Here is a 56,592-nt window from a genome sequence, read left to right on the forward strand (position 1 = left end):
GTCGGGACCGGGCGCAGGACGATGCCGCGCAGCAGGTCCTTCCAGTGCAGCTTCGGGCCGATGGGGCCGGGCGGGGCCTGGCCCGCGCGGTAGGTGTCCGCGTCGTTGTACGGGTCCTCGCCGAGGGAGAAGGCCTGGGTGTTGCCCGGGTTGTTGGCGGCGTACGGGTCGTGCCCGCCGTGGCCGCCTTGTCCGCCTCCCTGGCCTCCCTGGCCACCGTGGCCCCCGTGCCCTCCGTGCCCCGCGGGGTGGCCGCCCTGGCCGCCGAAGTACTCCGGCTCGCCGTGGCCCCCCGGAGGCTGCGGCCACTGCTGCGCGCCCCCGTGGTGCTGGCCGCCGCCCTGGGGGTTTCTCTGCGGGCCGCCGCCGTACTGGCCGGGGCCCGGCCCCCCGTAGGGAGGTTGGCCTCCGTACGGCGGTTGGGCCGGGCGGCCGCCGCCGTGCGCGGGCGGGTACCCGTACGGGGCCTGGCCGCCCTGGGGGGCCTGCTGTCCGTACGGGTCCTGCCGGGGCCCCTGCTGACCGCCGCCCTGGCCCGGGTGCCCCCCTTGGTGCGGTCCCTGTCGGGGTCCTTGCTGTGCGCGGTTGTCCCGGCCGCCGCGTCCGCTCCTGAATCCAGCCACGGAATCGAACGTACCTGGTCTGGCGGGGCGGGGTCGTCCCTCCTGTGGAGGAGAGCGGGTTTGCGGCCGACCTGTGACAACCCCTAGGGGGACCCGGAGGGGACAACCCCAGGTCAGCGCCTCAGCCACCGGGTTGTGCACGGCTCGGCTACTGGAGGATGCCGCCGGTGATCCCGCCGGTGATCCGACCGGGCGGAGACGTCGCTCCGGACGCCTTGGGTCCTGACGCCGAGCCCGGCAGGCGGACCTCGCCCCAGGCGCCGTCCACGTACAGGTCGGCGTAACCGTCGAGGTCGGTGTCGCGCAGCCGCACCGTGGCGCCGAAGCCGTCGCCCTCGCTGACGGGGCCGGGGATGCCGCGGGTGTCGCGGGCGAACCACCGCGAGCCCGTGCCCGTGAGCCCGCCGCCGCTGCGGCTGCCGTTTCCGCTGCCGCGCAGGACGTGGACGCCGCCCGCCCTGTCCTTGCCGTCGATGTCCTCGCCGTCGACGCCGACCGCGAGGTCCGGGTACTCGTCGTCGTTGACGTCGTCCGCGGAGAGGGAGGCGCCGAAGCGGTCCCCCTTCTCCGGTGTGCCGGCGAGGCCGCGCGTGGCCTGGGTGACGCGGGCGGAGGTGCCGGGCCCGCTGCTGCCCCCGCGCCACACCGTGACGGCGCCCCGGTAGCCGGAGTCGGCCTGGTTGCCGATGGCGATGTCCCCGTACCCGTTCCTGTCGAAGTCGGCGATCACCGCGCTCGTGCTGTCGACCGCGTACGCGCCGAGGCGCAGCGTCCTGCCCGGGGCGAGGGTACGGCCGCCCTTCACGAACCAGGCGTCGGCGACCTCCTCGTCGTTCTTGAGCACGCTGCCGACGATCACGAGGTCCGTGGCGGAGTCCTTGGTGACCCGGCCCGCGACCAGGTCGTCGGCGGTCAGGCCGCTCCTGTGCAGGCGGCGCACGGAACCATCCACCCCGCTACGGGAGATGCCGCCCTTGTACACGTAGGCGTCCCCGCCGTTGACGGCCGCGAGGTCCTGTCTGCCGTCGCCGTCGAAGTCGCCGACGGCCAGGTCGCTGCCGAAGGCGTGCTGGGCGCGGGCCGCCTCGTTGGGGACGGAGGTGCCGCCCGTAAGGCCGGTGGACGAGCCCCAGAGGACGGTCACCGTGCCCTGGCCGCGGTTGCGGCCGACCTTCTCGCCGACGGCGGAGACGACGAGGTCCCCGTATCCGTCGCGGTTGAAGTCGGCGGCGACCCGGGTCCGCTCGCCCCACGCGTCGCCGCGCTCGTCGGCGCCGGGGACCCCCGGGCTGCGCTGGTCGACGACCTGGGAACGGGGACCCGGGCCGGTGCCCGTACCGAAGGTGACGCGGACTGCGCCGCCCTTGTTGGAGCCGTTCGACTCCTGGGTGACGTAGTCCCGGAAGCCGTCGCCGTTGAAGTCGTCCGCCCACTTGGCCGGGGCGGCGGCGGCCGGGGCGGCTCCGGCGAGCGGGGCGAGGGTGGCGGCGGCCAGGGCGGTGGTGAGGGTGAGGAGGGCGGGGGTGGGGCGCAGGCGCATGGTCGGTTCCCGGTTCCTGGGGGTGGGCCGGCCCCCGCCCGGGGGTGTGGCGGGGGCCGGCGGTCTTGGTCCGGCGGTGGCCGGTGGTCTCGGTCCGGCGGTGGCCGGTGGTTGTTGCGGGGGAGGGGCGGGTGGTCCGTCGGCGAAGTCGGCGCCGAGGGGCGGGTGGTCCGTCGGCGAAGTTGGCGCCGAGGGGCGGGTGGTCGGTCGGCGAAGTTGGCGCCGAGGGGCGGGTGGTCGGTCGGCGAAGTTGGCGCCGAGGGGCGGGTGGTCCGTCGGCGAAGTTGGCGCCGAGGGGCGGGTGGTCCGTCGGCGAAGTTGGCGCCGCGGGGCGGGTGGTCAGTCGGCGAAGTTGGCGCCGAGGCGCGGGGTGCCGCTCGCGGAGAGGCCCGCCGTGGAGAGGTAGACCCCCGAGGTGCCCCGCAGCGTGCCGTCGGTGCGGGCGAGCAGGGGGTACACCGCGCCGTTGCCGCCGTTCTCCCCGTGCGCGCCCACGATCACATCGCCGCGGCCGTCGCCGTTCAGGTCGTCGATGTGGACGTCCGTGCCGAGGAAGTCGTACTTCTCGTCGGAGTCGGGGACGCCCGGGGTGTTCTGCGTGAACAGCTTCGCGCCGCGCGTGGTGATGCCGGAGCCGTCGGCGGCGCCGTAGAGGACCGTCACCGCGCCGGAGTCCGCCACGCCGTCGATGGTCTCGCCCGGGGCGCCGACCGCGAGGTCGAGGTTGCCGTCGCCGTCGATGTCCCCGAGGTCGAACTCGTGGCCGAAGCTGTCGCCCTTCTCTCCGCTGCCCGGGACGCCGGAGGTGTTCTGCGTGAACTTCTCCCACTCGCCGTACGCCGGGCCGGTCGCCGCGCCGTGCAGGATGTGCACCGCGCCGCCGCGGGCCGAGCCGGGGATGCCGGAGTCCCAGGCGTTGCCGATGACGACGTCCTCGTAGCCGTCCTTGTCGGTGTCACCGAGGTCGGTGATGACACCCGCGGGGAGCTTCTGGGCGCGCGACGCGCGGGGGCCCGAAGCGGACCCGGGAAGCCAGAAGTTGGCGTTGTAGCCCTGCGGTGTGTCCCGCTCGTAGCCGTTGACGATCAGGTCTTCCTTGCCGTCGCCGTCGGCGTCGCCGGAGTGCAGCTGCCGTACGCCGTTCTGGCCCTCGCTGTGTACGGGCGCCTTGACGGTGGAGTGCCCGCCGGTCCGCCCGGAGCGGGTGAAGCCGCCGCGGAAGACGTCGACGACCGCTGTCGTACCGGTGGCGAGGGCCAGGTCGTCCTTGCCGTCGCCGTTGAAGTCACCGGCCTGGAGGATCTCGCTGAACCCGTCGTGCTGCGCCGGGCGCGGGTCCTTCAGGACGGTGCCGCCCTTGAGGCCGCTCGGGGAGCCCCACAGGACGGTGGCCATGCCGCCGTCCTTGTCGCTGCCGACGTCCTCGCCGCCCGCGCTGGCCACGAGGTCGTCGTAGCCGTCGCCGTCGAAGTCCCCGTACGCCGTTTCGTTGCCGAAGATGTCGCCCTTCTCGGCGCTGCCCGGCACGCCGGGGCTGTTCTGCGTGTACGCCACGCTGCGACCGGTACCGCCCGTCTTGCCGTACGTGACGACGACGGCGCCCGCGTGCTTCTTGCCGCCCACGTAGGTGAAGGCGGCGGACGCGGCGATGTCCGCGCGGCCGTCGCCGTTGAAGTCGGCGTCGGAGGCGGGGAGGGCGGGGTTGGGAGCGGGTGCGGTGGACGCGGTGAGCGCGGCGGGCGTGGTCGGTGTGCGGGGGGCCGCGGTCGCCGGGGTCGCGTTGACTGTGAGCAGGCCGCCTGACAGCGCCGCGGCCACCGCGGTCGCCGCGACGAGGCGGAGTCGGCCTGATCTGTGGGGGCGGGATTCGCCGGAGGCGGTGCGCTTGAGCTGAGCCATGCGGTGGTCTTCTCCTGCGGTGCCGGTGGATGTGTTCACGTTCGCCAGGGCTTGGCCTCGGGTTCAGATGCGCGTCGGACTGGACCGTGGCGCAGGGGAGACCGGCGACGGGGTGTGAAGGTTGCGTGGCGGAGGTGGGGAGTTGCCGTGTTGTGACCTTGAGGGTCCGGAGATCTGCAAGGGGGCGTATTCGGCGTAACTTCCGTTGAAATCCGGCCGGATGGGGCGGGGTGGCGAGTGACGGGAGCGGCGCGGCACATGCTCTGGGCATGAACGGAAGACGCGATGGCCGACAAGGGACGTCGTCGGAACCGCCGGGGCCTTGGTCTCGGACGGGCCGTGACAGGGGGAGCGAGCTGCGCTGAGGCCCCGCTCCGGTGGTGCGTTCGCCGGGCGGTCACGGGGGAGCACGGGGGACAACGGGGGCACGGGGGAGCACGGGGGAACGGGGGAAAGGGTGCGGGCCCGCGCCGGGAGGTGCGGGCCCGTGGTCCTTGTGGGCGGGGGCTTGTGCTTGTGCGTGTGGGGGAGTTGAGGGAGTGGGGAGGGGCCCGGGGGGGGCGGACTGTGACGTGGTGGGCGGTGGCCTGGTCCGGCGTGCACCGCTTCTCGGCGAATCCGCGTACGCCTGAGCCCGCGCCTGCGGCAGCGTCTGCTCCCGTACCCGCGCCGGTGTCGGAGCCCGTCCGGCCGAGGACGCGGGTGCCCTGGATCTCGCCGCCGCCGCCGTACGACACGGCGAGGTCGTCGCCGTCGAAGTCGGCGCTCGTCACCGCGCGGGGGCGGCTGAAGTGCCACGTGGCGATCGACCGCACCTCGGAAGGTGCCCCCGCCCTGAATGGCCCGCGCCGCACCGCGGCGCACCACACCGCACCGCACCACACCGCACCGCACCACACCGCACCGCGCCGCACCGCACCGCGCCGCACCGCACCGCGCCGCACCACACCGCACCGCGCCGCCCCCGACCAGACATGACCGGATACCGGTCACCAGTCACCGGTCGGGTGTGGGTACGCCTACCTTCATGGAAGTGACACCGATCACCGTGAAGTCGAGGGTGCCCCGATGACCACGCTCAACGGCAACAAGCAACTGCTCTCCGCCTGGCTCGCGGGAGCCGACCCGGTTCCGGACGCGGTTCATGCCGCGTGGGCGGAGCGGGGGATGGCCCTGCTCCCTCTGGGGCGGCGCTTCGACGCCATCCGCGTATCCGCCGAACGCATACATGCCGCCGTCAACAGCAGTGAACCCGGGACGGTGGCCGACTTTCTGGGGGGCTGGCTCGCGGGGCCGGTCATCCGTGACATCCGCAGCGGGCTCGGGCCGTACTACGTCCTCATTGCCACCGGCGCCCCGTGGAACGGGGCCGAGGAGCGGCTCAGCACCAACACGTTCCTCGGTGTGCCGCGCCTCGGGCGGCCGGTGTCGATGCTGACGCGCTGGGTCGTACCGCCGTCGGCCCCCGGCGCGCTGTGCGACCCGGCCCATCTGCGCGCCCTGCTCCTCACGGCCGAGGCCCTGCGGGTGGTGGAGCCGTGAGCACTGACCGCTTCGGGCTGGGCAGGGTCGCGCCCTGAACCCCGGCGGGGGCCCTTCAGCCGGAGGGGGCCCTTCAGGGCGTTGCCGGGTGTCGCGCCGCGCGCTCGTCGTCGGACGCCGGACGGGCTGAAGCACCCAGCGCGGACAGCGGAGGGCCGGTCCCGCTCTCAGACACTGAGGCGGGACCGGCCCCCACGCTGTGCATGGGCCAACGGCTCCGGCTTCCTACTGCAACGGCTCCGGCTTCCTACTTCACCGGCTCCGGCTCCGGCGCGTCCGCCGACGCCGTCTCGCCCGCCGGGTCCACCGGCGTCTTCACCGAGTCGAGGAGCAGTTGGGCGACGTCCACGACTTGGAGCGACTCCTTCGCCGCACCGTCGTTCTTCTTGCCGTTGACCGAGTCGGTGAGCATGACCAGGCAGAAGGGGCAGGCGGTCGAGACGATGTCCGGGTTGAGGGAGAGGGCCTCGTCGACGCGCTCGTTGTTGACGCGCTTGCCGATGCGCTCCTCCATCCACATCCGCGCGCCGCCGGCGCCGCAGCAGAAGCCGCGCTCCTTGTGGCGGTGCATCTCCTGCTGGCGCAGGCCCGGGACCTTGTCCATGATCTCGCGCGGCGGCGTGTAGATCTTGTTGTGGCGGCCCAGGTAGCACGGGTCGTGGTACGTGATCAGGCCCTCGACGGGGGTCACCGGGATCAGCTTGCCCTCGTCGATGAGGTGCTGGAGCAGCTGGGTGTGGTGGATGACCTCGTAGTCGCCGCCGAGCTGCGGGTACTCGTTGCCGAGGGTGTTGAGGCAGTGCGGGCAGGTCGCGACGATCTTCTTCGCGGACTGCGGCTTCCGCGACTCGTCGGTGACCTTGCCGTCGTCGTCGAGCTCCTCGCCGAAGGCGGCGTTCAGGGACATCACGTTCTCCGCGCCGAGCTGCTGGAACAGCGGCTCGTTGCCGAGGCGGCGGGCGGAGTCGCCGGTGCACTTCTCGTCGCCGCCCATGATCGCGAACTTCACGCCCGCCATGTGCAGGAGTTCGGCGAAGGCCTTCGTGGTCTTCTTCGCGCGGTCCTCCAGGGCGCCCGCGCAGCCGACCCAGTAGAGGTACTCGACCTCGGTGAGGTCCTCGATGTCCTTGCCGACGACCGGGACGTCGAAGTCGACCTCCTTCGTCCACTCCAGGCGCTGCTTCTTCGCCAGGCCCCAGGGGTTGCCCTTCTTCTCCAGGTTCTTGAGCATCGTGCCCGCCTCGGACGGGAACGCGGACTCGATCATCACCTGGTAGCGGCGCATGTCGACGATGTGGTCGATGTGCTCGATGTCGACCGGGCACTGCTCGACGCAGGCGCCGCAGGTGGTGCACGACCACAGGACGTCCGGGTCGATGACGCCGTTCTCCTCCAGGGTGCCGATCAGCGGGCGCTCGGCCTCCGCGAGGGCGGCGGCGGGGACGTCGGCGAGCTGCTCGGCGGTGGCCTTCTCCTCGCCCTCCATCGACTTGCCGCCGCCCGCGAGCAGGTACGGGGCCTTGGCGTGCGCGTGGTCGCGCAGCGACATGATGAGGAGCTTGGGGGAGAGCGGCTTGCCGGTGTTCCAGGCGGGGCACTGCGACTGGCAGCGGCCGCACTCGGTGCAGGTGGAGAAGTCGAGCAGGCCCTTCCAGGAGAACTGCTCGACCTGGGAGACGCCGAAGACGGTGTCCTCGTCCGGGTCCTCCCAGTCGATCTCCTTGCCCTCGGACGTCATCGGCAGCAGCGCGCCGAGCGAGGTGGCGCCGTCGGCGTTGCGCTTGAACCAGATGTTGGGGAAGGCCAGGAAGCGGTGCCAGGCCACCCCCATGTCGGTCTTCAGGGCGACCGTGATCATCCAGATGAAGGACGTGGCGATCTTCAGGCCCGCGAAGAAGTAGGTGAGGTTCTGGAGGGTCGTGACGTCCAGGTTCTGGAACGCCGACACCAAGGGGTACGAGAGGAAGAACGAGGCCTCGTAGCCGTCCACGTGGTGCTGGGCGCCCTCCAGGGCGTGCAGCGTGAAGATACAGACGCCGACGATGAGGATGACCGACTCGACGAAGTACGCCTGGCCGGTGTTGGAGCCCGCGAAGCGGGACTTGCGGCCCGGCCGGTCCGGCCTGTTCAGCTGCCGGATCACGATGAGGGTGAGGATGCCGAGCACGGTCATCGTGCCGAGGAACTCGACGAAGACGTTGTACGGCGCCCAGTCGCCGACGAGCGGCAGCATCCAGTCGGCCTGGAAGAGCTGGCCGATGGCGTTCACGATCGTGAGCAGCAGCGAGAAGAAGCCCACCGCCACGAACCAGTGCGCGACACCGACGACGCCCCAGCGGTTCATCCGGGTGTGGCCGAGGAACTCCCTGGCCACGGTGAGGGTCCGCAGTACGGGATCGTCGCTCCTGGACCCGGCGGGCACCGGCCTGCCGAGCATCATGAAGCGGAAGATCTGCAGGATGGCACGGCCGAACAGGGCGACGCCGACTGCGATGAGGACCAGCGACACGATGATCGCGGCGAGTTGCATTTCGGGGCTCCTCGGGCCTGCGAGGGTGGGCAGTCCCAGCGGTCGGGGGCAGGGCTGGGGGGCGGGCTGTTACTAAGCGGTAACTTATGCAGTCCGTCTGAGACTACCCACTTACCCCGCCGCACTGTAGCCAGCGATGCGGTGATCTGCGTCGCTCAGGGGACCCTTGCCCGCGTCGCGGGCGGGCACGCGCGGTGGTGCGTCCCCGTGGTGCGCCCCCCGGCGCGGACCCCGCGCAACCGTTCCCCGTACCGCTGCGTCTCCCCCGCCGAAGCGCTTGGTTGCGCGTAAGGAGCGGATAAGAGTTGAGTCGAGGCGACTCAGCTCTGTTGACTCGGCGGGACGGGTGAGGCACCCTTGAGTCAGATCCACTCAAGAAGTTATCTGGAGGCATTGAAATGGCACGTGCGGTCGGCATCGACCTGGGCACGACTAACTCCGTCGTCAGCGTTCTGGAGGGCGGCGAGCCCACCGTCATCACCAACGCCGAGGGTGCCAGGACCACGCCGTCCGTCGTCGCCTTCGCGAAGAACGGTGAGGTGCTGGTCGGCGAGGTCGCCAAGCGCCAGGCGGTCACCAACGTCGACAGGACCATCCGCTCGGTCAAGCGCCACATGGGCACTGACTGGAAGGTGGACATCGACGACAAGAACTTCAACCCCCAGCAGATCAGCGCCTTCATCCTGCAGAAGCTGAAGCGCGACGCCGAGTCGTACCTGGGCGAGAAGGTCGCGGACGCCGTCATCACCGTCCCGGCGTACTTCAACGACTCCGAGCGCCAGGCCACCAAGGAGGCCGGCGAGATCGCGGGCCTGAACGTCCTGCGCATCGTCAACGAGCCGACCGCGGCCGCCCTGGCCTACGGCCTCGACAAGGACGACCAGACGATCCTCGTCTTCGACCTCGGTGGCGGCACCTTCGACGTCTCGCTCCTGGAGATCGGCGACGGCGTCGTCGAGGTGAAGGCCACCAACGGCGACAACCACCTCGGTGGTGACGACTGGGACCAGCGCGTCGTCGACTACCTGGTCAAGCAGTTCAACAACGGCCACGGCGTGGACCTCTCCAAGGACAAGATGGCGCTCCAGCGCCTGCGCGAGGCCGCCGAGAAGGCGAAGATCGAGCTCTCGTCCTCGACCGAGACCACGATCAACCTGCCCTACATCACGGCCTCCGCCGAGGGCCCGCTGCACCTGGACGAGAAGCTCACGCGCGCCCAGTTCCAGCAGCTCACGTCCGACCTCCTGGAGCGCTGCAAGACGCCGTTCCACAACGTCATCAAGGACGCGGGCATCGCCCTCTCCGAGATCGACCACGTCGTTCTCGTCGGTGGCTCCACCCGTATGCCGGCCGTCGCCGAGCTCGTCAAGGAGCTGACCGGCGGCAAGGAGGCCAACAAGGGTGTGAACCCGGACGAGGTCGTCGCCATCGGCGCCTCGCTCCAGGCCGGTGTCCTCAAGGGTGAGGTCAAGGACGTCCTGCTCCTCGACGTGACCCCGCTGTCCCTCGGCATCGAGACCAAGGGCGGCATCATGACCAAGCTGATCGAGCGGAACACGACGATCCCGACGAAGCGCTCGGAGATCTTCACCACCGCCGAGGACAACCAGCCCTCCGTGCAGATCCAGGTCTACCAGGGCGAGCGCGAGATCGCGGCGTACAACAAGAAGCTCGGCATGTTCGAGCTGACCGGTCTGCCCCCGGCGCCCCGCGGCGTCCCGCAGATCGAGGTCTCCTTCGACATCGACGCCAACGGCATCATGCACGTGACCGCGAAGGACCTCGGCACGGGCAAGGAGCAGAAGATGACCGTCACCGGTGGCTCCTCGCTGCCGAAGGACGAGGTCAACCGGATGCGCGAAGAGGCCGAGAAGTACGCGGACGAGGACCACGCCCGCCGCGAGGCCGCCGAGTCCCGCAACCAGGGCGAGCAGCTCGTCTACCAGACCGAGAAGTTCCTCAAGGACAACGAGGACAAGGTCCCCGGTGACGTCAGGACCGAGGTCGAGACCGCCGTCGGCGAGCTGAAGGAGAAGCTCAAGGGCGAGGACACCGCGGAGATCCGCACGGCCACGGAGAAGGTCGCGGCCGTCTCCCAGAAGCTGGGCCAGGCCATGTACGCCGACGCCCAGGCCGCGCAGGGCGCCCCCGGTGCCGAAGGTGCCGCTCCCGGCGCCGAGGCCCCGAACATGTCCAAGGACGACGACGTCGTCGACGCCGAGATCGTCGACGACGAGAAGCCCGGTGACGCGAAGGGCGGCGCTGCCTGATGACGGAGGAGACCCCGGGTTTCGGCGAGGGCGCCGAGCAGCCGGACGTCCCCTCCGCCGGCGCCACCCCTGACGAGAAGGCGGCGCAGGCCGACGGGCCCTCCACCGAGGAGGGCCCGGCGGCCCCGGCCGGGGACGCAAGCCAGGCAGCGGGCCTGACCGCCCAGCTGGACCAGGTCCGCACCGCGCTCAACGAGCGCACCGCAGACCTCCAGCGGCTGCAGGCCGAGTACCAGAACTACCGGCGGCGCGTCGAGCGCGACAAGGTGACGGTGAAGGAGATCGCCGCGGCGAACCTCCTGACCGAGCTGCTGCCCACGCTCGACGACGTCGGCCGCGCGCGGGAGCACGGCGAGCTGGTCGGCGGCTTCAAGTCGGTCGCCGAGTCGCTGGAGACCGTCGTCGCCAAGATGGGCCTCCAGCAGTTCGGCAAGGAGGGCGAGCCCTTCGACCCGACGATCCACGAAGCGCTGATGCACAGCTATGCGCCGGACGTCACGGAGACGACGTGCGTCGCGATTCTCCAGCCGGGGTATCGCATCGGCGAGCGGGTCGTGCGTCCCGCGCGGGTCGCGGTCGCCGAGCCGCAGCCCGGCGCGCAGACGGTGAAGTCCGAGGAGTCCGAGGGCGGCGAGAGCAAGCCCGCGGAGGCCGCGGCCAAGGACGAGACCGCGTCGGAGGGCACCGGCGGCAAGGACGTGCAGGACGGCAAGGAGAGCGGTGGCCCGGACGAGGGCTGACGCCGAGACGGACGGCGGCTCCGGCGCCGAGGGCGACCTCGGCGCCGGTGCCCGCCGGATGACAAGGAAGGAGGGGCGTCGGGGATGAGCACCAAGGACTTCATCGAGAAGGACTACTACAAGGTCCTCGGCGTCCCCAAGGACGCCACCGAAGCCGAGATCAAGAAGGCGTACCGGAAGCTCGCCCGCGAGAACCACCCGGACGCCAACAAGGGCAACGTCAAGGCCGAGGAGCGCTTCAAGGAGATCTCCGAGGCGAACGACGTCCTCGGCGACCCGAAGAAGCGCAAGGAGTACGACGAGGCCCGCGCGCTCTTCGGCAACGGCGGTTTCAGGCCGGGCCCGGGAGGCGCCGGCGGCGGATCGTTCAACTTCGACCTGGGCGACCTCTTCGGAGGCGGCGCCCCGGGCGGGGGTTCGGCCGGCGCGGGCGGCTTCGGGGGCGGCCTCGGTGACGTCTTCGGGGGCCTGTTCAACCGCGGCGGCGCGACCGCCGGCGGGCGCACCCAGCCACGGCGCGGCCAGGACGTCGAGTCCGAGGTCACCCTGAGCTTCACGGAGGCGGTGGACGGCGCGACGGTCCCGCTGCGCATGTCCTCCCAGGCCCCGTGCAAGGCGTGCTCGGGCACCGGCGACAAGAACGGCTCCCCGCGCGTCTGCCCGACGTGCGTGGGCACCGGACAGGTCTCGCGCGGCGGTGGCGGCGGCTTCTCGCTGACCGACCCCTGCGTGGACTGCAAGGGCCGCGGCCTCATCGCGCAGGACCCCTGCGAGGTGTGCAAGGGCTCGGGCCGCGCGAAGTCCTCGCGCACGATGCAGGTGCGCATCCCCGCGGGCGTCTCCGACGGCCAGCGGATCCGGCTGCGCGGCAAGGGCGGACCCGGTGAGCGGGGCGGCCCGGCGGGCGACCTGTATGTGGTCGTGCACGTCGACGCCCACCCGGTCTTCGGCCGCAAGGGCGACAACCTGACGGTGACCGTGCCGGTGACGTACGCGGAAGCGGCGCTCGGCGGCGAGGTCAGGGTCCCCACCCTGGGCGGCCCGCCCGTCACCCTGAAGCTGCCCCCGGGCACCCCCAACGGGCGCACGATGCGGGCCCGCGGCAAGGGCGCGGTCCGTAAGGACGGCACCCGCGGCGATCTGCTCGTGACGGTGGAGGTGGCGGTGCCGACCACGCTGTCGTCCGCCGCGCAGGAGGCCCTGGAGGCGTACCGCGACGCGACTGCGGACACCGATCCGCGGGCAGAACTGTTCAAGGCCGCGAAGGGAGCGTGACCTCATGGAGCGGGACGGCCGCCGACGCAACCCGTATCAACTGACGGACGAGACCCCGGTGTACGTCATCTCGGTGGCGGCCCAGCTCTCCGGCCTGCATCCGCAGACCCTGAGGCAGTACGACCGCCTGGGCCTGGTGTCCCCCGACCGCACCGCGGGCCGGGGCCGGCGGTACTCCGCCCGTGACATCGAACTGCTCCGCACGGTGCAGCAGCTCTCCCAGGACGAAGGCATCAACCTCGCGGGCATCAAGCGCATCATCGAGCTGGAGAACCAGGTCGCGGCGCTCAAGGCCCGGGTGGCCGAGCTGACGTCGGCCGTCGAGGGCGCCGCCGCGGCGATGCAGCAGCGCGAGGCCGCGGTGCACGCCTCGTACCGCAGGGACCTGGTGCCCTACCAGGACGTCCAGCAGGCGAGCGCGCTCGTGGTGTGGCGTCCCAAGAGGTCGCCGGAGGCGTGAGCGGCGCTTCGCGCGCTCCTGAGGCAGGTGACGACAGGGCCGGGAACTCCCGCGAGGGAGTTCCCGGCCCTGTGTCGTGCGACTAGTTCACGGTCTCCCACTGCGAGGCCTCGGACACGTTCCCTGCGGCGTCGGTACCGGTCACGTAGTAGATGTACGGCCGGTCCTCCTCCAGCTGCCCGAGGTCGCGGAACGACGTCGCGGTCGTGGTGCCCAGCTTCGTCGACGGCTGGGTGGGCGACGTGGTCCGGTAGATCGTGTACGACACGGCGTCCGAGCCGCCGCTCCGCCAGACCAGGGGTATGCCCGGCCCCTCACCCTTGCGGGCGGTGAGGTCCAGAGGAGGCAGCGGGGCGAGGGTGTCGCGGGTCGCGCGGGCGACGGAGGAGTACGGCGAGACCTCCGAGGACGTGCGCACGGCCCGCACCTTGTAGGCGTACGCCACGTCGGGCACGGCCTTGCTGTCGGTGTACTTGGTCGACGCGACCGTGCTGATACGGGAGTACGAGCCGCCCTCCGCCGCGGCCCGGTACACCTCGTACTTCCGTGCGCCCGTGGACGCCGACCACGACAGGGAGTTGGCGTCCCGGCCGGACTTGGCCGTGAACTTCGCGGGAGCCTTGGGCGCCGCCGCGGCGGCGCCCGTGGAGGAGGCGGTGGCCGGGGAGCCGAGGGTGGTGGTGAGCCCCGCGGCGGCGACGACGGCTGCCGCGGCGGCGGCCGGGACGAGCCAGGCTTTGCGGTTGCGCCGGGGCGCGGATTCGGGGCTGTGCTGCTGGAACACGACTGGATTTCCCTTCCGTTGCACGGGAGAAGCGGGATGCAGACGTGGGGGGAGGGACGTGCCGTGGGGGCAACGGAGCTTAACCGGTGCCCTTCGGGGGAACGGAGGCGGCCTCCCCGGGCTCCTTATAGTTGAGCGGAGCGAGACGCTGCGTGATGAGGGACCGGGGGACATCCATGGCCATGGTGGGACTTTTCTGGATCGCCGAGGGCGATGTGTATGTGGGCTCCAAGCCGTCGGGCCTGGCCCCCGGGGTGCGGCTGACGACGGAGGGCGTCACGGGCCTCGGCCACGGGCAGACCGGCCTGTGGCTCTGGGACGACGTGCGCAGCCTGACCGTCGAGGACGTGCCCGTGAAGTCCCTGAAGCGGCGGGTGGGCGCGGTCGTCGACATGGCGCTGACGGCGGGCCTCGGCGGCGGTGAGGAGGCGCCGACGATGACGGTGTGCGTGGGGACGCCGGAGGAGGAGATCGAGCTGACGGCGTACGTCGCCGCGGCCACCGGCTACAGCCAGACCGAGTACGACCTGTCCCGGGCCCTGCTCTCCCGGCTCACCGAGGGCGCCGCCACGCTCCTGACGACACTGGCCGCGATGGCCGCGTGGGGCCGCGCGCACGAGGGCGGCACGCCCCGCAGGGACGAGCGGGAGCGGCTGCTGCGGGAGTGGGCCGACGAGAACGCGGCGCGCGCCTGAGACGCCCGCGGCGTCCGCCGTGCGGCGCCGGGCGGGCCGCCCGCGGTTCTGCCGGAGCGCTCACGCCCCCCGTGGCCGTGAGCGCCCCGGCCGGCCACGGGACGTAGCCGAACCGGGGCGACCCTTAGGGAAGCGCGGCTCTGCGGGGGGAGACCACAACAGAGCCACTTCGCGGCCGGGACCGGGCCGGTTCCAGTTCCTCGAGGGACTGGCCGTTCCTTGCCGCTGTCACTACGATGCAACGCCCGCGCACGCTCCGCCACCGTCATCTTGTTGCTGTGCAACGGGCGGGGGTGGGCGCAAGTGGTCCCATTTCCGGACGTAGGTGATTCACTGCGTGCAGTGGGGGCCGAGGATGCCGGAGCGGCTGATGAGGTAGCCCAGTTGGGTGCGGCCGGTACTGCCCAGGGTCCGGGCGAGCTTCGCTATGTGGACCCGTACGGTGCGCACGTTCATGCCGAGCCGGTCGGCGATGCCCGCGTCCGTGTGGCCCTCGACGAGGAGTTCCGCGATGGTCCGCTGCCGGGCGGTCACCCCGTCCTTGGCGGGCTGGGGTGCGGCCGGGTGCGGGTACATCGGGGTGGCGAGGCGCCACAGGCGGTCGAAGAGCGCGGTGAGGTGGCCGACGAGGGCCGGGGAGCGGATCTCCAGGGCCGCGGAGAAGTCCGGGGCGGCCGGCACGAAGGCGACCGAGCGGTCGAACACCACCAGGTGCTCCGGCACCTCGCTCAGGGTGCGCACCTCGACGTCGCCCACAAGCCGCTCGACGTGTGCGATCACCGGCAGGGCGTGCCGGGTGGTGTGCTGGTAGAGAGTGCGCATCCGGCAGCCCCGTGACAGCAGGACCTGTTCCCTCGGGGGCGCCGTGCCCAGATCCGAGACGGGCCGGAAGCCGCCCGGCTGGATGGTGAGCACCTCCCACGCACAGCGGGACACGGCGTCGTCGAGGGCGGCGGTTATGCGGTGGTGTCCGGTCAGTCTCGTGATTTTCGCCGGCCCCTGGGCCTTTGGCGGGTACGGGGGTGCCGGTGCCGGTACGGCTGCCGGCACCGGCACCGGCAGGGCCAGGGGGGCCGTGGGGCGCTCCGCGTCTGGGCCGGGGGTGGGGTAGGGCGTGGTGGGGGTGAGCAGGGGGGTGAACGTCGACGTCAGGGTCGATTCGCGGCGGCGTTCGTGGGTGATCTCCTCCTCGATGCCGCGCAGCAGCCGCAGCAGCGCCCCGGTGGGCTCGCTCGGCAGCAGCCACTGGAGGTCGTCGGCGTCCGGGTGCAGAAGCCCGAAGTCCACCAGGCACGGCACCGGTTCGGCCTCCCGGCTGTGCACGCGGCCCCTGCGCAGGGCACGGGCGTACAGGGCCGAGCCGGGCGCGCACAGGGAGGCGGTGCCGTGCGGCCGGTGCCGGGCGCCGCCGGGCCCGCTCGCCTCGTCCCGTGTGTGCTCCGTCGAGTCGTAAGGGTCGTACAAGCTATGCGGTTCGTACGGTCTCCGCTCCACGGGCATAGCCGTGCCACCTCCAGGGGGGATCAAGGCGCGCGCCGTCCGGCTAGGCGTGTCGGTCGAGGAGCCCCGAGCGGCCGATGAGGAAGCCGAGTTGGGTGCGGCTGCTGCTGCCGAGCAGGCTCGCGAGCTTGGCGACGTGCAGCCGGACGGTGCGTACGTTCATGTCCAGGCGGTGCGCGATCTCCGCGTCGGTGTGGCCCTCCGTGAGCATCCGGGCGATGACGCGCTGGACCTGGCTGACCGCGTGGACCGGCGGCCTCGGTGTGTCGTCGCGGAACAGGGGCGTGGCCAGGCGCCACATGATGTCGAAGGCCGTGGCGAGATAGCCGACCAGGGCCGGGGAGCGCAGCTCGAAGACGATGCCGCCGTCGTCGACGGCCGGGATGAAGGCGATGGCGCGGTCGAAGATGAGCAGGCAGGGCGGGAGTTCGTCGAGGGTGCGGACCTCGCAGGAGAGGACGGGCCGCCCGGGGTGGGCGCGCGAGGGCAGCGAGTCGAAGGCGGACTCGGGACGGGACAGCGTGCGCAGCCGGCCGCCGCGTTCGCCGAAGTCGGCCATGCGCCAGGGCTCGTTGTGGGGCAGCATCTGCGGCCGGTCCGGGTCGCCCGGATGGATGCCGAGCACTTCGTGCGAGGCGTCCGCGAGGGCCTGGTGGACGGCGCGTCTGATGCGGGTCGTCCCCTTGAGCACCGTGACGGGGGACGCCGTGGTGTCGGGCACCGCGGCGGGGGCGAGCTGGAGGAAGGGTTCGAAGGCGGAGGCCAGCCGGGAGGCGCGGCCGCGCTGCCGGGCCACGCGTGCCTCGATGCCCGCGAGGAGCCGGGGGAGGGCCACCAGGGGCGGGGTGGGCAGGAGCCAGTCCGGGTCGTCGGCGTCCGGGTGCAGCAGCCCGGAGTCCAGGAGGCAGGGCGCGTCGGCGACGGCGTCGCCGCGCAGCCTGCACTCGCGCAGGGCACGCGCGTACAGCGCACGGCCTGCCTCGCACAACTCCTCGGGCTCGTGCGGCACATGCCGGCGTTCGGAGGGGCCGCCGCCGTGTGCGGGGGCCGCCATCCGGAGCCGGGTGGCGCGCTCGGCCGCGACCGGGGCGGGCACCACCGCCCGCGCCGCTGCGTCCTGCACAGGCTTCCCCCTGCTCGGTCTGGGGTGTGGGCGCGAATGACGGACGTCACACGTGTCGTCATCCTTGTCAACGGGACAACCGTTTTTCAATGGCGGGGTTATCGCTTGCGATGGTCGCCCAATTATTCAAAGTTAAACGGATGTGGGGCCAGGGTGGCCGAGTGCCCACGCTGTGGGCTTCGACACACCTGGACGCGGCCCGTGTGTCGACGAAGATGACGTCCATGGACCTTCCTGTCGACCTCACCGTCCTTGCCGACGACAGCCTGTACTTGTGGGCGCCCCGCGGCGCCGCGGGCTCCTGGGGCCTGGCCAACTGCCTGCTCGTCACCTCCGGAACAGCGGCCGCGCTCATCGACACGCCGTACGACGAGCGCATGACCAGGGCGCTCATCGCGGCGGCTGACCGCGTCCTGCCCGAAGGGGCCGGGGTCCGTACCGTCGTCAACACCCACGCCAACGGGGACCACTGCTTCGGCAACGGCTTCTTCCCGGGCGCGGAGATCATCAGCACCGACGCCAGCCTGGAACGCCACCGCTGCGGTGAGATCTCGCCCCAGGAGATGCAGTACCTGGTGCACGCGAGCGACCCGGACGAGCCGCTCGGCTGGTACGCGCGCGACCGCTTCGGCGCCTACGACTACACCGGCATCACCGTCGTACCCCCCACCCTCACCTTCAGCGGCAGCCACGACTTCCTGGTGGGCGACACCGAGGTGCGCCTGATCGAGGTGGGGCCCGCCCACACCTCCGGCGACCTGATCGCGCACCTGCCGCAGCACGGCGTGGTGGCCGCGGGCGACGTCATCTTCTCCGGCGACCACCCCGCGCACTGGGAGGGCCCGCTCGCCGAGGTGGTGCGGGCCTGCGAGACCGTGCTCGCGCTCGACCCGCAGTGGATCGTCCCCGGACACGGCGAACTGATCGGGCAGGACGGCGTCCGCGCCTACATCGGCTACCTCCGGGACCTGGAGGGCGAGATCGCGGACCGGCACGGCAAGGGACTCGACGCGTACGAGGCGGCCGACGAGATCCTCGCGGCGGGTTTCCACCCGCACCTGGGCGCCCCGGAACGCGTGGTCATGCTGACGTTCATCGAGTACCACCACCTCGGCGGCACCGGAAACGCCCTGGGCATGGCCGAACTCGCCGGGCACGCGGCCCGCTGGGCCCACGCGCGGGCGCAGGTGCCCTCCGGCGCCTGACGCCACGCCTCCTTCCCCGGCCCGCGACCGGCCGCCGACCCCCGTGAGCCGACGGCCGATCACGATCTGTTGGTCGTCGACTCTTTTGGGTTTATGGTGCAGTCACCGTGGGCGCGGCACGCCAGTCATGCGGACGGGGAAGGGGGGAATCGCGGTGGACGAGGACGCGCTGCGGCGCATACTCAAAGAACTACGCTCCAGAATCATGCCCGCGGAAGTGGGACTGACCCCGAAGCCCACCGGACGCCCGGGACCGCGCGTCGCCGGACTCGCCCAGCCCGACATGGACATCCTGATGAACCGCGCGGTGGGGACCTACCACCGCTTCGAGAGCGGCAAGATGTCCCCGCGGGACGACTATCTGCGCCAGGTCGGCCAACTCCTGAGGATGACCGAGGACGAGTTCACGCAGGTGTATCTGCTCTCCCTGGGACAGCGCCCGCCGCACCCGCTGGACCCGAACGGCGGTGTCACGATGCCCGCCGCGGGCGCCTGGCAGCGGGCCGTCGACGGCCAGCGCGAGATCGCGTACGTCAGCAACGTCCAGTGGGACCTCGTCGCGTACAACCAGCCCTTCGCCGACATCTTCGAGGACGGCACACCGCCGGAGAACACGATGCGCTGGATGGCCCTCGCCGACGAGGCGCGGGACCACATCCTCACCGACTGGGAGACCCGCTGGGCCCCCGGAATCCTCAACCAGATCAGGCTCGCGCACATCCAGCACCCGGAGAACGCCTCCCTCGGCCGGCTGCACAGGGACGTGCTCAAGGACAAGTACACGGGCCCGATATACGAGCGGAACACCGAGGTGTACATCCACCCCGACGGCGACGTCAGACCGCTGTTCCACCCCAGGAAGGGCCCGGGGCAGATCACGATGGTCGTCTCGGAACCGGCGAGCGCGCGCGGGGCGCGCCACGTCGTCCTGCTCTTCGACCCCCTGCCCGAGGCCGGGGCGGGCACGGTCGACGAGTCGCGGCAGCACGGCGACTCCGGGAAATCCCCGGGCGCCACGCCCTGAGGGGCGGGAGGGGAACGGGCGTGACGGCATGGAGGAGGAAGCCGAGGTGATGACCGTCGGGGACGCTGCTCAGGCGCTCCCCCCGGACGCCGGCCCGGCCCTCGCGGCCGCGCGGTTCGCCCCCGTCGTGCACGCCATGGCCGACGATCTCAACGGCCGCGGCTACCCGGTGACCTGGGTCGTGGACCGGCAGCTCCTCGCCGGTGACTTCCCCCTCCAGGTCGTCGCCAAGGTCTCGGTGGTCCGGGTCCTGAACATCGCCCTCGACGACCGCCCCTCCCCGCTCGCGCCCTGCTGGCAGGTCAGCATGGGCCGTCCCTCGTCCGTGCGGTGGGAGCAGTCCGCCGTCCTGCACCTGGGCTCCGGCGGCTTCGACGCGGAGTGCGTGGTGCGCGAGGCCCTGCGGGCCGTGGGGCTGCCGCTCCAGCGGGCCGTCTACCACTGAAGGTCCTGCGGGCCGCCGCGGGGGTCCTCAGGCGGGCTGGTCCAGGATTCCGGACCTGCCGATGAGATAGCCGAGTTGGGCCCGGCTGCTGCTGTTCAGGAAAGTGGAGAGTTTCGCGATGTGGACGCGTGCCGTGCGCACGTTCATACCGAGTCGGGCGGCTATTTCCGTGTCGGTCAGGCCGTCCGTGAGGAGGGCCGCAATCGCCCGCTGGCGGGGCGTGATGCCGTTCGACGCGGGCTGCGGAGCGGGCGTCGGCCACATCGGGACGGCGAGGCGCCACAGCAGGTCGAATACCGTCACCAGATAGTCGACGACGGCTTGCTGCCGGATTTCCACGGCCGTGTCCCGCACCTTGTTGACGGGCAGGAAAGCCACTCGCCGGTCGAACACGAGCAGCCGGTCGGGCAGTTCGTTCAGGGTGCGGACCTCCACGTCGCCGTCGAGGTCGCGGTAGTGCGCGAGCGCGGGCGGGGAGTGGCGGGTGGTGTGCTGGTACAGGGTGCGAAGGCGGCCGCCGCGGGACAGGATGCCGTGCGTGCGCGGCAGGGCCCGCATCAGGTCGTCGACGGAGCGGCTGCCGCCCGGCTGGATGGCCAGGGCCTCCACCTGCGCCTTCGACGCCACGTGGTCGATGGCCGCGTTGATGCGCAGGCGGCCGTGGATGACGGTGGCGCCGGCGCTGTCCCCGGAGGAGGACGTCCAGCGCCGGTCCAGGTCCATCAGCGGGGCAAAGACGTCGGCGAGCCGGGCCTCGCGGCGCCGCTGGGCGGTGATGCGGGTGTCGATGGCGCCGAGCAGCCGGGGCAGCGCCACGGCCGGCGGAGTGGGCCGCAGGGAGCGGGCGTCCTGGCTGTCCGGGTGCAGCAGCCCCAGGTCGGAAAGGCAGGGCGCGGCGCGGGCCTCCTCGGCGTGCAGCCGGCCTTCGCGCAGCGCGCGGACGTAAATCCGTCTGCCCGCCTCGCACAATTCCCCCGCGTCGTGCGACCGGTGTTCCATCCTCACGTCGCTGTTCCTCCCCGCACCTTCCTGAAGCCCCCGCCCCAGGTGCCGACAGCTAGTGATTCTGGTCGAGAATCCCCGACTGGCCAATGAGATAACCGAGTTGGGCGCGGCTGTTGCTGCCGAGGATCGCGGCGAGTTTCGCTATGTGCTCGCGTGCCGTGCGCACGTTCATGCCGAGGCGGGTGGCTATCTCGGTGTCGGTGAGGCCTTCGACGAGGAGTTCGGCGATGGCCCGCTGACGAGTGGTGACGCCGTTCTCGGCGGGGAGCTGGGCGGCGTGCGGGAACATCGGCGTCGCCAGGTGCCACAGACGTTCGAAGGTGGTGATGAGGTAGTCGACGATGGCAGGCTGGCGTACTTCGAGGGCCACCGTCCGGTCCTTGCTCGCGGGGATGAAAGCCACCGAGTGGTCCAGGACGACCATGCGTTCGGTTACTTCGTTGAGCGTGCGGACCTCTACGTCGCCGTCCAGTTGCTCGTAATGGGCCTGGGCGGGCAGCGAGTGGCGGGTGGTGTGCTGGTACAGGGTGCGCATGCGACAGCCGCGGGAGAGGAACTCCTGCTCGCGCGGGAGCGCGTCGGCGAGGATCTCGGGGGAGCGGGCGCCGCCCGGCTGGACGGTGAGGAGTTCGTGCCGGGCGTCGGTCATGGCCTGGGTGATCGCGACGTTGATCCGCTCGAAGCCCTCCAGGACCATGATCTCCGGTGGTTCGGGTCCCGAGGTCTGCCGGGCGTCCAGGGCCATCAGCGGCTCGAAGAGCGCCGTGAGCCGCTCCTCGCGTTCGCGGTGGCGCGCGATGTGGTCCTCGATGGAGCGCAGGAGCTGGGGCAGGGCCACGGCCGGCGCGGTCGGGCGCAGCCAGGCCATGTCCTCGATGTCCGGGTGCAGCAGGCCGAAGTCGATGAGGCAGGGCGCGTCGCCCGCCTCCTGGTGCCGTACGCGGCCTTCGCGCAGGGCACGGGCGTAGAGGGCCGAACCCGCCTCACACAACTCGTCGGGTCCGTGAGGGTGAGGGCGGGGTTCGGTGGTCATTTCTGTTTGTCCTGCTCGAGGATGCCGGACTGGGCGATGAGGTAGCCGAGTTGGGCGCGGCTGCCGCTGCCCAGGGCGGCGGCGATTTTGGCGATGTGGGCGCGGCAGGTGCGGACGTTCATGCCGAGGCGCCGGGCGATGGCCTCGTCCACGTGACCTTCGATGAGGAGGCGGGCGATGGAGCGCTGGACCCCGGTGATCCCGTTGGTGGCGGGAGGGTACGGAACCTCCTCCAGGAGCGGGGTCGCACGCTGCCATTGTTCCTCGAAGACCTTCGCAAGGTACTCGACCAGACCGGGATGGCGGATTTCCAGGGCGTCCTTACGGTCCGCGCGGGCCGGAATGAGTGCCACCGTGCGGTCGAAGATCATGATGCGGTCGATGAGCTCCTCCAGCGTGCGTATCTGCACGTTTCCCTGCGACATCCGGGCCGCGTAGGCCAGCGTTCCCTGGCTGTGCCGGACGGTGTGCTGGTAGAGGGTGCGCATCGTGATGCCGCGGTCCAGAACGGTCTGCCCGCGCTTCAGCGCCACGTTGAGCGAGTTCTCGCTGCGACCGCCTCCTGGCTGGGCGGTAAGCACTTCGTGGCGGCACTCGGCGGTGGCCCGTTCGATGGCCGCGTTGATGTGCGCGTCCCCCTCCAGGACGGTGATGGCGTGGGTGGTGGGTTCGGCACGCGCCGTGATGGCCATGAATGGCTCGAAGACGTTGGTCAGTTCCACAGCGAGACGGCGACGATCCTGGATTTCGCGCTCGATGGGGTGAAGACGTTGTGCGAGTGCCGTGGACGGCGGAACGGGACGCAACCAGTCCGCATCATCGGGATCCGGGTGCAGAAGTCCCGACTCCAGCAGACAGGGAGTGTTCTCGGCCTCGGAGCGAGGCAGCCGGCCATTGGTCAGAGCGCTCGCGTACAACCTCGCCCCGACGTCGCAAAGCGGCGTCTCGGGGTGAGGATGTGTCGGTTTGGCGTTGGTTGTAAGCAAATCTCCACCCCCCAGGGTCCTGAACATGCAGGAACATGATGCATCCACCCTGTGGCTTTGACGTGCTCGATTGAGACATCGTCTTGTTGTGCCGGGGGAGAGGAAACTACCAAGTGAGGACGAAGCCGACCATGTTTCAGAGCATGCTTCGCTCGGTGCTTGTCACCGCCCTCTCCGCAGGGCTGGTCGTAGGAGCGGTGAGCGCTCTTGATCTGTCCTGGGACAGCGCGCCAGCGGACGCGACCCGCACCGTGGCAGCGCCCCCCGACCTCGCCTGGAGTGTGGTGCCGGCAGGTGACGAGGCATGAGCACGCCCCCTGACGACCGTACCTTCCGCCGGGAGATGGCCACGGCCTACCGCTCCGGCTGGCACTTCATCGATCTCGCCACCGCCATCCCCCACTCCGGCGACTCGTTGATGGTGACCCTGGTCGGAGAGCCCGTCATCATCGTCCGCGACGACGACGAGGACATCCGCGCCTACCGCTGCCTGCGCCGCCCCCGAGGCGCCCCGCAGCCGGTCCGGTGCGCCGTGCGCTACGGCATGGTCTTCGTCAACCTCGACCAGCGTGACCACCAGGTCATCGACAAGCGCAAGCGGGACGCCGACCAGCAGGCCATCGACCGGCAGACCGCCACAGCAGATCCCCTCGCAGCCACCCCCCGCAGCGCCTGACGCGATTCCCCCGTCGTTGTAAATCGCGCAGGTGCTTCCCCCAGCAGCGGCGCCACCGTGGACCTGAACACGGTGGCGCCGCTGTGGTGTGCGGCCACTTCCTGGTCACGTCCTGTTTCCTGGTCACGTCCTGAACGACCGGCTGCCCAGCGCCCGGTCCACCCGGATCTCGATGACCACCCGGTCCGGGTTCGGTGACGGCACCCGCCCGTAGCGCTCCTCGTACCGCCGCATGCCCTCCGCCACCCGCTCGGGCTCAGCCGCGATCACGGCCGCGCCCTCCAGGGTCGCCCAGTGCCGCCCCTCGAACTGGCAGACCGCGACCCGCGCGGTGCCGCCCTCCCGCTCGGTGGCGGCGCGGACGTGCGCCACCTTCCTGCTGAACCGGTTCGCGAGCACCCGCGCCACCCGGGCCTCCGGGTCGTAGGTCACCCCCACCGGGACCACGTGCGGGGTGCCGTTCGGGCGCGGCGTCGTCAGGGTGCACACATGGCGCTCCCGCCAGAAGCTGAGGTACGGGGCGGGCAGATCGCCGAGGTCGAGGCTCATGGCCAGGAACCTAACCCGCCGCTGATCCGTACGGAGACTGGGACCCCGCGGAAACCGGGGCCCAGGAGCCTTCTGAAGAACACCTTGAGCGGAATAGACTCAACTTTGTGTACGTTGGCTTAGTCAGGATGAGTACGGGTACCCGCCCGACCGACCGAAGCAGGAGGAGAACGCGCACGTGGACGCCGAGCTGACCAACAGGAGCCGGGACGCGCTCAACGCGGCCACCAGCCGGGCCGTGTCCGCAGGCCACCCGGACCTGACCCCCGCGCATCTGCTCCTGGCTCTCCTGGAGGGCCAGGACAACGAGAACATCACCGATCTGCTGGCGTCCGTGGACGCCGACCAGGCGGCCGTGCGGGCCGGGGCCGAGCGGGCCCTCGCCGCCCTGCCCAGCGTCAGCGGGTCCACGGTCTCGCCGCCGCAGCCCAACCGCGAGCTGCTCGCCGTCGTCACCGACGCCGCGGAGCGCGCCAAGCAGCTCGGCGACGAGTACCTCTCCACCGAACACCTGCTCATCGGGCTCGCCGCCAAGGGCGGCGCCGCCGGTGACGTACTGAACGAGAACGGCGCGAGCGCGAAGAAGCTGCTCGACGCCTTCGAGACCAGCCGCGGAGGACGTCGCGTGACCACCCCCGACCCCGAGGGCCAGTACAAGGCCCTGGAGAAGTTCGGCACGGACTTCACCGCCGCCGCCCGCGAGGGCCGCCTGGACCCCGTCATCGGCCGGGACCAGGAGATCCGCCGGGTCGTGCAGGTCCTCTCCCGGCGTACGAAGAACAACCCGGTGCTCATCGGCGAGCCCGGCGTCGGCAAGACCGCCGTCGTCGAGGGCCTCGCGCAGCGGATCGTGAAGGGTGACGTGCCGGAGTCGCTGAAGAACAAGCGGCTCGTCTCCCTGGACCTCGGCGCGATGGTCGCGGGCGCCAAGTACCGCGGCGAGTTCGAGGAGCGCCTGAAGACCGTCCTCTCCGAGATCAAGGAGAGCGACGGGCAGATCATCACGTTCATCGACGAGCTGCACACGGTGGTGGGCGCGGGCGCCAGCGGCGACTCCGCCATGGACGCCGGGAACATGCTCAAGCCCATGCTGGCCCGCGGCGAGCTGCGCATGGTCGGCGCGACGACGCTCGACGAGTACCGCGAGCGGATCGAGAAGGACCCCGCCCTGGAGCGCCGCTTCCAGCAGGTCCTGGTGGCCGAGCCGAGCGTGGAGGACTCCATCGCGATCCTGCGCGGGCTCAAGGGCCGCTACGAGGCCCACCACAAGGTGCAGATCGCCGACTCCGCCCTGGTGGCCGCCGCCTCGCTCTCCGACCGGTACATCACCTCGCGCTTCCTGCCCGACAAGGCCATCGACCTCGTCGACGAGGCCGCGTCCCGGCTGCGCATGGAGATCGACTCGTCGCCCGTCGAGATCGACGAGCTCCAGCGCGCCGTGGACCGGCTGCGGATGGAGGAGCTGGCGCTCAGCAAGGAGACCGACCCGGCGAGCAAGCAGCGCCTGGAGAAGCTGCGCCGCGACCTCGCCGACAAGGAGGAGGAGCTGCGCGGCCTCACCGCACGCTGGGAGAAGGAGAAGACCTCCCTCAACCGCGTCGGTGAGCTGAAGGAGAAGCTGGACGAGCTGCGCGGCCAGGCCGAGCGGGCCCAGCGCGACGGCGACTTCGACACCGCCTCCAAGCTCCTGTACGGGGAGATCCCCGCCCTGGAGCGCGACCTGGAGGAGGCGTCCGAGGCCGAGGAGGAGGCCGCGGAGGCCGACACCATGGTCAAGGAGGAGGTCGGCCCCGACGACATCGCGGACGTCGTCGGCGCGTGGACCGGCATCCCCGCCGGGCGGCTGCTCGAAGGCGAGACGCAGAAGCTGCTGCGGATGGAGGCCGAGCTGGGCAAGCGCCTCATCGGGCAGAGCGAGGCCGTGCAGGCGGTGTCGGACGCGGTCCGGCGCACCCGCGCGGGCATCGCCGACCCCGACCGGCCCACCGGCTCCTTCCTGTTCCTCGGCCCGACCGGCGTCGGCAAGACCGAGCTGGCCAAGGCGCTCGCGGACTTCCTGTTCGACGACGAGCGGGCCATGGTCCGCATCGACATGAGCGAGTACGGCGAGAAGCACAGCGTCGCCCGGCTCGTGGGCGCCCCGCCCGGCTACGTCGGGTACGAGGAGGGCGGCCAGCTCACCGAGGCCGTGCGCAGGCGCCCGTACTCCGTGGTGCTGCTCGACGAGGTCGAGAAGGCCCATCCGGAGGTCTTCGACGTTCTGCTCCAGGTCCTCGACGACGGCCGCCTCACCGACGGCCAGGGCCGCACGGTGGACTTCCGCAACACCATCCTGGTGCTCACCTCCAACCTCGGCAGCCAGTATCTGGTCGAGCCGCTGACCAGCGAGGAGGAGAAGAAGCAGCAGGTCCTGGAAGTGGTGCGGGCGTCCTTCAAGCCCGAGTTCCTGAACCGGCTCGACGACCTGGTCGTGTTCTCGGCGCTCACCAAGGACGAGCTGGCGCACATCGCCGAGCTCCAGATCGGACGCCTCGCCAAGCGGCTCGCGGACCGGCGGCTCACCCTCGACGTGACGCCCGAGGCGCTCGCCTGGCTGGCCGCGGAGGGCAACGATCCCGCGTACGGGGCACGGCCGCTGCGCAGGCTCATCCAGACCACCATCGGCGACCGGCTCGCCAAGGAGATCCTGGCGGGCGAGGTCAAGGACGGCGACACGGTCCGCGTGGACGTCTTCGAGGACGGGCTCATCGTGGGCCCCGCGGCGCCGTAACCGGTCAGTTCCCCGGGCGGGGGTTGCGGGCCCCCGCCCGGCATGGGGGAGGATGGCTCGATCCGTACGAAGCTCGACCGTACGAAGTACGAAGGGAAATAACGGTGACCATCGACCCGTCCTCGATTCCGAATTTCGGGGGCCAGCCCGAACCGCAGCAGGGCGCAGGACCGGCGGGCCCCGTCGTCCCTGACCAGGACCTGGTTAAGCAGCTCCTGGACCAGATGGAGCTCAAGTACGTCGTCGACGACGAGGGTGACCTCGCGGCGCCGTGGGAGGAGTTCCGCACCTACTTCATGTTCCGTGGCGAGGACGACCAGCAGGTCTTCTCGGTACGGACGTTCTACGACCGGCCGCACGGCATCGACGAGAAGCCCCAGCTCCTGGAGTCCATCGACGACTGGAACCGGCGCACGCTGTGGCCCAAGGTCTACAGCCACACCCACGACGACGGCACGGTCCGCCTCATCGGCGAGGCCCAGATGCTGATCGGCACGGGTGTCTCCCTGGAGCACTTCGTCTCGTCGACGGTGAGCTGGGTGCGGGCCGCGATCGAGTTCGACCGCTGGCTCGTCGAGCAGCTCGGCCTGGAGCCCGCCGAGGGCGCCGAGGACGAGAAGCCCGGGGACGACGAGGCCTGAGGGCCCCGCTCACAACGGCATGCGGGCGATCGTCACCAGATACGTCCCGTAGGCCACCGAAAGCCCGGCCAGGGCGCCCACCACCAGGTAGGCGGCCCGCGGCCGGGCTTTCGCCGTGCGCGTCACGGCGAGGGCCACCGGGATCAGGAGCGGGAACGCGGGCAGCAGGAAGCGCGGCTTGGACTCGAAGAAGCCGGAGCCGCCCACGGTGATCAGGAGCAGCACCCCGGTGTACACGAGCAGCGGCAGCGGCGCCCGCTCGGCCACCAGGAGCGCGTACAGGAGCACGGCCACGGCGACGATCACCAGGGTCATGGAGAACACCAGCTTGTCGCCGTCCCTGAGCAGATGCCGGACGAAGGTCAGCGAACCGGCGCCGAAGTCGAAGCGTGAGCCCCAGCCGCGCTGCACCGCGAAGTAGCCGCCGAGCAGGTCGCCCTTCCTCGCGCCGACCCACAGCACGTACCCGGCCCAGCCGAGCGGGGCGAGCAGCGCGCCCGTCCACAGCCTGTGGGGAACGTGGCGGCCGCGGCGGCGCCACACCTCGTACCCGGCGGCGGCGAGCACCGCGGCCGCCACCGCGAAGCCGTTCGGCCGGGCGAGGCCCGCGAGCACCGCGAGGGAGCCCGCCCACAGCCAGCGCCCGGTGTGCACGGCGTACAGGGCCCAGACGGCGAGGGCGGTGAGGACCGGCTCGGTGTAGGCCATGGAAAGGATCACCGAGTGCGGCAGCAGGCCCCACAGGAGCACCAGGACGGTGGCGGTGCGGTGGTCGTACAGGCGGACGGCGAGCGAGTAGATGCCGAGGGCGGCGGCCCCCGCGGCGAGCCAGGACACGACGAGGCCCGCCGCGCCGTAGGTGAGCGGGGTGATGGTGGTGACCGCGCGGATCAGGCCCGGGTACAGCGGGAAGAACGCCAGGTCGCTCTGGACCACGGCGTTCTCGAAGTGGAGGGTGCGGCCGTAGCCGTCGGTGGCGATGGCGGTGTACCAGCGCGAGTCCCAGGAGCGGCCGAGCAGCCGGAAGGTGTTCTGTTCCGTGGCGTGCGCGGCGACCGACACGGCGAGCAGCCCGGCGATCCGGACGGCGGCGAAGACTCCCAGGGCGCGGGCGGCCGTCGGCCCCCTGGGGACGAAGGTGCGGCACTGGGTGCGGGGCGGTTCTGTGAGGGGGGCGGGGACGGTGGGGCTCGGGTGGTTCACACCCGAACCCTCCGGGGTGGCGGCGGCGGACGCGAGCCGGGTGGGTCCGTGTGGGTGGGCGCCGGTTCCCCCGGACGCCCTAGAGCGACTTCAGCCGCTCCACGGCGTCCGTGAGCACCTCGGTGCGCTTGCAGAACGCGAACCGCACGAAGGGGGCGCCCTCCTGACGGTGGTCGTAGAAGACCGCGTTCGGGACGGCGACGACACCGGCACGCTCCGGCAGCGCGCGGCAGAAGGCGAATCCGTCGCCGCCGTGCGAGCGGCTCTCGCCGAGGGAGCGGATGTCGGTGGTGATGAAGTAGGTGCCCGCGGGCCGGTAGACGTCGAAGCCCGCCGCCGTCAGGCCCGCCGCGAGCAGGTCCCGCTTGGCGCGCAGGTCCTCGCGGAGGTCGGTGAAGTAGGCGTCGGGCAGCGCGAGCGCCTCCGCGACCGCGTACTGGAAGGGACCCGACGCCACGAACGTCAGATACTGCTTCGCCGAGCGCACCGCCGTGACCAGGTCGGGCGTGGACGTCACCCAGCCCACCTTCCAGCCGGTGAACGAGAACGTCTTGCCCGCGGAGCCGATGGTGACGGTGCGTTCGCGCATGCCGGGGAAGGACGCGAGCGGGAGGTGCGCGGGCGTCGCGTCGTCGGTGAAGACCAGGTGTTCGTAGACCTCGTCCGTGACCACGAGGAGGTTCCGCTCGACGGCCAGCTCCGCGATCGCGGTCAGCTCCTCGCGGGTGAGGACGGTGCCGGTCGGGTTGTGCGGGGTGTTGAGGAGCAGCAGCCGGGTGCGGGGGGTGACGGCGGCGCGCAGCTCGTCCAGGTCGAGGACGAAGCGGCCCTCGCCGGGCCGCAGGGTCACGGGCACCCGGGTGCCGCCCGCGAGGGCGATCGCGGCGGCGTACGAGTCGTAGTACGGCTCCAGGGCGATCACCTCGTCGCCCGGCTCGACCAGGGCGAGCAGCGCGGCCGCGATGGCCTCGGTGGCGCCCGCGGTGATCAGGACCTCGCGGTCCGGGTCGTAGGACAGGCCGTAGTGGCGCCGCTGGTGCCCGGCGACGGCCGTGCGCAGCTCGGGCACGCCCGGACCCGGCGGGTACTGGTTGCCGCGCCCGTCGCGCAGCGCCCGCACCGCCGCCTCCCGCACCTCCTCGGGGCCGTCCGTGTCGGGGAAGCCCTGGCCCAGGTTGATCGCCCCGGTCCGTACGGCGAGCGCGGACATCTCGGCGAAGATCGTCGTCCCGAACTCGGCGAGACGGCGGTTGAGCAGCGGGCGGCCGTACGCGGTGCCGGGGGTGCCGGAGGCGCTGGGGACACCGGAGGGGCCGGGGGTGCCGGAGGAACCATCGGAGGACGTCATGGGCGTCATCCTGCGCCGAACCTCTGGAGTTCCTCAACTCTGCTTTGGCCGCGCCCGGCCGGGGGCATCTCCTTGGCACGAACCGCGGGGGACCACGGGGGACCACGGGGGATCACGGGGAACAGAGAGGGTGGTGGGGGGCATGGCACTGGCCTTCATCTTCATCGGATTCGTGCTGGCGGTGTGCGTGGCACTCGGCGTCACGGCCACCAGGAACGCGAGGGGTCCGGCCGGACGCGCCCGGCGGCGGGCCGCCGCGGGGTCGGGCGGCAGCAGCTGGTGGGCGTCGGGAAGCAGCAGCGGCAGCAACAGCGCGGGGTACGTGAGCACCGGTGACGGCGGTGGGCACCACGGGTCGTCCTGTGGCGGCTCGTCGTCGTGCGGCGGCGGCTCCTCCTGCGGTGGCGGGGGCGGCGGGGGTGGATGCGGCGGAGGCAGCTGACACGGGGCAGCTGGTCCACTGGGCGAAACGCCCACCGGGAGCAACTACCGGTGGGCGTTTCGTCGTTGACGCGAAGTTGGTGCGCATCGTTGACGTGATGCGGGGAAAGAGAGCTGTACAGCGGGGGTGGCGGGGGCGACAAGTGCGATATGGGTTTATTGGCGACCGTACTGGGGCGCTTATGGATCGTTGGATACGTGAACAGATGAACTGTTCAGCCCTCTAGGGGATGGAAACCCTACGAAGTTGGGTAAAAACGCTGTGGCAGTGTCTTAGTTCATGATTCCCTTTCAACTGTCACCCCCGCCCTCGGACGTTCTGAGCTCAGCAACCGGGACCTCCCCGTGGGCGCGAGCCGGCATTCCGATTTCCCGGGTTCAGGTGTTCGACCATGTGCGCCGGCCCCCACCTCCATTGCGTGCTTAGCGGAGCTGACTCATGCTCACGACCCTGAAGACTGTCTATACCGACACGTGCGCCGGAGACCTGGCCTGGGCCCTCGGTCGCGAGCCGCTGCCCGCCCTCGCCACCCTCGACCTCGAACTCACCGGCGCCATGGTGCAGTTGCGGCTCCTCGGCGCGTCGCACCAGGTGCTCCTGGAGGAGGAGCGGGGCAGCTGTTCCGAGACGGTGGCGTGCATCCCGGGCAGCAGCACCCCGCTGCCGCTCGGCGTCTCCAAGCGGGTGGGCGAGTGGGAGTACGAGTTCGCGGCGTGCGTCGAGACCCTGTCGCAGGGTCAGTTCGCGGGCCGCGCACAGGAGTTGCTGGCCCTGGTGACCGAGCATCCGCACGGTCTCGCCGGTGTCTTCCCCGGCATGCCGCACGCCTTCACCGCCATGCTCGCCCAGCGCCACGAAGGCTCGGTCATGTGGCGCACATGGCACGCGTACCCCCAGGACGGGCAGTTGGTGGCGACGCGCACCCGGGTGGGCGTGCGGATGCCCGCTCCGCTCTGAGCGGTGGGTATGCGCGTTCCCCCTCGCGCGACTTCACACCTGTCGCGGGGCACCACCACCCATGTGGGGGACTTGGCGTAAGCGTTCGGTGACGTAGCGTTCGCAGCGTGATCGAGTCGCCCGCCGAGCGTCTGCCCGTCACGCCCCGGACAGGCCGGTTCCTCGTCCTCGCGGGCGTGTTCATCTGCGCCGCCTGCGGACTCGTGTACGAACTCGAACTCGTCGCCCTCGCCGCGTACTTGATCGGCGACTCCGTCACCCAGGCCTCCGTCGTCCTGTCCGTGATGGTGTTCGCGATGGGCGTCGGCTCCCTGCTCGCCAAGCGCCTGCGGTGCCGGGCCGCCGTCGGGTTCGGCCTCGTCGAGGCGGCGCTCGCCCTGGTCGGCGGGTGCAGCGCCCTCGTCCTGTACGCGGCGTTCGCCTGGGCCGGGGACCGGGGCGAGATGTGGGCGAGCGGATCGCGCTATCTCTTCGTGGCGTTCTCCCTCGCCATCGGCGTGCTCATCGGCGCCGAGGTGCCGCTGCTCATGGTGCTCATCCAGCGCATCAGACGACAGGACGCGGGCGGCGCGGTGGCCGACCTGTTCGCCGCGGACTACGTGGGCGCCCTGGTGGGTGGACTCGCCTTCCCCTTCCTGCTGCTTCCGTGGTTCGGCCAGCTCACCGGGGCGCTGCTCACCGGCGCCGTGAACGTGCTCGTGGGCGGAGCGCTGATCTTCGGCCTGTTCGGCCGTGACCTGAGCGGACGCGGGCGCTGCGCCCTGTTCGGTGCCAACATCGCCGTGCTCGCCGTGCTCGCCTCCGCCGCGCTGCTCGTCGACGACTTCGAGCGCGCCGCGCGCCGCGCCGTGTACGGCTCCGACATCCGCGTCGCCGTGCAGACCGGCGTCCAGGAAGTCGTCCTCACCGGCGCCGACCGCGCGTCCCTGAACCTCTACGTCGACGGCAGGCTGCGCGTCAGCGGCCGCGACGAACACCGCTACCACCGGGCGCTCGTCCAGCCCGCCATGCGCGGCGGGCCGCACGCGCGCGTCCTCGTCCTCGGCGGCGGCGACGGGCTCGCCGCCCGCGAGGTGCTCCGGCACTCCGGCGTCCGCCGCGTCGACATCGTCGAGGTCGACCCCGGCGTGGTGAAACTGGCCCGCAGCGACCCCGCGCTCAGCGAACTCAACGGACACGTGTACCGGGACCGGCGGGTGCGGGCCATCCATGCCGACGCCTTCCGCTGGCTGCGCGGCCCGCACGAGCGCCGCCTCCCCTACGACGTCGTCCTCGCCGACCTGCCCGACCCCGGCATCACCGCGAGCACCAAGCTCTACTCCCAGGAGTTCTTCGGCCTGGTCGCCCGCGTCCTCGCCGACGACGGCCGGTTCGCCGTGCACGCGGGGCCCGTCGTGACCCGGTCCCGGACCTACTGGACGGTGGACGCGACCCTGCGCGCCGCGGGCCTCGCCACCACGCCCTACCGCGTGACCGGCCGGTACTCCGCCAACGCGGCGGGGCCCGACCGTACGGACGACGGCACCGCCCGGCCGCACGACTGGGGCTTCGTCCTCGCCGCGCGCGACGCCCACCGGCTGGCCGTCGCCCGGGACGCGGCCGTCCTGCGGGCCGGGGCGCCCGCCGCCGAACGGGTGCGGCCCCCCTTCTGGCAGGGATTCGAGCCGTCCACGCTGGTGCATCCGCGGTACGCCGACTGACGTGCCGCGAGATCCTCGCGGGCGCAAGTGGAGTACATCCCGGCGTGACCGTCGGTACGCTCGACTGTCATGGAGCATGAGGTGTTCGTACCGGTCACGGAAGAGCCGCTCCGCGAGGCGCTGGCCGACCCCGAGCGGGTCGCCGGCGCGGTGCCGGGGCTGCACCGCGACGCCGACGCGGATTCGCCGCCCGGATCGGGGCGGCTGCGGGTGCGGGTCGCCGGGCACACGATCACCTACCGCGGCGGGCTGCGGGTCGCCGCGCGGGACGACGGCACGTACTCCTTCGAGGGCGAGGGCGAGGAGGTCCGCGGCAGCGGGACGGCGAAGTTCGCCCTGGCGCTGCGGCTCGCCCCCGGTGCGGAGGGGGGTACGTCGATGACGTTCAGCGGTACGGCGTCCGGGGACGGCCGCATCGCCGAGCTGGTGGAGAGTTCTCCACAGGCTGTGGAAGCCGCCGCGCGGCGGTTCCTCGCGAAGTTCGCGGAAGGGGTCTCGGCCTCCGCCCCTGCCTCGGCCTCGGCTGCCGGCGAGGACGGGCCCGGTGACCCCGACGTGCCGGAGCCGCCCGCCGGGCCCACCGGGGTCGGGGAGGGGGTGCACGGGATCTTCGCGGCCGAGGTGCCGCCGCCGTCGCTCGATCCGCTCGGCGAGGAGCCGGTCTCCCGGTTCGGGGGCCCCCTGGACGGGGACGAGGTGCCTGCCGCGGAGGCCGCGCACGCGCGGCGGACGATGATCGGGCGCAGCGCGGAGGAGGTCGACCACGCGCCGCCGCGCGGGCGGTACGCGCCCGTGCCGGTGCCCGAGTCGATGTCCGGCCGGGTCGCCACCCTGCGCTGGGCTGCGCCCGCGGCTGCCGTGGTGTTGGCCTCGGCCATCGTGGCGGGGCGCGTGCTGCGCCGCCGACGCTAGGTCGCTGCCGCTGTGCCTTGCCGCCGTGCCTTGCCGCCGTGCCTTGCCGCTGTGCCGCTGCCGCTGTGCCGCTGGCGCTGAGCTTCAGGCCCATCGCGCTGGCGCGCTCGTCCTCAAACGCCGGACGGGCTGAAATAGCGCTGCGCGCTCGTCCTTAAACGCCGGACGGGCTGGAGTCGCGCTGCGCGCTCGTCCTTAAACGCCGGACGGGCTGGAGTCGCGCTGCGCGCTCGTCCTTAAACGCCGGACGGGCTGGAGTCGCGCTGCGCGCTCGTCCTTAAACGCCGGACGGGCTGGAGTCGCGCTGCGCGCTCGTCCTCAAGCGCCGGACGGGCTGAGAGGTTGCCGCTGCGGCTGGGATGCTGCCGGAAAGGGTGGGTGGGTGGGGAAAAAGCCCGTCCGGCGTTTGAGGACGAGGTGCGGAGCGCCGATGGGCCCCCGGCAGGGCCTGGCCCGAGCCCGTAAGGTCGACCCCGTGAGTAGCGAAGAGATCAGGCTGGCCGCGGGCACCGCGGACGTGACCGTGCAGCCGGGGAACGGCTGCCGCCTGGGGAGCCTGCGGGTCGACGGCGTCGAGCTGCTGCGCCAGGGGGAGCGCTACGGCAGCTTCCCGATGGTGCCGTGGTGCGGCCGCACCCGCGAGGGCCGGTTCAGGAACGGAGGCATCCGCCACCAGCTCCCCGTGAACTCCCCACCGCACGCCATCCACGGCACCGCCCGCGACGCCGCCTGGAAGACGGCCCGCGTCAGCGCCACGGAAGCGGTGTTCACCCACGACCTGACCGACCCCTGGCCCTACCCGGGCCGGGTCACGCAGGTCGTGGAGCTGACCGAGGACGCCCTGACGCTGCGGCTCGCGATCGAGACGTACGGGGACTCCTTCCCGGCGCAGGCGGGCTGGCACCCGTGGTTCAACCGCCACCTCGGCGACGGGAGGAACGGCGACGACGGCGTACGCGTCGCCTTCGACGCCGCCTGGCAGGAGCAGCGCGGCGACGACCACCTGCCCACCGGCACCCGCGTCGATCCCACCCCGAGCCCCTGGGACGACTGCTTCGGCATGCCCGACGGGGTGAACGTGACCCTGACCTGGCCGGGCACCCTGGAGCTGACCGTGGCCAGCCGGGAGCAGTGGGTCGTGGTCTACGACGAGCCCGCCGAAGCGGTGTGCGTGGAGCCGCAGACCGGCCCGCCGGACGGCCTGAACACCCTGCCGCGCCTGGTCACCCCCGTGGACCCCCTGGAGACGGCGACCACCTGGAGCTGGCGGCGCCTTTAAGCTCGTAGCCATGACGAACGACGTACGCGGCGACCTGCTGCAGCAGATCAAGGACAAGGCCGTCGTGCACGGCAAGGTGACGCTCTCCTCCGGCCTGGAGGCCGACTACTACATCGACCTCCGCCGGATCACCCTCGACGGCGCGGCCGCCCCGCTGGTCGGCCAGGTCCTGCTCGACCTCACCGCGGACCTGGACTTCGACGCCGTGGGCGGCCTGACCATGGGCGCCGACCCCGTCGCGGGCGCGATGCTGCACGCGTCCGCCGCCCGCGGCAAGCGCCTGGACGCCTTCGTCGTCCGCAAGGCCGCCAAGGCGCACGGCATGCAGCGCCGCGTCGAGGGCCCCGACATCAAGGGCCGCCGCGTCCTGGTCGTCGAGGACACCTCCACCACCGGCGGCTCACCGCTGACCGCCGTGGAGGCGGTCCGGGAGGCCGGCGCCGAGGTCGTGGCCGTCGCCACGATCGTCGACAGGGCCACCGGCGCCGGTGAGAAGATCACCGAGGGTGCGGGGGTCCCGTACCTCTTCGCGTACTCGAAGGACGACCTCGGTCTCGCCGACTGACGGAGGATTCCGTCGCGTCTGGAAGGATGGGGGCGACGATGACGTCGCCCCCCTAGGTCAGGGCCAAGCACACACCCGCACATCACAAGGAGCGGACACATGCCCATCGCAACCCCCGAGGTCTACAACGAGATGCTCGACCGGGCGAAGGCAGGCAAGTTCGCCTACCCGGCCATCAACGTGACGTCCTCGCAGACCCTGCACGCCGCGCTGCGCGGGTTCGCGGAGGCGGAGAGCGACGGCATCATCCAGATCTCCACGGGTGGCGCGGAGTTCCTGGGCGGCCAGCACAACAAGGACATGGTGACGGGCGCCGTGGCCCTCGCCGAGTTCGCGCACATCGTGGCCGGGAAGTACGGCATCACCGTCGCCCTGCACACCGACCACTGCCCCAAGGACAAGCTCGACGGCTATGTCCGCCCGCTGCTCGACGTCTCCGCCGAGCGCGTCAAGGCCGGCCGCGACCCGCTCTTCCAGTCCCACATGTGGGACGGCTCCGCCGAGACCCTGGCCGACAACCTGGCCATCGGCCAGGAGCTGCTCGCCCAGGCCGCCGCCGCGAAGATCATCCTTGAGGTCGAGATCACCCCGACGGGCGGTGAGGAGGACGGCGTGACGCACGAGATCAACGACGAGCTGTACACGACCGTCGACGACGCGATCCGCACCGCCGAGGCCCTGGGCCTCGGCGAGAAGGGCCGCTACCTGCTCGCCGCGTCCTTCGGCAACGTGCACGGCGTGTACAAGCCGGGCAACGTCGTGCTCCGCCCCGAGCTGCTCAAGGACCTCCAGGAGGGCGTCGGCGCGAAGTACGGCAAGCAGTCGCCGTTCGACTTCGTCTTCCACGGCGGCTCCGGCTCCACCGAGCAGGAGATCGCCACCGCCCTGGAGAACGGCGTCGTGAAGATGAACCTCGACACCGACACCCAGTACGCCTTCACGCGGCCCGTCGCGGACCACATGTTCAAGAACTACGACGGTGTCCTCAAGGTCGACGGCGAGGTCGGCTCGAAGAAGACCTACGACCCGCGTACCTGGGGCAAGTCCGCCGAGGCGGGCATGGCCAAGCGGGTCACCGAGGCGTGCGCGAACCTGCGCTCCACCGGTACGAGGATCAAGTAGCCGTACGTCCGTCCGTCGGGCCCGGTACTCCGCGTGAGTGCCGGGCCCGCGGCATGCTCAGAGAGCTCAGAGGGGACTCATCCATGGCCATGGAGTACAAGCACGAGGACGCGTACGACTTCGACGCCCCCGTCGACCGGCGCGGCACCTGGAGCGTCCAGTGGGACGGCATCGCCGACCGGTTCCCGGTCCCCGACCTGGTCCCCTTCACCATCTCCGACATGGACTTCCCCTGCGCGCCGCCCGTCCTGGACGCGCTGCGGCGCCGCGTCGGGCACGGTGTCTTCGGCTACACGGACTGGCGCAACGACGACTTCCGGGGCGCGATACTGGATTGGTTCGCGCAGCGGTACGAGACGGACGTCGACCCGGCGGCGCTCGTCTACGCCCCCTCCGTCCTCAGCCAGATATCCCAGCTCCTACAGATGTGGACGGAGCCAGGCGACGGCGTCGTCGTGCACACCCCCACCTACGACGGCTTCCGCAAGGCCGTCACCGGGCTCGGCCGCGAGCTGCGCGGCGTGCCCCTGCCCGAGGGCGACCCCGGGCACGCCCTCCTGGAGGCGGCCCTGGCCCGCCCCGACAGCCGTGTGCTCCTGCTGTGCTCGCCCCACAACCCCACCGGCAAGGTGTGGACGCACGCCGAGCTGAGCGCCGTCGCCGAGCTGTGCGAGCGCCACGGGGTCGCCGTCATCAGCGACGAGATCCACGCCGACCTCACCCACGAGGGGCACACGCACCTGCCGTGGACGCGGTACGCGCGCGGCCACCGCCGCTGGGCGCTCGTCACCTCCGCCACCAAATCCTTCAACTTCCCTTCCCTGAGCGGGAGTTACGGTCTTGTGGGGGATGCTTCGGAGCACGCCGCCTTCGTACGCAGGATGGACATGGGGCAAGGCCTCGCCTCGCCCGCCGTGCTCTCGCTCACCGCGCACATCGCCGCGTACCGGGAGGGCGGTCCGTGGCTGGACGCCGTGCGCGCCTACACGCACGGGAATCTGCGGTTCGTCGCGGACCGCCTGAACGGGGCCTTTCCCGAGCTGGGGTGGCGGCCCCCGCAGGCGGGCTATCTCGCGTGGATCGACCTGCGGCCCGTGCTCGGGGACGCCGGGGACGACATCCTTCAGCGGGAGCTGGTGGAGGGGCAGGGGGTCGCCGTCATGCCCGGGGGGACGTACGGGGCGGCGGGGGCCGGGTTCGTGCGGTTGAACGTGGGGTGTGCGCGGGGGAAGGCCAAGGTGGGGGTGGGGGCGTTGGTGGCGGCCGTACGGGCTCTGCGGGGCCCGTCCGGCGGGGCTCCTCAGAGCCCCTCCGGCGATTGAGGAGCGGGGGTCCAGGGGGCGGAGCCCCTTGGTTACGGGAAAGGGGTGCCCGCGCGCGGAGCGCGCCAATAGGCACAGCGGGGCGTCCCACGCGGGCCCATGCCGCAGACTTGACCCATGGCCATTCACCAAGATCTGCTCGGGGGCCCGCCCCCGACCCACCTCCCCGACGACCCCGAGCCCCGCGAGCTCCTCGCGGCGGGCACCCCGGCCGCGGACGTCGCCGCGAAGTACCCGAAGTCGTCCCTCGCCTGGGCCCGCCTCGCCGACGAGGCCTTCGAGGCGGGCCGCGTCGTCGAGTCGTACGCGTACGCACGCACGGGCTACCACCGCGGCCTTGACGCCCTGCGCCGCAGCGGCTGGAAGGGCCACGGCCCGGTGCCGTGGGAGCACGAGCCGAACCGCGGCTTCCTGCGCGCGCTGCACGGTCTCGCCCGTGCCGCGGGCGCCATCGGCGAGCAGGAGGAGTACGAGCGCTGCTCGACGTTCCTGCGCGACTCGTCGGCGACCGCCGCGGACACCCTCGGCTGACGGCCACCCGGCCGCCGCTTCGCGCGGGACCGCGTACGACCTGCCTGGACACCCTGTGTGACCAGGCAGGTCTTGCCGTTTCCGGGGATGTTGCGGAGGATGCCGGTGGGGACCGGGGCCCCCGTGCCGGTACCGGCAGGGGCGGACCGCTACCCGGAGTACGCATCTAGGAGACAGCGATGTCCGACGAGGCGCACGAGGCGCAAGACAGCCCGAACCTCGACTTCGCAGGCACCACCCCGTACGAGGACTACGTACAGGCGGATGTGCTCACCCACCTCCAGCATCTGCGCTCGAACGACCCGGGCGAGATGGTCTTCCTGGTCACCACCCAGGTCATGGAGCTGTGGTTCACGGTCATCGTGCACGAGTGGGAGACCGCGGCGCGCGCGCTGCGCGAGGACGACGTGCCGGTCGCCGTCGCCGCCCTGAAGCGTTCGGTGCGCGAGCTGGAGGCGCTGAACCACTCGTGGAGGCCGCTCGGGCAGCTCACCCCGGCACAGTTCAACTCCTACCGCGGCGCCCTCGGTGAGGGCTCCGGCTTCCAGTCGGCGATGTACCGCCGCATGGAGTTCCTGCTCGGCGACAAGTCGGCGTCCATGCTGGTGCCGCACCGCGGCGCCCCGCGCGTCCACGCCGAACTGGAGAAGGCGCTCCAGGAGCCCTGCCTGTACGACGAGGTGCTCCGGCTCCTCGCGCGCCGCGGCCACGCCGTGCCCGCCGCCGTCCTGGAGCGCGACGTCTCCCTCAGGTATGAGCCGTCGCCCGAGGTCGAGGCGGTCTGGACGGCCCTGTACAGCGGGGACCAGGACGACGAACTCGCCCGTCTCGGCGAGGCGTTGACCGACGTCGGCGAGCTGGTGTGGCGCTGGCGCAACGACCATCTCGTCGCCACCCGCCGCGCCATGGGCTCCAAGACCGGCACCGGCGGCTCCGCCGGTGTCGCGTGGCTGGAGAAACGGGCCGCGAAGAACGTGTTCCCCGAGCTGTGGACGGCGCGCAGCCATGTCTGAGACGAGGGCGAACATGCGGAACGACATGCAGGCCAGGGCCAAGGAACTGGACGCCGCGGACGAACTCGCCGCCAAGCGGGCCGAGTTCGTCCTCGACGACACCGTCTATCTGGACGGCAACTCGCTGGGCGCGCTGCCCGTGCACGTCCAGGATCGCGTCGCCGACGTCATCGGCCGGCAGTGGGGTTCGCTGCGCATCCGGTCCTGGGACGAGAGCGGCTGGTGGACCGCGCCCGAGCGGATCGGTGACCGTATCGCCCCGCTGATCGGTGCCGCCCCGGGGCAGGTCGTCGTCGCGGACTCCACCAGCGTCAACATCTTCAAGGCGCTGGTGGCGGCGGTACGCATGATCCAGGACGGGCCCGGGGACGGGGCGGGGGCGGCCGTGCGCGACGAGATCGTCGTCGACGCCACGACCTTCCCCACCGACGGCTACATCGCCGGGTCCGCGGCCCGCCTCACCGGCTGCCGGATCGTCCCCGCCGACCCCGCGGACGTACCTGGCCTCCTCGGCCCGCGCACCGCCGCCGTCCTGCTCAACCACGCCGACTACCGGGCGGGCAGGCTGCACGACCTGCCGGGCCTGACCGCGGCCGTCCACGCGGCGGGCGCGCTCGTCGTGTGGGACCTGTGCCACACCGCCGGTGCGCTGCCCGTCGGCCTCGACGAGCACGGCGTGGACCTGGCGGTCGGCTGCACCTACAAGTTCCTGAACGGCGGGCCCGGTTCGCCCGCCTTCCTGTACGTGCGCCGGGAGCTCCAGGAACGCTTCGACTCGCCGCTGCCCGGGTGGAACTCGCACGCCGAGCCGTTCGGGATGCGGCCCGGGTACGAACCCGCCGCCGACATCGTCCGGGGCCGGGTCGGCACCCCCGACATCCTGTCGCTGCTCGCCCTCGACGCGGCGCTCGACGTCTGGGAGGGGGTGTCGATGACGGCGGTGCGCGCCAAGTCCCTCGCCCTGACGGACTTCTTCCTGGAGTGCGTCGAGGCGTATGTGCCCGCGGGCCGCGTCGAGTCGATCACGCCCGCCGCGCACGCCGAGCGGAGCAGTCAGGTCGCGCTGCGCTGCCCCGGCGCCGAAGGCGTGATGAAGCGGCTGATCGAGCAGGGTGTGGTCGGCGACTTCCGGCCGCCGGACGTGCTGCGCTTCGGGTTCACGCCGCTGTATCTGACGTTCGCGGACGCGGAGCGGGCGGCCAGGGTGCTTGCCAGGACCCTGGCCGGGACTCCGGATGGGGAGTCGGCACCCGCCTGACCGGGCGCCGTGCGGGCGGGGCCTGGTACCGTCCGGCAGAATTGGATCAAGGCATGAACGTCCGTCGGACCCCGGTCGGTTGTCACCGGGTCCGGCGGACCGCCGTCGGCGGCCGGGCGCACCGGCCGAGTCTGAGAGGGTTGCCGCATGTCGGACGACGCCGCAGTGGCCCGCGATGCCGTCGAGGAAGCAGCCGCGCTCGGGCATCCCGCGGTGCCGCCCGACGCCACCGCCGCGTACGGCGCGCACGCGCAGCAGGTCATCGACTTCTACGCGCCGCGGGATGCGGCGGTCCCGGAGCGGTCCGCGCCGCTCGTCGTGCTGCTGCACGGTGGGGCCTGGCGGGCGCCGTACGACCGGTGGCACGTGTCGCCGCTCGCGGACTTCCTGGCTCGGCGGGGGTTCGCCGTTGCCAACGTCGAGTACCGGTGCGGGGCGGTGGCCGCCCCGGCAGGGACCGTGCCCGCGCAGGCGGCGTCCGTCGAGGCGGCGGGCGGGGCGGTGCCGGGCGGGGGTGGTCCGGTCGCCGGGCGGTGGCCCGAGACCCTCGACGACGTGGCCGCCGCGCTCGACGCGCTGCCCGGCCTCGTCCGCGCGGCCCTGCCGGGCGCCGATCCCGGCCGGATCGTGCTCACCGGGCACTCGGCCGGCGGCCAGCTCGCGCTGTGGGCCGCCGCCCGGCACGTGCTGCCGCCGGGTTCGCCGTGGCGCCTGGAGCGGGCTCCCTCGCTGCGGGGGGTGGTGGCGCTCGCGCCCATCGCGGATCTGCGCACCGCGGACGAGCTGGGGGTGTGCGGGGGCGCGGTGCGCCAGTTCCTGGGTGCCGTCGGCTCCGCCTCCGCCTCCGCCTCCGCCTCCGGTGTGGACGCGGTGGAGGCCCGGTACGCCGAGCGGCTCGCGCACGCGGATCCGGCGGCGCTGGTGCCCACCGGTATCGCGACCACCGTCGTGCAGGGCCGCACGGACATCGTCGTGCCGCCCGCCGTCGCGGACGCGTACGCCGATGCGGCGGCGAAGGCCGGGGAGGTTGTCGGCGTGACGCTGCTGGAGGGGGTCGGGCACTTTCCGTTGATCGATCCTGGGGCGGATGCCTGCGCCGTGGTCGCGGAAGAAATCACGCAGCTCGCCTTCTGACCGCCGGGTCGGCCTCTTCCCCCACCCACCCGCCCTTTTCCCGCGCTGGCGCGCTTGTCCTCAATCGCCGGACGGGCTCGATACTGCGCCGCTGCGCGGAGATTTCCCCACCCGCCCGCCCTTTTCGCCCTTCGGGCGGGGGGATGCAGCCTGTCCGGCGTTTGAGGACGAGCGCGTCAGCGCGACAAGCCGCCGCTACGCGGCGATCTTTTCCCCACCCACCCACCGACCCATCCATCCTTCTCTCCCGCCCGGCGGAAATTCGAGCCCGTCCGGCGTTTGAGGACGAGGCGCGCAGCGCCGATACGGGGTCTGGGGCGGAGCCCCAGGATCGGAGAAGGGGCGGGACTGGGGCGCCCCGCGAGGGCCCGGCCCAAGCCGCACCCGGACCCCCGAGTAGTACCTGCGACGGACCCCCGAGAACCCGTCCCCATGGGGACGCGACCCGCGGCCCCCGGCCCGTACCGTCTAGAACGTGACCGAGAAAACCCGCAGTCCGGAGTTCGCCCTCGCGCAGAACGCCCTCCAGGGCCTGCGCGAGGACCTCTTCCACGGCGCCCTCGCCTACCGCCCGCTGCCCGCGCTCAAGCCCGACGCGCCACTGCTCCACTGGATCCCCGCCCGCCTGCGCAGGTACGTGCAGTGGACGCCCCACGCGGTGGTCCTGGGCATGGCGCTGCTGACGCTGGCCGTCGCGTACACGGGGTCGTCCCCGGGGTTCGGGGGCGCCCGCGACCTGGCCCACCTCCTGATCGCGGCGGCCCCCGCGGGCACGGTGGCGCTGACCCTGGTGCGGCCGGTGCTCGCCTGGTGGCTGTCCCTGGCGCTGACCCCCGTCATGGTGGTCCTGGCCGGCAGCGGCGACTACCCGTGGTCGGCGGGCTCCTTCGTCGGCCACACCGCGGTGATGATGGTGGTGGCGGCCCGCACCCGCCCCCGCACGGCGGCCTGGACCTGGACGCTCACGGCCCTGTACGCGATCCTCGCGGAGGGCGCGGGCACCGGCTACAGCTCCAACAGCGGCCCCCTCGTCGTCCTCAACGGCATCGCCGTCGCCCTGGTCACCCTCGTGAGCCTCAACCGCAGCACCCGCCGTGAGGTCGTCGCGGAGCGCACCGTCACCGCCGTCGAGCGGGACAAGCGCACGCTCCTGGAGGAGCGCACCACCATCGCCCGCGAGTTGCACGACGTGGTCGCCCACCACATGTCCGTGGTCGCCATCCAGGCGGAGGCCGCCCCGTACCGGGTGGAGAACCCGCCGCCGGAGCTGGAGCAGGCCTTCGCGACGATCCGGGAGAACGCCGTGATCGCCCTGACCGAGCTGCGCCGCGTACTCGGTGTCGTACGGGCGGAGGACTACGAGGCCCCGGACGCGCCCCAGCCCACCCTCGCCGACATCGAGCGGCTGCTCGACAACGTGCGCGACACCGGTCTGAGCGTGGAGAAGGTCGTCACCGGCGCGGTGCGCGAGCTGCCGCAGGGCGTGGAGCTGTCGGCGTACCGCATCATCCAGGAGGCGCTCAGCAACAGCCTGCGGCACGCGCCGGGCGCCACGGCCCGCGTGGAGATCGGCTACGTCCTCGGCGGGCTCGGGCTGCGCGTCGTGAACGGGCCCGCCACGGGGCGCGTCCAGCCGTCGCCGGGCGCCGGGCACGGCATCACGGGCATGCGGGAGCGGGTCACGATGCTGGACGGCGAGATGACGGCGGAGGCCACCGCGGACGGCGGGTACGAGGTGACGGTGTTCCTGCCGGTACCGCTCGGCACGCCGGAGCCCCCGGCGGCAGCAGCCGCGGGCGTGCCCCCGGCCCGGTCGGCGCGGGGCGCGCAGGACACCACCGCCGTCCTCTCCCTGGACACGTCTCTGGACACGTCCTTGGACAAGTCCTCGGACACGTCCCTGGACAAGCCCCTGGACAAGCCCGCCGGAGGCGATCGCGCATGAGCCGCACCATCCGTGTCCTGATCGCCGACGACCAGATGATGGTCCGCGAGGGCTTCTCCGTGCTGCTCAACGCGATGCCGGACATCGAGGTCGTCGGCGAGGCCGTCAACGGCAGGGAGGCCGTGCAGCGGGTGCGCGAGCACGCCCCCGACGTCGTCCTGATGGACATCCGCATGCCCGAGCTGAACGGCATCGAGGCCACCCGGGAGATCGTCGCGGACGCCCTGGTGGAGACGAAGGTGCTCGTCCTGACGACGTTCGACCTGGACGAGTACGTGTACCAGGCGCTGCGCGCGGGCGCCTCCGGCTTCCTGCTCAAGGACGCCTCCGCGCGGCAGCTCGCCGACGGCGTGCGCGTGGTGGCCGCCGGTGAGGCCCTGCTCGCGCCGTCCGTGACCCGCCGCCTGATCACGGAGTTCTCGAAGCTGTCGGACAATCCGCGGCTCGCGGCATCCGCGCAGGCCCAGGCGCAGTACGGGGAGCTGACCGAGCGCGAGACGGAGGTCCTCGTCCTCATCGCGCAGGGCCTGTCGAACGCGGAGATCGCCTCGCGCCTCGTCGTCGCCGAGTCCACCATCAAGACGCACGTCAGCCGGGTCCTGGTGAAGCTCGGCCTGCGCGACCGCACCCAGGCCGCCGTCTTCGCGTACGAGGTCCGGCTGGTCACGCCGGGCTGACCGCGCCTCCGGTCGAGGGCCTGTTCAGGGCCGTGGCGGCGGGGCTAACGTCCCCCCATGGAACCCCTCGTGGACGCCTCCTTCGACCCCTGGTCGCCCGCGTTCGTGGCGGACCCCTACCCCGCCTTCGCCGCGCTGCGCGCCGCGGGCCGCGTGCACCACTACGAGCCGAGCGACCAGTACCTGGTCCCGCACCACGCGGACGTCGCGGCCCTGCTCCGCGACCGGCGCCTCGGCCGCACCTATCTGCACCGCTTCGGCCACGAGGAGTTCGGCCGCCAGGCGCCGCCGCCCGAGCACGAGCCGTTCCACGTACTGAACGACAACGGCATGCTCGACCTGGAGGCCCCCGCGCACACCCGCATCCGCCGCCTGGTGGCGAAGGCGTTCACGCCGCGCACGGTGGAGCGGCTGCGCCCGTACGTGGAGGGGGTCGCGGACGATCTCGTACGGGGGCTCGTCGCGGACGGCGGCGGGGACCTGGTGGCGCGGGTCGCGGAGCCGCTGCCCGTCGCCGTGATCGCCGAGATGCTGGGCATCCCCGAGGCGGACAGGGCGCTGCTGCGGCCCTGGTCGGCGGACATCTGCGGGATGTACGAGCTGAACCCGGGCGAGGCGACGGCGGCGCGGGCGGTGCGCGCGTCCGTGGAGTTCTCCGCGTATCTGCGGGAGCTGATCGCCCGGCGGCGCGAGGAGCCCGGTGAGGACCTCGTCAGCGGTCTCGTCGCCGTCCACGACCAGGGCGACTCGCTGAGCGAACAAGAGATGATCTCCACCTGTGTGCTGCTCCTGAACGCCGGGCACGAGGCCACCGTCAACGCCACCGCGAACGGGTGGGCCGCCCTCTTCGCGCATTCGGACCAGCTCGCCGCGCTGCGCGCCGAACCGGAGCGGCTGCTGCCCACGGCCGTGGAGGAACTGCTGCGCTTCGACACGCCGTTGCAGCTCTTCGAGCGGTGGGTGCTCGACGACATCGAGATCGGCGGTACGCCCGTCCCGCGCGGCAGCGAGGTGGCGCTCCTCTTCGGCTCCGCCAACCGGGACCCGGCCGCTTTCACCGGCCCCGACACCCTGGACCTCGCCCGCGCCGACAACCCGCACATCTCCTTCAGCGCGGGCATCCACTACTGCATCGGCGCGCCGCTGGCCCGCATCGAACTCGCCGCCTCGCTCGCCGCGCTGCTGCGCCGGGCGCCGGGGCTGCGGCTCGCCGCGGAGCCGCGCCGGCGGCCGAACTTCGTGATGCGGGGCCTTGAGGAGCTGCTCGTCTCCTGCTGAAGCGCGGCCCGCCCGCTGGGCACCGTCTCGCCGGGACGCCCGCCTTCTTCGAGTCCGCGCAGGAGGAACTGGCCGGGACGACGACCCGCCGGCGCACGGGCCGGGCGGAACCTCCTCGACACCGAGAACACCGGGAGCCGACGCCTCAGCGCGGCAGCGTCAGCCGCCACGCCTGCGCCCTGACCTGCCACGTACGGCTCCGTACCGGGCCCGTGACCAGCGTGTCCGCGCGGTAGCGGAAGTCGGGCCCGGACACCGTGACCGAGCGGGCGCGGGCCCGCACCGGTGCGATCTGGGCGCCGACGGACGCGGGCAGGACCTCCACCCGGGCGAATCCGCCGCCGCCCGGACGCACGTACACGCCCTCCACGGGCTGGTCGAGGTCCACGAGCGTCACCCCGTCCGCCTCCACGCGCAGCCGGGAAGGGCCGGCCGGCGCCGCCCGCGAGGGCCGCACGCCCAGGGTGCGGACCAGGGACTGGCAGGTCCGCAGCCACGGATGCCGCTCCCCGGCCCCGCCGCCGCCCGCACTGCCGCCCGCGTGGCCCGTGTCGCCGCCCGCGCCCGTCCCGGCGCCGCCCCCGGCGTCCCGGCCGTCCCCGCCGGGGCCCACCGGCGGAATGCGGACGTCACCGAGCACCACGCCGTCCCGGTCGTCCACGATCAGATCGAGCCGCCGGGGCGCCCCCTCCAGGACCGCCCGCGCCGCCGCGACCGCGCCGGCCGGAACGCCGAGCTCCCGCGCGAGCCGGACGGCGGCGGCCGCCTGGCCCACGGGAACGACGGACAGGACGGCGGAACCCAGGACGCGCTCCCGGTGCAGGGCGCTCACCGCACGCAGCAGCGCCCGGTCGTCCCCGACCACGACCGGCCGTCTCGCTCCCCTCCTGACCAGCGCTTTCGTGAATTCCTCGGGCCCTTCGGGCAGGCACAGCTTGACTCCCGCGCCCGCGCCAAGCACGTCCTTGGCGATGCGTACGGACTCCCCGTCCGTACGCCGGGCGACCGGGTCGATGACCACCAGAAGCTGGTCGCGAGCCGACACGTGCGCCCTTTCTTTAGTCCTCGGGTAGCATCTTTGTGCAAGAGCCCCTTGCGCTATTGCGCCAGGGGCTTCGTCTATTCCGGGGCAACCAAGGCTCACCCACACCGGCGGCAGACGGCCTCCGGCTGCGGCCCCCGACCTTGGACATGCCCCGCCCGGAAGGGGTGTACGCCTGTGCCCGCACTCGTGCTGCTCGGTGCTCAGTGGGGTGACGAAGGCAAGGGAAAGGCCACCGACCTGCTCGGTGGATCCGTGGACTATGTGGTGCGTTACCAGGGCGGCAACAATGCCGGCCACACGGTCGTCGTAGGCGACCAGAAGTACGCGCTGCATCTCCTCCCTTCCGGGATCCTCTCGCCGGACTGTGTCCCGGTCATCGGCAACGGTGTCGTCGTCGACCCGTCGGTCCTGCTCTCCGAGCTGAGCGGTCTGAACGAGCGCGGCGTCGACACGTCGAAGCTTCTGATCAGCGGCAACGCGCACATCATCACGCCGTACAACGTGACGGTCGACAAGGTGGGCGAGCGCTTCCTCGGCAAGCGGAAGATCGGCACCACGGGCCGGGGCATCGGCCCGACCTACGCCGACAAGATCAACCGCACCGGCATCCGCGTCCAGGACCTCTACGACGAGTCGATCCTGAAGCAGAAGGTCGAAGCGGCCCTGGAGCAGAAGAACCAGCTCCTGACCAAGGTGTTCAACCGCCGCGCCATCGAGGCCGAGCAGATCGTCGAGCAGCTCTTGGAGCACGGCGAGAACATCAAGAGCTACGTGGCCGACACCACGCTGATCCTCAACGACGCGCTCGACGAGGACAAGGTCGTCCTGTTCGAGGGCGGCCAGGGCACGCTCCTGGACGTGGACCACGGCACGTACCCCTTCGTCACCTCGTCCAACCCGACCGCCGGCGGCGCCTGCACCGGCACCGGCGTGGGCCCGACGAAGATCAGCCGCGTCATCGGCATCCTGAAGGCGTACACCACGCGCGTCGGCGCGGGCCCGTTCCCGACGGAGCTCTTCGACGACGACGGCGAGGCGCTGCGCACCATCGGCGGCGAGCGCGGTGTCACCACGGGACGGGACCGCCGCTGCGGCTGGTTCGACGCCCCGATCGCCCGCTACGCCACCCGTGTGAACGGCCTGACGGACTTCTTCCTCACCAAGCTCGACGTCCTCACCGGCTGGGAGCAGATCCCGGTCTGTGTCGCGTACGAGATCGACGGCAAGCGCGTCGAGGAGCTCCCGTACAACCAGACGGACTTCCACCACGCGAAGCCGGTCTACGAGATGCTTCCCGGCTGGTCCGAGGACATCACGAAGGCCAAGACCTTCGAGGACCTGCCGAAGAACGCGCAGGGCTATGTGAAGGCCCTGGAGGAGATGTCCGGCGCGCCGATCTCCGCGATCGGCGTGGGTCCCGGCCGGGACGAGACGATCGAGATCAACTCGTTCATCTAGAGGCAGCGGTAGCGGCAGCGGTAGCCGTTGCCGCGGGCTGGTCCGTGCTCCGGGCTCCCGGTTCGTCCGGGAGCTCGGCGCATGCCTTCAGGCCCTCCGACGCGGAGCACGGCAGGTGGCCGTGGATGCGGATCACGTCCAGGCCGCTGCGGCGCGCGTACGTCAGGAACTGCGAGGCCAGCGAGTCCGCGGGCGGTGAGCCGTAGGTGTAGGCGTACTCGATCTCGCGGAGCGGGTACCGGCGGTTCGCGAGGCTGTCCGCGGACGCCGCGTGGCCGTCGAGGGACAGCCGGTGCAGGCCGTCGAGGTCCTCGGCGGCCCGCAGCTCGCTGTAGCCGATCCCGCCGGGGACCTCGCTGACGGTGTCAAGGACCTGCTCGGTGGAGTCGAGTTCGCAGCGGATCACCGGGTCCCGCGCGTTGTCCTTGTGCACGCAGTCCGCGGACGACGGCTCGATCTCGCGGACGCCGCCGAGCACCCGCCGCCGCAGGGTCTCGTAGGTGCCCGAGCTGGAGTTGCGGCTGATCAGGGAGACGTCCAGGTCGGGTCCGCCGAGCTGCTTCCAGTTGCGGATCTTGCCGCGGTACAGCCGCCGTACATCCGTCAGGGACAGATTCTTCAGCCGTACGCGTTCGTTGACGACGAGGGCGTATGCCGAGATCGCGACCCGGTTCTCGATCAGGCGCGGATAGGCGTCCGACTTGGGGCCGTCGGACAGGGCGATCATCGGGGGCGACTTCTTGTGCTTCCGCGCGTACCGGGCGCCCTCCCGGTTCAGCTCCCTGATGCCCGCCGTGCTGCCGTGCGCGGAGACCGTGATGGACGCGCCGGGGCAGTCGTCCTCGTACTTCTCCTTCAGCTCCTCGACTACGGGCCGGAAAGCCGTGGAGCCGACGACGGTCAGCTCGCCCGACGCGCACTCGATCGGGGTCGAGTCGTCCACGTCGGCCAGGATCAGCGAGGCGAGCGTGACGACGCCGACCGTCAGGAGCGCCGTCAGGACCTTCGCGGGCCTGCTGAACAGCGGCGGCTTGTCGTCGGGCGTCGTGGACCGGTTCGGCTGCACCGCGCCCGCCTGGAGACCGCCGGAGACGATCACCTCACTGCCGACGGCGCCGCCGGTGAGCAGCACGAGCAGCTTGAAGTGCTGGCCGCGGTCCAGGGGCACCCGCGGTATGAACACGGTCGCACCCTCGTACCGCAGCCCCGCGGCCGGGGTGAAGTGCTCCATCAGATGGTCGGCGCCCGCCTGCGCGGTCACGGCGAGGCCGCGCACGGTGCGGTCCGTGAACACGGCCGTGAGGCCGTGCAGCGCGCGGCCCGTGTAGTCGGTGTCGGAGACGAACTGCGAGCCGTCGTTCTCCACCCGCAGCAGCACCAGCGTCGCGTCCGACATCTCCGGCGTCTCGTCGAACAGGCCGAGGCGCGCGTTCGCCCCGCCGGTACGGACGTTGTCGCCGATCGCGGTGTCCATCTGCACGCGGTAGCCGATGCGCTTGCGGCGCGGCACCCGGCGCTCGTACCAGATCGCTCCGACGGTGGCGAACAGCCCGAGCGCGGCGGTGGCGACGGCGACGGCGTTCTCGGGGTTCAACCATTCCACGCCCGCACGCTACGGAGCCGACCCGGTGTGCGGAACGTGCGGGCCGGGGACTTCCGCCTTCCGTACCCGGACGTTCGCTCCCGGTTCAACTTGCCCACTGGAGGGATCAGTTCGCCTTGGTGTACGTCAACTCGCCGCTGCCGTCGTTGTTGGCGCGGCGCAGTTCGCCGCTCGGCAGGATGGTGACCTCGCTGGGCTTGCCCGGTTCGCACGTCTTCGGCGGCCCCACGGTGACGTCCGTGGCGCCGATGCCGATCCGGTCCTCTCCCGCGGACTCCAAAGTCCCCTGGAACACGCAGTGATAGGTGCCGCCCCCGGCCAGCGGCCCGTCCGCGGTCATCGACAGGACGGTGTCGCCGACCTCGCCCTGCTGGATCGTCAGCCGCCGGGTGCTCACTCCCGCGTCGCCACTGAGGGTGCCGTCCCAGGTGCCGAGGAACTTGTCGGGGACGGTGCCCTGGCCGGAGGTGGGGGAGGGGGACGGGGAGGGCGTCGTACCGGACGACGACTCGTTGCCGCCGCTGTCCGACGGCGTCCCGTCCGACTTCGACGCGCTGCTCCTCTTGTCGTCCGCGCTCGCCTTCGGGTCGCCGTCGTCGTTCTTCATGGTGGCGTACACGGTGCCGCCCGCGCCGAGGGCCACTATCAGGGCGACGGCGACGAGCAGCGCTGTGGAGCGGGCGCTGCGGCGCGGGGGTTCGCCCGGGGGCGGGCCGTAAGGGGGAGTGGAGCCGTAGGGCGGGGTGGAGCCGTGGCCGGGGGTCTGGTGCTGGGGGTAGCCGTAGGCGGGGGCTTGGTGCTGGGGGTGGCCGTACCCGTACCCGTTCGCTGGTGACTGCTGTGGTGGGTAGCCGTAGGCGGCGGGTGCGGGCGTGGATATGGGGGTGGGGGCCGGGGGCCGGCCGCCGACCATGGTGGGGAGGTGGTTGACGGGGGCGTGGCCGGGGGTGCCGGGTGGGGGTGGGGTGCCCTCGGCTGCCGGGGAGCCGCTCTGCGGGGCTTGCGCGGGCGGCGTCTGAGGGGCGGCCGGAGGGGCCGGTGCCTCGGCGGGTGGCGGCGGGGCAACCGGAGTGTGGCCCGGGGCCTCGCCCTCGGGGTCCTCGGTGTCGAGCAACTGCACGGCCTGCCGCCCGAGCTGCGCGACCAGGGTGCCGGGGAGCCACGGCTCCAGGGACTTCCCTTCGAAGAGGGTGTCCTCGGCCCCGGTCCGGGCGCGTATCTCGTCGAGGGAGGGCCGGTCGCCGGGCGCCTTGGTGAGACAGGCCCCCACCAGCTCCCGCAGGGACTCGGACAGCCCGCCGAGGTCGGGCTCCTCCTCCGCGATTCGGAACATCAGGGCGTGCACGCCGCTGTTGGCGGTCCCGAAGGGCAGGGTGCCGGAGGCCGCGTACGCGAGGACGGAGCCGAGGCAGAAGACGTCGCAGGCCTCGGTGACCCGGTCGCCGCGGACCTGCTCGGGCGCCATGAAGCCGGGCGAGCCGACGAGCGCGCCGGTACGGGTGAGGCCGCCGTCGGTGACGGTCTCCAGGGCGCGGGCGATGCCGAAGTCGATGACGCGGGGCCCGTCGATGGTGACGAGGACGTTCGACGGCTTCAGGTCGCGGTGGATGAGCCCGGCGGCGTGGATGTCCTTGAGGGCGTTGGCGAGGCCGGCGGCGAGGATGTTCACGGACCGCTCGGGGAGCGGGCCGTGGTCGTGCGAGACGACGGTCTGGAGCGTGGGCCCGGCGACGTACCCGGTCGCGACCCAGGGGATCGCGGCCTCCGTGTCCGCGTCGAGGACCGGCGCGGTCCACGCGCCGCCGACGCGCCGCGCCGCTCCGACCTCCTGCCGGAACCGCCCCCGGAACTCGTCCTGCGCCGCCAGCTCCTCCCGCACGAGCTTGACCGCGACGGTCCGCCCGCGTTCCGAACGGGCCAGGTACACCTGCCCCATACCGCCCGCACCGAGCCGCCCGAGCAGCCGATAGGCACCGATCCGCTGCGGATCCCCCGGCCCGAGTCTCTCCACGCCCATCGACGCCGCCTCCCCCTGTTTCCAGCCATGTCACGCGGCCACTCTCCGTACACCGCTGTGCGACAGACCGAGGATAGTGCCGTGGTGGCGGGGGTTGCGCGGGGTTACGTCTACGGTTGCGTAACGGCGGGGTTCGGCCCACTCGGCCAGCGGGCCAGGACCATCGCACACAGGACGGGTGCGCCTGCGAACGGCTGCGCTTCGCCCACGGACGCGTAGCCCCAGCTCTCGTAGAGGGCCCGGACCTTCGCATGCTCCTTGTGTACGAGAAGCGTCACCCGCTCCTCCGGGCGTCCGCGCAGCAACTCGTCGTGGATGAGCCGCGATGCGCCGGTGCCGCGCCATGGCGAACGGACCATCAGCTCCGACAGGGCGAATGTCCGTGTGCCCGTCTCCTCCATGAACTCTGTGTGCAGGGCGGGTTCGACCTTGCCCCACCAGGTTGTCGCGGGGCCGAGCGGCGCGCCGTAGGCATAGCCGACGGGCTCTGCTCGGGCGTGGGCGACGACGCACGCGAAGCCTTCCTTGCCGGACCAGCTGTCGACGAACCTGGCGAAGACATCCCTGGGGGCGAGGGGGTCGTCGGTGCCCTCGTACACCTCGTCGTGGACGTCGAGGAGGAGTTCGCGGATTCCGGCCGCTTGGGCTTGGCCGTAGTGCCGAAGGCTCAGTTCGGGGTGCGTGGTCATGTGTGTCCTCCCTGGGTACGGTGGCCGCGTGGCGAACGAGGGTCTGGCACGGAGTCTGCGCCGCTTGCGCCGTCTGGCGTCTCTCACGCAGGAAGAACTGGCCGAGCGTTCCGGGGTGTCGGTCGACGTCGTCCGGCAGCTCGAACAGCGGCGCAAGCACTCGGCGCGCCTGCCCACGCTGCACGCGTTGGCGAACGGTCTCGGGGTGGAGCTGACCACGCTGCTCGGGGACCCGCCGGCGGTTTCCTCCGGGGGTGAGAACGACGGGCCGCGCTTCGTGGCGATGCGGCGGGCGGTCATGCCCGCGCTCGGGGCGCCGGACCCGCTGCCGCCGGGGCCGGGGTTCTCCGTCGGCCACCTGCGGGAGCAGATCGCCGACGGGTGGTCGAAGTACCACGCCGCCGAGTTCGACCCGGTCCTGAAGGCACTTCCGGGCCTCCTCACGGACGCGCGTTCCGCCACCGTCCCGGAGCGCGAGGCCGACCGGGCGGCCGGGTTCGCCGCCCTGGCCAAGGCGCTGCAGCTCTCCGGCCACGTCGCGGTCCGCCTCGGCAAGACGGATCTGGCTCTGATCGCCCTGGAGCGGGCGGCCGATGCCGCCGGGCACTCCGGCGACCCCCTGCTGCCGCCCATGATCGCCAACTCCGTCGCCTGGACGTACCAGCGGCAAGGACGCCTGGAGGACGCGCTGAACATCGCCCTGCGCGCCGCAGACGACATCGGGCTCGGCGGCCACACCGACACCGCGGACGGACTGAAGGTCTGGGGCGCGCTGACCATGTCCGCCGCCACATCGGCCGCACGCAGCAACGAGTACGAGCGGGCAGCCGAGTTGATGGCGGCGGCGGAGAAGGAAGCCGCCCGGGTGGCCTCGCTCCCCGCGGGCGGCGACAGCCGCATGGTCAGCGTCTTCAGCCCGTCGTCGGTACGCATCGAACGCGTCCGCCTCGCCGTCCAGTACGGGCACCCCGAGGAGGCCCTCGACCTGGCCAAGGGCATACGCCTGAGCAAGGACACCCCGCCGTCGTGGCGGACGTGGCTTCTCCTGGACGTGGCCAGGGCACACACGGACCTCGGGGACGCGGCCGGAGCGGTGAGGACCTTGGAGTCCCTGCGCCGCGCGGCCCCGACGTGGATGCGGCACCACGTCCTGGCCGTGGCCATCGTCCGGGACCTGTGGGCGCTGCCCAACCACCCTGCGGGGCTGCGGGCGTTGGCGGACTTCCTCGGCGTCGGTGACTAGCGTCGCGAAAGTAGGACGTTACGTCCCTGTCACTGTGCGTGACAGGGCGATTGCATGAGTCGGACAGCGCCTCGGCGGCCGTGTGACGGCTCCGGGGCACCGCCCGACGACAAGGAACCGACATGGCCGGAAGTGCCGTTACCCGCACGGGACCGGGAAGCAGGGAACCGGGGGGCGCCCCGGGCCGGGAAGCCGTCGTCGACTGGTTCGCCGGAGCCCACCCCGTCCCGCGCCAGGCCCACGCCGAGTGGGCGAACTGCGGCGTCGCGCTGCTGCCGCTCGGCGGGCGTTTCGACGCCCTCCGCGTCACCGGCCGACTCATCCACTCCGCGGTGGGCAGCGGCCGACAGGAGAACGTCGGGCAAGCCCTGACGGACTGGCTGCACGGCCCCGTCATCCGCGACAGCCGTACCGGCAGCGGCCAGTACCACGTGCTCGTCGCGCCGGACGCCGAGTGGCAGGGCGACGCCGTCCGGCTCGGCGCGGGCACCTACCTGGCCGTACCGCGCGTCGGCAAGCAGGTGTCGCCCGTGACGCGCTGGGTTGTACAGCCGCAGCGCCGCGGCCGGTTGTGCGACCCCTCGCACTTGGCCGCGCTGCTCGCCACGGCCGAACCCCTGGCAGAGATCGAGTCATGACCGGCGCAGACCCGACCGCCGCGCGCGCCGACGAACTCGCCCGGATCTACCGGGCCCACCTCGTGGCCTGCCCGCGCCGACACGTCGGCCTCCTCGCCGACTGCGTGACCGGCGTCCGACTGAAGCGCGCCCTGCTCGCTGCCCGGACCGCCGAGAGGGAGGCGGCCCTGTGCGCGATGTGACCGAGCCCCGGCGGAACTTCGTCGAGCCGGGCGAGATCGACGGAGCGGTGAGCCACAGCGCGCACCTGTTCCGACCTCGGTTCGGGCTGAGCTCGAAGACGCGGCCGGGCTGCCGATCACGACCGCGATCGCCGACCTGTTGGAGAACGGAGCGGGCCACGATGACTGACCCCACGCCCTCGGAGCGCCTGCGATCCGGTCTCGTACGGGACCTGGTCAGGAGCGGTGCGCTGCGCAGCCCCCGATGGGAGGCGGCCGTCAAGTCCGTGCCGCGCGAGGCGTTCCTCGGACGCGGCTGGTTCGAGTACGACGGTGGTGGCTGGTACCGGCCCGTTCCCGGCGACTCCGCTTCCGGACTCGCGCGGATCTACCAGGACGACACCCTCGTGACACAGGTCGCCGGGGCCGTCTTCCCCGACCAGGTCGAGGGCCGCATCGCCGCCGCGCCCTCGTCGTCGTCCACCCTGCCGGGGCTGGTCGTGCGGATGCTCGAAGATCTGCGGGTGACTGAGGGGGCGCGCGTTCTGGAGATCGGCACGGGCACGGGCTACTCGACGGCACTGCTGTGCGAGGTCGCCGGCGAGGACAACGTGACCACGGTCGAGGCCGACGCGGAGGTGTCCGCCCGCGCCGGTATCGCGCTCGCGGGCACCGGGCATCGGCCCGCGCGCCGCGTGGTCGGTGACGGCCTGGCGGGATACGAGGAGGGCGGCCCGTACGACCGCGTGATCGCCACCTGCGGCGTGCACACCGTGCCGCACGAGTGGCTCGCGCAGACCCGGCCCGGCGGCGAGGTCCTGGTCACGGTCGGCGGGTGGATGCACGCGTCCGAACTCGTGCGGCTCACCGTCGCCGACGACGGCACCGCGAGCGGCCCGGTCCTCGGCGGCCAGGTCTCGTTCATGCCGGCCCGCCCGCACCTCGCGCCGCCGCTGGGGATGCTGCCGGACACCAGCGAGGGCGACGCGGTGCCTACGCCGCTCGGAGCGGACGTGCTCGACGACTGGACGGCCCGGTTCGTCGCCCAGTTCGCCGCGTCACGGGCACAGCGGCTGACACTGGGACGGGACGGGGACGGCCGGACCGAACACGTAGTGATCGACGTGGACGCCGCGTGCTGGGCCGTCGTCTTCAAGGACGGCGGGCGATGGATGGTCCGGCAGGGCGGCGCGGTGCCTCTGTGGGATCGGATCGCGGAGCGCGTCACGCAGTGGCGGACGGACGGTCGGCCGACGGCCGAGCGTATGCGGCTGCACGTCGGACCCGACGGACAGCGACTCACCTGGGCGTAGCCACGAGCCAATACCTCAGCTCACCTCGCCGCACCTCACCTCGCCTGCCCTCTACGGATCAAGTCGCCCGCCCTCTACGGATCAAGCGAATCGATCGGCCCCAGCTCCGTCAAGGCCTCGGACAGCCGCTCCAGCACCCGCGCGGTCCGCGCGAACTCCTCCGCCCCCAGCGCCTCCCGGAGCCGCGCGGCCACCTCCGCGTGGCCGGGTTCGATCCTCGCCACGGCCGCCCGGCCCGCCTCCGTGGGCCGCAGCAGCTTGGCGCGGCGGTGGGCCGGGTTCGGGGCGTACTCGGCCAGGCCCCGGCACACCAGGAGGTCCGCCACGCGCTGCACGCTCTGGCGGGTGATGCCCATGGCGCGGGCGATCCCCGCGACCGGCAGCGGCTCCCGCAGGACCGCGCCGAGCACCTGCCACCACGCGG

The 56,592-nt window shown here is 72.1% G+C and carries 51 protein-coding genes (2 of these 51 only partly in view); 33 read left to right on the plus strand and 18 right to left on the minus strand.

Annotation, left to right across the window (positions count from 1 at the left end):
- From GPA10_RS17535 to GPA10_RS17545, 3 genes are all read right to left on the minus strand, one after another.
- On the minus strand, positions 1–623 hold the 5' portion of the coding sequence (locus GPA10_RS17535) for a Yip1 family protein (protein ID WP_343041020.1). The gene continues 484 nt to the left of window position 1, outside the view; the window shows 623 of its 1,107 coding nt (coding positions 1–623); its start codon is at positions 621–623; its stop codon lies beyond the left edge, outside the window.
- A gap of 148 nt (positions 624–771) precedes the next feature.
- A complete protein-coding gene (locus GPA10_RS17540) occupies positions 772–2,163 on the minus strand; it encodes an FG-GAP repeat domain-containing protein (RefSeq protein ID WP_157166361.1) in 1,392 nt (463 codons plus the stop codon).
- A gap of 339 nt (positions 2,164–2,502) precedes the next feature.
- Complete coding sequence (locus GPA10_RS17545) at positions 2,503–4,062, minus strand: FG-GAP-like repeat-containing protein (RefSeq protein ID WP_157166362.1); 1,560 nt, start codon at positions 4,060–4,062, stop codon at positions 2,503–2,505.
- 702 nt (positions 4,063–4,764) lie between these two features.
- Here GPA10_RS17545 and GPA10_RS17550 point away from each other — a divergent pair.
- Both GPA10_RS17550 and GPA10_RS17555 read left to right on the plus strand, forming a co-directional pair.
- On the plus strand, positions 4,765–5,040 hold the full coding sequence (locus GPA10_RS17550) for a hypothetical protein (RefSeq protein ID WP_157166363.1): 276 nt from the start codon (positions 4,765–4,767) through the stop codon (positions 5,038–5,040).
- Between the two features lie 90 nt (positions 5,041–5,130).
- Positions 5,131–5,604: a hypothetical protein gene (locus tag GPA10_RS17555; protein ID WP_058852435.1), complete on the plus strand. Its 474-nt coding sequence runs from the start codon at positions 5,131–5,133 to the stop codon at positions 5,602–5,604.
- Positions 5,605–5,851: 247 nt separating this feature from the next.
- On the opposite strand, the gene GPA10_RS17560 is transcribed toward GPA10_RS17555, so the two are convergent.
- On the minus strand, positions 5,852–8,134 hold the full coding sequence (locus tag GPA10_RS17560; protein ID WP_058852434.1) for a (Fe-S)-binding protein: 2,283 nt from the start codon (positions 8,132–8,134) through the stop codon (positions 5,852–5,854).
- 398 nt (positions 8,135–8,532) lie between these two features.
- Between GPA10_RS17560 and dnaK the strand changes: the two genes are divergently transcribed.
- The 4 genes from dnaK (at position 8,533) to GPA10_RS17580 (ending at position 12,879) form a co-directional block, all read left to right on the plus strand.
- The gene (gene dnaK, locus GPA10_RS17565; RefSeq protein ID WP_058852433.1) at positions 8,533–10,404 is read left to right on the plus strand and encodes a molecular chaperone DnaK; all 1,872 of its coding nucleotides are present in this window, start codon (positions 8,533–8,535) and stop codon (positions 10,402–10,404) included.
- Complete coding sequence (grpE, locus tag GPA10_RS17570) at positions 10,404–11,144, plus strand: nucleotide exchange factor GrpE (RefSeq protein ID WP_157166364.1); 741 nt, start codon at positions 10,404–10,406, stop codon at positions 11,142–11,144. Before dnaK ends, grpE begins: the two co-directional genes overlap by 1 nt.
- Before the next feature lie 84 nt (positions 11,145–11,228).
- Complete coding sequence (dnaJ, locus tag GPA10_RS17575; RefSeq protein WP_058852431.1) at positions 11,229–12,419, plus strand: molecular chaperone DnaJ; 1,191 nt, start codon at positions 11,229–11,231, stop codon at positions 12,417–12,419.
- Positions 12,420–12,423: 4 nt separating this feature from the next.
- On the plus strand, positions 12,424–12,879 hold the full coding sequence (locus GPA10_RS17580) for a heat shock protein transcriptional repressor HspR (protein WP_058852430.1): 456 nt from the start codon (positions 12,424–12,426) through the stop codon (positions 12,877–12,879).
- 82 nt (positions 12,880–12,961) lie between these two features.
- Here the strand turns inward: GPA10_RS17580 and GPA10_RS17585 are convergent, their stop codons facing one another.
- Positions 12,962–13,663 (minus strand): fibronectin type III domain-containing protein, encoded by a 702-nt coding sequence (locus GPA10_RS17585; protein ID WP_157166365.1) that lies wholly within the window; start codon positions 13,661–13,663, stop codon positions 12,962–12,964.
- A gap of 176 nt (positions 13,664–13,839) precedes the next feature.
- Between GPA10_RS17585 and GPA10_RS17590 the strand changes: the two genes are divergently transcribed.
- Positions 13,840–14,358, plus strand: a complete 519-nt coding sequence (locus tag GPA10_RS17590; RefSeq protein ID WP_157166366.1) for a hypothetical protein — start codon at positions 13,840–13,842, stop codon at positions 14,356–14,358.
- 330 nt (positions 14,359–14,688) lie between these two features.
- Here the strand turns inward: GPA10_RS17590 and GPA10_RS17595 are convergent, their stop codons facing one another.
- Together GPA10_RS17595 and GPA10_RS17600 are read right to left on the minus strand one after the other, a co-directional pair.
- The gene (locus GPA10_RS17595; RefSeq protein WP_246259346.1) at positions 14,689–15,822 is read right to left on the minus strand and encodes a helix-turn-helix transcriptional regulator; all 1,134 of its coding nucleotides are present in this window, start codon (positions 15,820–15,822) and stop codon (positions 14,689–14,691) included.
- 79 nt (positions 15,823–15,901) lie between these two features.
- Positions 15,902–16,981 carry a helix-turn-helix transcriptional regulator gene (locus tag GPA10_RS17600; protein WP_343041021.1) on the minus strand — a complete coding sequence of 360 codons (1,080 nt, stop codon included), beginning with the start codon at positions 16,979–16,981 and terminating at the stop codon, positions 15,902–15,904.
- A gap of 224 nt (positions 16,982–17,205) precedes the next feature.
- Here GPA10_RS17600 and GPA10_RS17605 point away from each other — a divergent pair, with 224 nt between their 5' ends.
- The 3 genes from GPA10_RS17605 (at position 17,206) to GPA10_RS17615 (ending at position 19,655) form a co-directional block, all read left to right on the plus strand.
- Positions 17,206–18,186, plus strand: coding sequence for an MBL fold metallo-hydrolase (locus GPA10_RS17605; protein ID WP_157166368.1), 981 nt, complete (start codon positions 17,206–17,208; stop codon positions 18,184–18,186).
- 205 nt (positions 18,187–18,391) lie between these two features.
- A complete protein-coding gene (locus tag GPA10_RS17610; RefSeq protein WP_157166369.1) occupies positions 18,392–19,210 on the plus strand; it encodes an MmyB family transcriptional regulator in 819 nt (272 codons plus the stop codon).
- Positions 19,211–19,238: 28 nt separating this feature from the next.
- The gene (locus GPA10_RS17615) at positions 19,239–19,655 is read left to right on the plus strand and encodes a hypothetical protein (protein WP_058852424.1); all 417 of its coding nucleotides are present in this window, start codon (positions 19,239–19,241) and stop codon (positions 19,653–19,655) included.
- A gap of 27 nt (positions 19,656–19,682) precedes the next feature.
- Here the strand turns inward: GPA10_RS17615 and GPA10_RS17620 are convergent, their stop codons facing one another.
- From GPA10_RS17620 to GPA10_RS17630, 3 genes are read right to left on the minus strand one after another with little or no spacing between them, the layout of a single operon-like run.
- Positions 19,683–20,654: a helix-turn-helix transcriptional regulator gene (locus tag GPA10_RS17620; RefSeq protein WP_157166512.1), complete on the minus strand. Its 972-nt coding sequence runs from the start codon at positions 20,652–20,654 to the stop codon at positions 19,683–19,685.
- Between the two features lie 58 nt (positions 20,655–20,712).
- Positions 20,713–21,693, minus strand: a complete 981-nt coding sequence (locus tag GPA10_RS17625; protein ID WP_058852422.1) for a helix-turn-helix transcriptional regulator — start codon at positions 21,691–21,693, stop codon at positions 20,713–20,715.
- Positions 21,690–22,706 carry a helix-turn-helix transcriptional regulator gene (locus tag GPA10_RS17630; protein ID WP_198351632.1) on the minus strand — a complete coding sequence of 339 codons (1,017 nt, stop codon included), beginning with the start codon at positions 22,704–22,706 and terminating at the stop codon, positions 21,690–21,692. The genes GPA10_RS17625 and GPA10_RS17630 overlap by 4 nt, the downstream gene beginning before the upstream one ends.
- A 277-nt stretch (positions 22,707–22,983) precedes the next feature.
- On the opposite strand from GPA10_RS17630, the gene GPA10_RS17635 reads away from it, so the two are divergent.
- Entirely contained in the window at positions 22,984–23,355 is a 372-nt protein-coding gene (locus GPA10_RS17635) for a Rieske (2Fe-2S) protein (protein ID WP_246259349.1), read from the plus strand.
- A gap of 123 nt (positions 23,356–23,478) precedes the next feature.
- Here the strand turns inward: GPA10_RS17635 and GPA10_RS17640 are convergent, their stop codons facing one another.
- Entirely contained in the window at positions 23,479–23,904 is a 426-nt protein-coding gene (locus GPA10_RS17640; protein WP_157166370.1) for a pyridoxamine 5'-phosphate oxidase family protein, read from the minus strand.
- Between the two features lie 178 nt (positions 23,905–24,082).
- Here GPA10_RS17640 and clpB point away from each other — a divergent pair, with 178 nt between their 5' ends.
- Positions 24,083–26,674, plus strand: a complete 2,592-nt coding sequence (gene clpB, locus GPA10_RS17645; RefSeq protein ID WP_343041025.1) for an ATP-dependent chaperone ClpB — start codon at positions 24,083–24,085, stop codon at positions 26,672–26,674.
- Positions 26,675–26,778: 104 nt separating this feature from the next.
- Entirely contained in the window at positions 26,779–27,315 is a 537-nt protein-coding gene (locus tag GPA10_RS17650; protein ID WP_343041026.1) for a type III secretion system chaperone family protein, read from the plus strand.
- 9 nt (positions 27,316–27,324) lie between these two features.
- Here GPA10_RS17650 and GPA10_RS17655 read toward each other — a convergent pair whose 3' ends face one another.
- Both GPA10_RS17655 and GPA10_RS17660 read right to left on the minus strand, forming a co-directional pair.
- Positions 27,325–28,518, minus strand: coding sequence for a hypothetical protein (locus GPA10_RS17655; RefSeq protein WP_425505764.1), 1,194 nt, complete (start codon positions 28,516–28,518; stop codon positions 27,325–27,327).
- A gap of 79 nt (positions 28,519–28,597) precedes the next feature.
- A complete protein-coding gene (locus tag GPA10_RS17660) occupies positions 28,598–29,875 on the minus strand; it encodes a pyridoxal phosphate-dependent aminotransferase (protein ID WP_246259351.1) in 1,278 nt (425 codons plus the stop codon).
- A gap of 133 nt (positions 29,876–30,008) precedes the next feature.
- Between GPA10_RS17660 and GPA10_RS17665 the strand changes: the two genes are divergently transcribed.
- From GPA10_RS17665 to GPA10_RS17735, 15 genes are all read left to right on the plus strand, one after another.
- Positions 30,009–30,308, plus strand: coding sequence for a hypothetical protein (locus tag GPA10_RS17665; RefSeq protein WP_079087067.1), 300 nt, complete (start codon positions 30,009–30,011; stop codon positions 30,306–30,308).
- A 438-nt stretch (positions 30,309–30,746) separates the two neighbouring features.
- On the plus strand, positions 30,747–31,265 hold the full coding sequence (locus GPA10_RS17670; protein WP_157166371.1) for a DUF2617 family protein: 519 nt from the start codon (positions 30,747–30,749) through the stop codon (positions 31,263–31,265).
- 107 nt (positions 31,266–31,372) lie between these two features.
- Positions 31,373–32,965, plus strand: a complete 1,593-nt coding sequence (locus GPA10_RS17675) for a polyamine aminopropyltransferase (protein ID WP_343041027.1) — start codon at positions 31,373–31,375, stop codon at positions 32,963–32,965.
- A 69-nt stretch (positions 32,966–33,034) separates the two neighbouring features.
- On the plus strand, positions 33,035–33,877 hold the full coding sequence (locus GPA10_RS17680; protein WP_157166372.1) for an SRPBCC family protein: 843 nt from the start codon (positions 33,035–33,037) through the stop codon (positions 33,875–33,877).
- A 475-nt stretch (positions 33,878–34,352) separates the two neighbouring features.
- Positions 34,353–35,156, plus strand: a complete 804-nt coding sequence (locus tag GPA10_RS17685; RefSeq protein ID WP_343041029.1) for an aldose epimerase family protein — start codon at positions 34,353–34,355, stop codon at positions 35,154–35,156.
- A gap of 10 nt (positions 35,157–35,166) precedes the next feature.
- Positions 35,167–35,721: an orotate phosphoribosyltransferase gene (gene pyrE, locus GPA10_RS17690; RefSeq protein ID WP_157166374.1), complete on the plus strand. Its 555-nt coding sequence runs from the start codon at positions 35,167–35,169 to the stop codon at positions 35,719–35,721.
- A gap of 99 nt (positions 35,722–35,820) precedes the next feature.
- The gene (fbaA, locus tag GPA10_RS17695) at positions 35,821–36,843 is read left to right on the plus strand and encodes a class II fructose-bisphosphate aldolase (RefSeq protein WP_058852411.1); all 1,023 of its coding nucleotides are present in this window, start codon (positions 35,821–35,823) and stop codon (positions 36,841–36,843) included.
- A gap of 83 nt (positions 36,844–36,926) precedes the next feature.
- Positions 36,927–38,165: a MalY/PatB family protein gene (locus GPA10_RS17700; protein ID WP_281364805.1), complete on the plus strand. Its 1,239-nt coding sequence runs from the start codon at positions 36,927–36,929 to the stop codon at positions 38,163–38,165.
- Positions 38,166–38,282: 117 nt separating this feature from the next.
- Positions 38,283–38,696: a DUF3151 domain-containing protein gene (locus tag GPA10_RS17705; RefSeq protein WP_058852410.1), complete on the plus strand. Its 414-nt coding sequence runs from the start codon at positions 38,283–38,285 to the stop codon at positions 38,694–38,696.
- A 179-nt stretch (positions 38,697–38,875) separates the two neighbouring features.
- Positions 38,876–39,709, plus strand: a complete 834-nt coding sequence (locus tag GPA10_RS17710; protein WP_157166375.1) for a tryptophan 2,3-dioxygenase family protein — start codon at positions 38,876–38,878, stop codon at positions 39,707–39,709.
- Positions 39,702–40,967 carry a kynureninase gene (gene kynU, locus GPA10_RS17715; protein ID WP_198351633.1) on the plus strand — a complete coding sequence of 422 codons (1,266 nt, stop codon included), beginning with the start codon at positions 39,702–39,704 and terminating at the stop codon, positions 40,965–40,967. Before GPA10_RS17710 ends, kynU begins: the two co-directional genes overlap by 8 nt.
- 147 nt (positions 40,968–41,114) lie before the next feature.
- Entirely contained in the window at positions 41,115–42,101 is a 987-nt protein-coding gene (locus GPA10_RS17720) for an alpha/beta hydrolase (RefSeq protein ID WP_157166376.1), read from the plus strand.
- 475 nt (positions 42,102–42,576) lie between these two features.
- Positions 42,577–44,046 carry a sensor histidine kinase gene (locus tag GPA10_RS17725; RefSeq protein WP_343041030.1) on the plus strand — a complete coding sequence of 490 codons (1,470 nt, stop codon included), beginning with the start codon at positions 42,577–42,579 and terminating at the stop codon, positions 44,044–44,046.
- On the plus strand, positions 44,043–44,723 hold the full coding sequence (locus GPA10_RS17730; RefSeq protein ID WP_157166377.1) for a response regulator: 681 nt from the start codon (positions 44,043–44,045) through the stop codon (positions 44,721–44,723). Before GPA10_RS17725 ends, GPA10_RS17730 begins: the two co-directional genes overlap by 4 nt.
- 57 nt (positions 44,724–44,780) lie before the next feature.
- A complete protein-coding gene (locus GPA10_RS17735) occupies positions 44,781–46,001 on the plus strand; it encodes a cytochrome P450 (RefSeq protein WP_157166378.1) in 1,221 nt (406 codons plus the stop codon).
- 145 nt (positions 46,002–46,146) lie between these two features.
- Here GPA10_RS17735 and GPA10_RS17740 read toward each other — a convergent pair whose 3' ends face one another.
- Positions 46,147–47,046, minus strand: a complete 900-nt coding sequence (locus GPA10_RS17740) for a diacylglycerol kinase (protein ID WP_343041031.1) — start codon at positions 47,044–47,046, stop codon at positions 46,147–46,149.
- Positions 47,047–47,220: 174 nt separating this feature from the next.
- Here GPA10_RS17740 and GPA10_RS17745 point away from each other — a divergent pair, with 174 nt between their 5' ends.
- On the plus strand, positions 47,221–48,504 hold the full coding sequence (locus GPA10_RS17745; protein ID WP_058852403.1) for an adenylosuccinate synthase: 1,284 nt from the start codon (positions 47,221–47,223) through the stop codon (positions 48,502–48,504).
- On the opposite strand, the gene GPA10_RS17750 is transcribed toward GPA10_RS17745, so the two are convergent.
- The 3 genes from GPA10_RS17750 to GPA10_RS17760 all read right to left on the minus strand — a co-directional run bounded on the left by GPA10_RS17750 (position 48,497) and on the right by GPA10_RS17760 (position 52,813).
- Positions 48,497–50,107, minus strand: coding sequence for a substrate-binding domain-containing protein (locus GPA10_RS17750; RefSeq protein WP_343041032.1), 1,611 nt, complete (start codon positions 50,105–50,107; stop codon positions 48,497–48,499). The two genes, GPA10_RS17745 and GPA10_RS17750, sit on opposite strands and share 8 nt — an antisense overlap.
- A 106-nt stretch (positions 50,108–50,213) precedes the next feature.
- Positions 50,214–52,124, minus strand: a complete 1,911-nt coding sequence (locus GPA10_RS17755; RefSeq protein WP_157166379.1) for a serine/threonine-protein kinase — start codon at positions 52,122–52,124, stop codon at positions 50,214–50,216.
- 110 nt (positions 52,125–52,234) lie between these two features.
- Complete coding sequence (locus tag GPA10_RS17760) at positions 52,235–52,813, minus strand: GNAT family N-acetyltransferase (RefSeq protein ID WP_157166380.1); 579 nt, start codon at positions 52,811–52,813, stop codon at positions 52,235–52,237.
- A gap of 28 nt (positions 52,814–52,841) precedes the next feature.
- On the opposite strand from GPA10_RS17760, the gene GPA10_RS17765 reads away from it, so the two are divergent.
- From GPA10_RS17765 to tgmC, 4 genes are all read left to right on the plus strand, one after another.
- Positions 52,842–54,056: a helix-turn-helix domain-containing protein gene (locus tag GPA10_RS17765; RefSeq protein ID WP_343041033.1), complete on the plus strand. Its 1,215-nt coding sequence runs from the start codon at positions 52,842–52,844 to the stop codon at positions 54,054–54,056.
- A 122-nt stretch (positions 54,057–54,178) separates the two neighbouring features.
- On the plus strand, positions 54,179–54,694 hold the full coding sequence (locus GPA10_RS17770) for a hypothetical protein (protein ID WP_246259353.1): 516 nt from the start codon (positions 54,179–54,181) through the stop codon (positions 54,692–54,694).
- A complete protein-coding gene (locus GPA10_RS17775; RefSeq protein WP_157166382.1) occupies positions 54,691–54,876 on the plus strand; it encodes a hypothetical protein in 186 nt (61 codons plus the stop codon). Before GPA10_RS17770 ends, GPA10_RS17775 begins: the two co-directional genes overlap by 4 nt.
- A gap of 161 nt (positions 54,877–55,037) precedes the next feature.
- On the plus strand, positions 55,038–56,168 hold the full coding sequence (gene tgmC, locus GPA10_RS17780) for an ATP-grasp peptide maturase system methyltransferase (protein ID WP_157166383.1): 1,131 nt from the start codon (positions 55,038–55,040) through the stop codon (positions 56,166–56,168).
- Between the two features lie 74 nt (positions 56,169–56,242).
- On the opposite strand, the gene GPA10_RS17785 is transcribed toward tgmC, so the two are convergent.
- Positions 56,243–56,592, minus strand: partial view of a MarR family winged helix-turn-helix transcriptional regulator gene (locus GPA10_RS17785; protein ID WP_343041034.1) — the 3' portion only. The gene runs 133 nt beyond the window's last position; the window shows 350 of its 483 coding nt (coding positions 134–483); the start codon falls outside the window, past its right edge; the stop codon is at positions 56,243–56,245.

The sequence above is a fragment of the Streptomyces typhae genome (assembly GCF_009755605.1).
GTDB classification, from domain to species: Bacteria; Actinomycetota; Actinomycetes; order Streptomycetales; family Streptomycetaceae; genus Streptomyces; species Streptomyces typhae.

What these genes read in the sequence shown, in the direction of transcription:
- GPA10_RS17540 (WP_157166361.1), bottom strand. Translation starts at nt 2,163, where the DNA reads ATGCGCCTGCGCCCCACCCCCGCCCTCCTCACCCTCACCACCGCCCTG.
- GPA10_RS17545 (WP_157166362.1), bottom strand. Translation starts at nt 4,062, where the DNA reads ATGGCTCAGCTCAAGCGCACCGCCTCCGGCGAATCCCGCCCCCACAGA.
- GPA10_RS17555 (WP_058852435.1), top strand. Translation starts at nt 5,131, where the DNA reads ATGACCACGCTCAACGGCAACAAGCAACTGCTCTCCGCCTGGCTCGCG.
- GPA10_RS17560 (WP_058852434.1), bottom strand. Translation starts at nt 8,134, where the DNA reads ATGCAACTCGCCGCGATCATCGTGTCGCTGGTCCTCATCGCAGTCGGC.
- dnaK (WP_058852433.1), top strand. Translation starts at nt 8,533, where the DNA reads ATGGCACGTGCGGTCGGCATCGACCTGGGCACGACTAACTCCGTCGTC.
- grpE (WP_157166364.1), top strand. Translation starts at nt 10,404, where the DNA reads ATGACGGAGGAGACCCCGGGTTTCGGCGAGGGCGCCGAGCAGCCGGAC.
- dnaJ (WP_058852431.1), top strand. Translation starts at nt 11,229, where the DNA reads ATGAGCACCAAGGACTTCATCGAGAAGGACTACTACAAGGTCCTCGGC.
- GPA10_RS17580 (WP_058852430.1), top strand. Translation starts at nt 12,424, where the DNA reads ATGGAGCGGGACGGCCGCCGACGCAACCCGTATCAACTGACGGACGAG.
- GPA10_RS17590 (WP_157166366.1), top strand. Translation starts at nt 13,840, where the DNA reads ATGGCCATGGTGGGACTTTTCTGGATCGCCGAGGGCGATGTGTATGTG.
- GPA10_RS17605 (WP_157166368.1), top strand. Translation starts at nt 17,206, where the DNA reads ATGGACCTTCCTGTCGACCTCACCGTCCTTGCCGACGACAGCCTGTAC.
- GPA10_RS17610 (WP_157166369.1), top strand. Translation starts at nt 18,392, where the DNA reads ATGCCCGCGGAAGTGGGACTGACCCCGAAGCCCACCGGACGCCCGGGA.
- GPA10_RS17615 (WP_058852424.1), top strand. Translation starts at nt 19,239, where the DNA reads ATGGAGGAGGAAGCCGAGGTGATGACCGTCGGGGACGCTGCTCAGGCG.
- GPA10_RS17620 (WP_157166512.1), bottom strand. Translation starts at nt 20,654, where the DNA reads ATGGAACACCGGTCGCACGACGCGGGGGAATTGTGCGAGGCGGGCAGA.
- GPA10_RS17625 (WP_058852422.1), bottom strand. Translation starts at nt 21,693, where the DNA reads ATGACCACCGAACCCCGCCCTCACCCTCACGGACCCGACGAGTTGTGT.
- GPA10_RS17630 (WP_198351632.1), bottom strand. Translation starts at nt 22,706, where the DNA reads ATGTTCAGGACCCTGGGGGGTGGAGATTTGCTTACAACCAACGCCAAA.
- GPA10_RS17635 (WP_246259349.1), top strand. Translation starts at nt 22,984, where the DNA reads ATGAGCACGCCCCCTGACGACCGTACCTTCCGCCGGGAGATGGCCACG.
- GPA10_RS17640 (WP_157166370.1), bottom strand. Translation starts at nt 23,904, where the DNA reads ATGAGCCTCGACCTCGGCGATCTGCCCGCCCCGTACCTCAGCTTCTGG.
- GPA10_RS17660 (WP_246259351.1), bottom strand. Translation starts at nt 29,875, where the DNA reads ATGACGCCCATGACGTCCTCCGATGGTTCCTCCGGCACCCCCGGCCCC.
- GPA10_RS17665 (WP_079087067.1), top strand. Translation starts at nt 30,009, where the DNA reads ATGGCACTGGCCTTCATCTTCATCGGATTCGTGCTGGCGGTGTGCGTG.
- GPA10_RS17670 (WP_157166371.1), top strand. Translation starts at nt 30,747, where the DNA reads ATGCTCACGACCCTGAAGACTGTCTATACCGACACGTGCGCCGGAGAC.
- GPA10_RS17680 (WP_157166372.1), top strand. Translation starts at nt 33,035, where the DNA reads ATGGAGCATGAGGTGTTCGTACCGGTCACGGAAGAGCCGCTCCGCGAG.
- pyrE (WP_157166374.1), top strand. Translation starts at nt 35,167, where the DNA reads ATGACGAACGACGTACGCGGCGACCTGCTGCAGCAGATCAAGGACAAG.
- fbaA (WP_058852411.1), top strand. Translation starts at nt 35,821, where the DNA reads ATGCCCATCGCAACCCCCGAGGTCTACAACGAGATGCTCGACCGGGCG.
- GPA10_RS17700 (WP_281364805.1), top strand. Translation starts at nt 36,927, where the DNA reads ATGGCCATGGAGTACAAGCACGAGGACGCGTACGACTTCGACGCCCCC.
- GPA10_RS17705 (WP_058852410.1), top strand. Translation starts at nt 38,283, where the DNA reads ATGGCCATTCACCAAGATCTGCTCGGGGGCCCGCCCCCGACCCACCTC.
- GPA10_RS17710 (WP_157166375.1), top strand. Translation starts at nt 38,876, where the DNA reads ATGTCCGACGAGGCGCACGAGGCGCAAGACAGCCCGAACCTCGACTTC.
- kynU (WP_198351633.1), top strand. Translation starts at nt 39,702, where the DNA reads ATGTCTGAGACGAGGGCGAACATGCGGAACGACATGCAGGCCAGGGCC.
- GPA10_RS17720 (WP_157166376.1), top strand. Translation starts at nt 41,115, where the DNA reads ATGTCGGACGACGCCGCAGTGGCCCGCGATGCCGTCGAGGAAGCAGCC.
- GPA10_RS17730 (WP_157166377.1), top strand. Translation starts at nt 44,043, where the DNA reads ATGAGCCGCACCATCCGTGTCCTGATCGCCGACGACCAGATGATGGTC.
- GPA10_RS17735 (WP_157166378.1), top strand. Translation starts at nt 44,781, where the DNA reads ATGGAACCCCTCGTGGACGCCTCCTTCGACCCCTGGTCGCCCGCGTTC.
- GPA10_RS17755 (WP_157166379.1), bottom strand. Translation starts at nt 52,124, where the DNA reads ATGGGCGTGGAGAGACTCGGGCCGGGGGATCCGCAGCGGATCGGTGCC.
- GPA10_RS17760 (WP_157166380.1), bottom strand. Translation starts at nt 52,813, where the DNA reads ATGACCACGCACCCCGAACTGAGCCTTCGGCACTACGGCCAAGCCCAA.
- GPA10_RS17770 (WP_246259353.1), top strand. Translation starts at nt 54,179, where the DNA reads ATGGCCGGAAGTGCCGTTACCCGCACGGGACCGGGAAGCAGGGAACCG.
- GPA10_RS17775 (WP_157166382.1), top strand. Translation starts at nt 54,691, where the DNA reads ATGACCGGCGCAGACCCGACCGCCGCGCGCGCCGACGAACTCGCCCGG.
- tgmC (WP_157166383.1), top strand. Translation starts at nt 55,038, where the DNA reads ATGACTGACCCCACGCCCTCGGAGCGCCTGCGATCCGGTCTCGTACGG.